Here is a 55,326-nt window from a genome sequence, read left to right as displayed (position 1 = left end):
TATTTCAAAATCGGTGTCACTTTTGGGCCGTGTTTCCAAGCGTCCCTTTCAAAAAGACCGTTCTGCCTGTTCCCTAAATGTTCTTGCGCGTACCTCCGTTCCTGCTAGGCTTTCCCACGGGGCGGGGGAGCTATGGTTCAGCGCGTTTCCACGGTGGCATTTGAAGGCATCGAAGCCCGCGCGGTGGACGTGCAGGTTCAGGTCGCGCCGGGGTTGCCAGCCTTCACCATTGTCGGCCTGCCGGACAAGGCCGTGTCCGAAGCCCGTGAGCGGGTGCGCTCGGCGCTGATTGCGTCAGGTCTTGCGCTGCCGGCGCGGCGAATCACGGTCAATCTCGCACCGGCGGATCTGCCCAAGGAAGGCAGTCACTACGATCTTCCCATCGCGCTCGGGCTGATGGCCGCCATCGGCGCAATCCCGCCTGACGCGCTGTCAGGCTTTACGGTCCTGGGCGAACTCGGTCTCGACGGATCGATCGCGCCCGTTGCGGGCGTGCTGCCGGCCGCCATGGGCGCCAACGCGCGCGACGAGGGATTGATTTGTCCCGCGGCCTGCGGCGCGGAAGCGGCATGGGCCAGCCCCGACATCCAGATCGTGGCGGCGGCATCGCTGATTCAGATCGCCAACCACTTCAAGGGCACGCAAGTCTTGTCGCGTCCCGAACCGAAAATCACCGAGCGGCAGATCGCATCGCTCGACCTTCGCGACATCAAGGGTCAGGAAAGCGCCAAGCGCGCGCTCGAAATCGCCGCGGCCGGCGGCCATCACCTGCTGATGATCGGATCGCCCGGCTCAGGCAAATCCATGCTCGCAGCAAGATTGCCGTCGATCCTGCCGCCACTGTCGCCGGCCGAACTGCTCGAGATTTCGATGATCGCGTCCGTTGCGGGCGAAATCGAAGGCGGCGCGCTGACGGCGCGGCGTCCGTTCCGCGCGCCGCATCACTCGGCCAGCATGGCTGCGCTGACCGGCGGCGGAATCCGCGCCAGGCCCGGCGAGATTTCGCTGGCGCATAACGGCGTTCTGTTTCTCGACGAGTTGCCGGAGTTCGATGCGCGGGTGCTGGATTCGCTGCGTCAGCCGCTGGAGAACGGCGAGATCGCGGTGTCGCGTGCCAATCATCGCGTGACGTATCCGGCGCGCTTCATGCTGGTGGCGGCGATGAATCCCTGCCGCTGCGGTCACGCTTACGAACCCGGCTATTCCTGCAAGCGCGGCCGGATCGATCGCTGCACGGCGGATTATCAGGGACGCATTTCCGGCCCGCTGATGGACCGCATCGATCTGCGGATCGAAGTTCCGGCGGTCGCTGCCTCCGATCTGATTCTGCCCGCGCCTGCGGAAGGCTCTGCGGACGTCGCCGCGCGCGTCGCTGCGGCCCGCGCGATTCAAATCGCACGCTACGGCGCGTTGGGCCTGCCGCATATCCGCACCAACGCGGAAGCACCGGCTGCGATTTTGGAAGAGATCGCGCGGCCCGATGCGCCGGGACAAAAACTGTTGCGCGATGCCGCCGAGACCATGCGGCTGTCGGCGCGCGGCTATCACCGCGTGCTGCGGGTGGCGCGTACGCTTGCCGATCTCGATGGCGCGGACACCATCGGACGACTGCATCTCGCCGAGGCGCTATCCTATCGCGTGCTGGCGGAAGACCTGCGCCGCGCGGCCTGACGCCAAAACCGGTTCCAAGAACAGTTCCAAGAAACGCTTCCGTAACGATCTCTCTTTACACTTCAGGAACCATAAGCGGCCCTGTCGCGGCTGCTGTGGCGCATGATCCGGACCGCCGGTCAGGTGGTCCGCGCGATCCTGTCGTCGGGTCTTGTTGCTGTGAGTGGCGTTCCATGTTGCGTGTGAAAATTCTCGCCTCGGTCGTACCTTTGGTCCTTGCCGGCGTGGTGGCCGGCGGCGAGATCGTTCCGAGCGCGAGACCCTGCATCGCCCTCGGACGCGCCTCGATGCAGATCGCGACCGCGCCCTGGCAGAATCCCCTCCACGTCAGTTTCACCGACAATCCGGCACTTGCGACGGTGCGCGTGCAGATCGTCGACAGCCCCGAAATGGCCGACTTCACCGTGATCGACGACACCCGCACGGCCGACGACGAAAGCTGCGCCGTCACACCCGAGACGTCCTTCGTCAGCATCGCGGATCGCGTCTCCGCGTCGGAACCGGTGATTTACCTGTCGGAAAACGCCGGTGCGGATTACCGGATCTTCGTGCAATCGCGGACCTTCAGCGCGCGCGACGCCGCAGCACTTGTGGTAAGCGCGGGCCGCCGCACGCATCTGGCCGATAGCGCGACGTAATCTCTCGTTAACGTCTCGTTAGCCACGTTTGTATCGGCGCCGACGATCCGCCGGCGCTTCAAACACTTCGAAACATCCTGAACACATTCTTCCGCCGACCGGCCAGACGCGCCTTCCAACAGCGGAGCGGACAACCATGCTGCGGGCTTTACGCATCCGATCGCGACTCCGCCGTCTGGCGCGCCGATATCCTCGAATCAGTTTCATCATCCGCTCCTTCATGATCTTCTCCGCCACCTTCGGCGGGGCTTACGGCTTCATGTCGGGAAGCCGGGGCGAGTCGTCGGGCTACGATCCCCAGGCTTTCGCTATCGGCGCGAGCTTTCTGTTCGCGCTGGCTTGTCTTGCGCTCGCGACGCTGAGCATGCGGATGCGCTGGCTGCGAAAGAAGATGCGCAAGATCGAGATGCACAATGAAGCGCTGGCCGATCGCAACTGGGAACTGAAGGGTTCGGAGGAGCACGCGCGCAGTCTATTCGAATCCCAAAGCGACCTGATCGTCCTGCGCGACAGCGACGGCCTTATCACGTCGGTCAACGACGCCTATTGCACGCTCGCCAACAAGCCGCGGAGTGTCCTGATCGGCACGCGCTTCACGCTGCCGGTATTGGAACAAGGCGCTGCAGCCGTCGAGCCGAACGGAACGCGGGTTCACGACCAGAAGATCGACAGCCCCCTCGGCCCGCGATGGATCGCCTGGCGGGAAGGCCTGATTCGCAGCGACGCCAACCGGCCCGCCGACGTGCAGTGCGTCGGCCGCGACGTGACGGACCGCGCCGAGACCGAGCGTGCGCTTGCCGAAGCGCGCGACCTCGCAAACACGGCGAACCGGGCGAAATCGAAATTCCTCGCCATGGCGTCGCATGAAATCCGCACGCCGCTGAACGGCATCATCGGCATGAGCAACCTGCTGCTCGACACGCCGCTGACGGCGGAACAAGTCACCTATGCAAAGGCCGTGAAGACCTCCGGCGACGCCTTGATGGCGCTGATCGACGAGTTGCTGGATTTTTCCAAGATCGAGGCCGGCAAGATCGATCTAGAACATCGTCCGTTTGCGCTGGCCGCGATGATCGAGGAAATCACCGAACTGCTCGCGCCGCGCGCGCAGGCACGCAGCCTTGAGATCGCGTCCTATGTCGACGAGCGCGTGCCGCAGACTGTCGTTGGCGACGCCGCGCGCCTGCGGCAGGTGTTGCTCAATCTGGCAGGCAACGCCATCAAGTTCACGCCCGCGGGTGGTGTCGCCCTGATCGTCGAACCCGGAATCTGGCCCGGTGAAATCAGCTTCCTCGTGCGTGACACCGGGATCGGCATTGCGCCCGAAGCGCAGCAACGGATCTTCCGCGAGTTCGAGCAGGCATCCGACGGCACCGCGCGCAACTACGGCGGCACCGGGCTTGGACTCAGCATCAGCGACCGCATCGTCCGGCGCATGGGCGGACGCATCACGCTGGAGAGCGCCGAGGGCGACGGCGCGACCTTTGAATTCTCGATTCCGCTCGTGGCCGATCAGGGCGACAGCATCCCGGCATTCCACGCGCCGGACCTTGCGAACAAATCGGTCATGCTGGTCGGGCCGCAGACCATCGAAGCCTCGTTGATCGCGCGGCGTCTGGAGCGATGGGGGGCGCAGACCTGCACGGTGGCGGATGCCTCCATCGCCATTGCCTTGCTGCCCGAGCGGTCGTGGCACGCCATTCTCGTGGATTGCATGAGCGGCGACGCGCAGATGCAGGAACTGGGCGAGGCGGCGATGCGCCATGCGACCCACCGGATCGCGATGTTCACCCCGGCGGCGCGGCGCAGCATCGCGCCATCGATGATGGCGCTGTTCACCGGCTATCTCGTGAAGCCGTTGCGCGCGGCTTCGCTCGCCGAGCGATTGACGGCTGCAGGCGCGGCACTTGTGCCGGAGTTGCCCGAGGGCGAGGTGCAACTGGCGGACGCGCCTGAATTCCCCACGTCCCGCAATGCATCGTCAGGCATGCTTTCCATTCTTGTCGCCGAAGACAACGAGATCAACGCGCTGCTGATCCGTTCGCTGCTGACACGTCTCGGTCATCGCCCCGTCATCACTACCGATGGCGAACAGGCCCTTGAATCGTGGCTCGCCGCGGACAGCGCCGGCGCGCCCTACGATGTGGTGCTGATGGACGTCCAGATGCCGAAGCTCGACGGCATCGCCGCGACCAAGCGAATTCGCGCGCATGAGGCGGGCCGCAGTTCACGGCGAACCACGATTCTGGCGCTGACAGCGAACACGCTGGTGGACGATCGCTATGCATGTTTCGAAGCGGGAATGGATGGCTTTCTCGTCAAGCCGCTCGATCGCGACAAGCTGACGGATGCGCTGGCGGCGCTTCCCGCGTCGCGGACAATCGCCGCGTAAGCGCGGCCGCGCAGCGGCCGTCGATGTCATAAATCCGTATCACGACCGTGATTATTGATGCGTCAGGCCGCGCTTGGCGAATCAATGCGCGCGGCCGCGAGGACGCCATGGACGGCAACAAACCGGCTGGCACGACGCCGGATGTCACTGCAAGATTGACCGCACGCCAGCCGCTTGAGCGTGTTGCCGCTCAAAACCCGCTTGATGCATTTCGCCGACATGCGCTGGTCCAGATGCTCCGGCCCCGCAATGCGAAGTCGGCGGCATCGGCCGCTGCGACATGGCTGATGCCGAACCTGCTGCACGCAAGCCTGCGCGGCGACGCCATTCCGAATATTCTGCCGGCGCTGCAACCACCGTCACCGTCGCTCGGCAGAATCGGCTCGCTTGAAGTGCGCCTCGCGCAAACCAAGGGCGATGTGAAGCGCGCGCAGAAGCTGCGCTACAAGGTGTTCTATAAGGACGGCTCCGCAATTGCCGACGCCGCGACCATGCTCGCGCAGCGCGACAAAGATGCGTTCGACAAGATCTGCGATCACCTGCTGGTCATCGACCATGCGGCCAAGCCGACCCTGAGCGGCAAGCAGCCGGTGGTCGGCACCTATCGCCTGTTACGCCAGGACGCCGCCGAAAAGCATGGCGGTTTCTACACCGCCGACGAGTTCGACATTTCAGGCCTGATGGAACGGCAGGCCGGATTGAAATTTCTCGAGCTCGGCCGCTCCTGCGTGCTGCCGCCCTACCGCACCAAGCGCACCGTCGAGCTTTTGTGGCATGGCGTGTGGAGTTATGTGCGCCGGCATAATCTCGATGTCATGATCGGATGCGCGAGCTTCGAGGGCACCGACCCCGATCGCCTCGCGCTGCCGCTGTCGTTCCTGCATCACTTCGCCTCGGCCCCCGAAGGCTGGCGCGCCAGCGCACATGCCTCGCGCCGCGTCGAGATGAACCGGATCGCGAAGGACAATATCGACACCAAGGCGGCGCTGCGCATGTTGCCGCCACTCATCAAGGGCTATCTGCGGGTCGGCGCGTTCGTCGGCGACGGCGCGGTGATCGATCATCAGTTCGGCACCACCGACGTATTGATCATGATGCCGGTGTCGGCGATCAGCGGGCGCTATCTCGATCATTTCGGCATTGACGCCACGCGTCACGCCGCATGATCCCGAAAGGTGGAACCGGTTTTCGGAACAGACCATACTGAAATAAAGCGACGCGACGAACTCGGTGTCGCGCTCTACAACCGCCGCAACTGAACCGTCTCGATGATGTGGTCGCTGCCCTTTTTCAGGATAAGCGTCGCGCGCGGACGGGTCGGCAGAATATTTTCCTCGAGGTTGACGAGGTTGATCGTCGTCCAGAGCGACAGCGCCTTTTCGGTCGCTTCCTTGTCGGAGAGTTTTGCGTACCGGTTGAAGTAGGACCGCTCGTCACGGAACGCCGTGTCGCGCAGGGTCAGAAAGCGCTCCACATACCATTCACGCAGGATCGGCTCCTCCGCATCGATATAGACCGAGAAGTCGAAGAAGTCCGACACGTAGGGAATGGCCTTGCCGTCGCGCGGCAAGCGTCCGGTCTGCAACACATTCACGCCTTCGACGATCAGGATGTCGGGCCGGTCGATCTCGACGCCCTCGTTTGGAATGATGTCGTAAGTCAAATGCGAATAAACCGGGGCGCGGACAGGGCGCCGTCCGGCCTTGATGTCGGAAAGAAAGCTCAGCAGCGCAGGAAGATCGTAGCTTTCGGGAAAGCCCTTCTTCTGCATCAGGCCTTCACGTTCCAGAATCTCGTTCGGAAACAGGAAGCCGTCCGTGGTGACGAGATCGACCTTGGGCCGCGGCGACCAGCGCGCCAACAGTGCCTGCAGCACGCGCGCGGTGGTGGACTTTCCGACCGCCACCGATCCCGCGACGCCGATGATGTAGGGCATCTTGCGGTCTTCGATGCCGAGAAAGTGGCGCTGCGCCACGAACAGCCGCTGCGCCGCGGCGACATAGAACGACAGCAGGCGTGACAGCGGCAGATAGATTTCCTCGACCTCCTTGATGTCGAGGCGGTCATGCATCGAATGCATCCGCGCGATTTCCTCGGCGGTCAGCGTCATCGGCATGTCGTCGCGCAACGCGGCCCACTGCGCGCGCGAGAAAACGCGATAGGGATTGTACTGAACCGGTTCGGCTCTCACATCCATGAGCCATTTCCTCCTGCCCGGCCCGCGCGCGTCCCTGCGCCGGCCGGAAATGTTTCACTCGCGCCTACGCGCCGCTTTCTCTTCAAGTCCCGACATCTGCGTCCGCTGCGCCAGCACGTCTTCAACTTCCGCAAGGGTAATGCCGCGCGACTTCAGCAGCACCAGAAGGTGGAAGACCAGATCGGCGCTCTCAGCAATCAGATGGTCGCGGTTATTCTCGACGGCGGCGATGACGGTTTCGACCGCCTCCTCGCCCAGTTTCTTGGCGCAATGATCGGTGCCCTTGTCGAGCAACTTGCGGGTATACGACGCCTCACCTCCGGAAGCCGCGCGGGCGTCGATGGTGGCTGCCAAGTCGTGGATCGTGAAACGGGTCATCATCGGCTTCTATCAGGTCCAGCTCCGGCCGGGGAGCGCAAAGTGTTGAGCGGATTCAGGTATTTGGAATTAGGTATCCAGGCGCATCGGCAGCCCGGCGCGGACCATATGGTCCTTGGCCTGCCGGATGGTGAATTCGCCAAAATGGAAGATCGACGCGGCCAGCACAGCGGTCGCGTGGCCCTCGCGAATGCCCGCCACCAAATGATCGAGATTGCCGACGCCGCCCGAGGCGATGACAGGAACCTTCACGCTATCGGAAATGGCGCGGGTCAGCGGAATATCGAAACCTTGCCGCGTGCCGTCGCGATCCATCGAGGTCAAAAGGATTTCGCCCGCGCCCAGCGAGACCACTTCCTGCGCGTATTCGATGGCGTCGATACCCGTGGAGTTGCGCCCGCCGTGGGTGAATATCTCCCAGCGCGACCCGCCGCCGGCGCGTTTGACGCTCTTGGCGTCGATAGCGACGACGATGCATTGGTCGCCGAATTTCTCCGCCGCCTCTTTCACGAACTCACGCCGGCTGACCGCCGCCGAGTTGATCGAGACCTTGTCGGCGCCGTAGTTCAGCAACGTGCGGATGTCGTCCACGGTACGCACGCCGCCGCCGACGGTCAGCGGCATGAAGCAGGCTTCCGCGGTACGGCGGACCACGTCGAGAATAGTGCCGCGGTTCTCATGAGTCGCGGTGATGTCGAGGAAGCAAAGTTCATCCGCCCCCGCCGCGTCATAGGCAATCGCTGCCTCGACGGGATCACCGGCGTCGCGCAGATCGACGAAGTTGACGCCCTTGACGACACGGCCGTCCTTGACGTCGAGACAGGGAATGACGCGAACCTTGAACATCAGGCAGCCGCCCGTGCGTTGCGAATGAGCTTCAATGCCTCGCCCGGATCGATGCGCCCGTCGTACAGCGCGCGGCCCGAGATCGCGCCTTCGAGTTTTTTGGCGCGCGGCTCCAGCAGCGCCTTCACATCGTCGATGGACGCGAAACCGCCTGACGCGATCACCGGAATAGAGATCGCTTCAGCCAGCGCAATGGTCGCATCGAGGTTGAGGCCCTTGAGCAATCCGTCGCGCGCGATGTCGGTGAAGATGATCGCCGCGACTCCGGCATCCTCAAAGCGCTGAGCTATTTCCAAAGCAGTGACGGTCGAGGTTTCCGCCCAGCCCTCGACCGCGACCTTGCCGTCGCGCGCATCGAGACCCACCGCAACCCGGCCCGGAAATTTCTTCGCGGCTTCCTTCACCAGCGCTGGATCGCGCACGGCTGCGGTGCCGATGATGACGCGGCGGATGCCCTTGCCGAGCCAGGCTTCAATGGTTGCGAGATCGCGAATGCCGCCGCCGAGCTGCACCGGGAATTTCACAACCTTCAACATGCTCTCGACAGCTTGCGCATTCACCGGCTTGCCGGCAAACGCGCCGTCAAGGTCGACCACGTGAAGGTACTCAAAGCCCTGCGTCTCGAAGGTTTTGGCCTGCGCGGCCGGATCGAGGTTGAACACGGTTGCGCGCGCCATGTCGCCCTGTTCGAGGCGGACGCATTGGCCGTTCTTGAGATCGATAGCGGGAAATAGAATCACGGCTTCCACTTCAGAAAATTTGAAATCAGGGCGAGACCGAAGCGCTGGCTTTTCTCGGGGTGAAACTGCGTGCCGATGGCGGTGTCTTTGCCGACAATCGCCGTCACCGGTCCGCCGTAGTCGGCCCGCGCGATGACGTCCGCTTCGTTCACCGCGTTGAGGTGATACGAGTGCACGAAATAAGCGTGGCGGCCTTTGTCTCCCAACGGCAACCGCTCAAGCACCGGATGTTCTCGCACCAGATCGAGCGTGTTCCATCCCATGTGCGGGATTTTCAGGTTCTCTTCGTTCGGCGAAATCTTCACCACATCGCCCGCGATCCAGTCGAGGCCCGGCGTGGTGACGTATTCCTTGCCCTGCGTCGCCATCAGTTGCATCCCGACGCAGATTCCGAAAAAGGGTCTGGCCTTGTCGCGCACCGCTTCCGTCATCGCCTCGACCATGCCGTTCAGCGAATCGAGGCCTTTGCGGCAATCTGCGAATGCGCCGACGCCGGGCAAAACAATGCGATCGGCGCGGAACACCGTGTCGGGATCGCGGGTCACGACAATCTTTTGCGGCTGCTCCATCCCGCGCGTCGCGCGCTCGAAGGCCTTCGCCGCCGAGTGCAGATTGCCTGAGCCGTAGTCGATGATGGCAACGCTCAACGCGGCGCTCCGGGTTCGGGAAACAGGCCGATCACGCCGTGCTGCGGCTGCGCCAGCGATGCGCGAGGCAGAGGCGGCGGCGAAGCAGTTACGTTGCGCGCTGTCTTTGCATTCCAGCGCTCGAAGAAGCGCCGTTCGGCGGCTTCTTCCGAATCTGCCGTCACAATATCGAGCTGACGCCATTTGCCCCGCGACAGCTTCCAGCGGCGCAGCGATCCGGCCTCGAGCCCGACCAGCAGCGCAAACACAGCCATCACCAGAAGCCGCGCGCCGGACCCGATGCCGAGCGCCGACAACGCAATTTCAGCGGCAACCGAAATCACCACATAGCCAAGCAGCGCCAGCCAGAGCCGGTGCCAAATCAGCCAGAGGATCGCAGCGACGAAAGCCCAAAAGTAAAATCCGTCACGCACGAACACCAGCTTGTCCGGCACCGTGCGAACATCGTTGCCGTAATAGCTCGCCGGAGCGTGAACCGTGTAAATCGCCATTGATCGTTCTCCGGAACCTCGTTCGGGTCCGATCTGCAAATTCGACTTACAGATCGGGCTTCGGCCCTGGGTTCAAAAGTGAACGGCAGTGCATGACCGGCATGCGCTGCGTTTAAGAGTTAGCCGCCGAGCTGGCCCTTGGTGGAAGGCACCTCGCCCGCAGCACGCGGATCGATCGCGACCGCCGCGCGCAACGCACGCGCGAGGCCCTTGAAGCATGACTCGGCGATATGGTGATTGTTCTCACCATACAGCGTCTCAACATGCAGCGTGACGCCGGCATTGATCGCGAAGGCGTTGAACCACTCGCGCACCAGCTCGGTATCGAATTCGCCGATCTTGTCGCGCGGGAACTCCGCCTTGAACACCAGTACAGGCCGCCCCGAAATATCGATCACGACACGCGACAGCGTCTCGTCCATCGGCATGTGGATGCTGGCATAGCGGGTGATGCCCTTCATGTCGCCGAGCGCCTGCTTCACAGCCTGCCCGAGCGCGATGCCGACATCTTCCGTCGTGTGATGGTAATCGATGTGGAGATCACCGTCGGCCTGCACGGTGATATCGATGCGCGAATGCCGCGCCAGCAGGTCCAGCATATGATCGAAGAATCCGATCCCGGTCGCGATGTTGGATATGCCGGTGCCGTCCAGATTGACCGACACCATGATGTCGGTTTCCTTGGTCTTGCGCTTGATGGTGGCCGTGCGCATGAAAAGTGCTCTCCGAACGCCTCAGAACTCTGGAAAAGAGCGTCCTTTTAACAGGCGTATGACGCCTTCGCTACTGCGGGATGGGGCGAATTTCGCCTGAGTTTTCAGATATGGTGACCGGAATTCAGTATGGCCACCGGTCATTTGCATCCGGTCCCGCGCGTGCCTAGATCAGGGAAGTTAACAGAGGTCTCCATGCAAGCATCACAGCCCGAAATCTGGCACGGCACGACGATTCTCACGGTCCGTAAGGGCGGAAAGGTGGTCATCGGCGGCGACGGGCAGGTCTCCATTGGCCAGACGGTCATCAAATCCAACGCCAAAAAGGTCCGCAAGCTCGGCAAGGGCGACGTCATCGGCGGGTTCGCCGGGGCAACGGCTGACGCTTTCACCTTGTTCGAGCGGCTGGAAAGCAAGCTCGAGCAGTATCCGGGCCAGTTGACCCGCGCCGCGGTCGAACTCGCGAAGGACTGGCGCACGGATCGCTATCTGCGCCGCCTCGAAGCCATGATGATCGTCGCCGACAAGGACGTTTCGCTAGTGCTGACCGGAACCGGCGACGTACTGGAGCCGGAGCATGGCGTGATGGCGATCGGCTCCGGTGGCAATTATGCGCTGGCTGCCGCGCGCGCCCTGGCGGATTCCGACAAGGATGCCGAGACCATCGTGCGCCGCGCGCTCGACATTGCCGCCGACATTTGCGTCTACACCAATCGCAATGTCACGATCGAAACGCTGACCGCATGAGCACCACGGCGGACCAGGCGGCTTCATCTGCGAGGTCGGGGCTGTCGCCGCGCCAGGGATTCATCATCGCGGCATCGCTGCTTCTGTTGCAGGCGGCCATCCTTTACGGCATGGGCCGCGTGCCGATCTGTACCTGCGGATACGTCAAACTTTGGCACGGCGTGGTGCTGAGTTCGGAGAACTCGCAGCACATCGCCGACTGGTACACGTTCTCCCATATCATTCACGGCTTCCTGTTCTACGGCCTGACATGGCTGCTGCTACCGCGCGTGTCATGGATTGCACGTCTTCTGATCGCGATGCTGATCGAAGGCGGCTGGGAGCTGCTGGAAAACTCCCCGCTCATCATCGAGCGCTATCGCGCGGGAACGATCTCGCTCGACTATTACGGCGACAGCATCGTCAATTCGCTATCCGACACGCTGGCGATGATCGCCGGCTTCATCGCCGCGCGAAAATTGCCGTTGATCGCGACGGTGCTGATCGCGATCGTGTTCGAAATCGCCGTCGGCCTGCACATCCGCGACAACCTGACGCTGAACATCATCATGCTGATCCACCCGTTCGATGCGATCCGGCAATGGCAGGGCGGCCCGCCGATCATCTAGTGATCCGGTTCTGACACTCGTATCACCGCTTGCCGTTCGACCCATTCAACAATAGCTAAGAGCCATGACAGACTTTTCTCCCCGCGAAATCGTTTCCGAACTCGACCGCTTCATCGTTGGCCAGTCCGACGCCAAGCGCGCGGTCTCCATCGCGCTGCGTAATCGCTGGCGGCGGCAGCAACTGACCGGATCGCTGCGCGAAGAAGTGCTGCCGAAAAACATCCTGATGATCGGGCCCACCGGCGTCGGCAAGACCGAGATCGCGCGGCGGCTGGCGCGGCTTGCCAATGCACCCTTCCTCAAGGTCGAAGCCACCAAGTTTACTGAGGTCGGCTACGTCGGCCGCGACGTCGAACAGATCGTCCGCGATCTGGTGGAGGTCGCGATCCTGCAAACCCGCGAACGCAAGCGCAAGGACGTGCAGGCACGCGCGCAACTCGCCGCCGAGGAACGCGTGCTCGATGCGCTGGTCGGCGCAAACTCAAGTGCCGCGACGCGCGATTCGTTTCGCAGGAAGCTGCGCTCGGGCGAACTGAACGACAAGGAAATCGAGATCGAGACGCAGTCGTCCGGCGGCGCACCGATGTTCGAGATTCCCGGCATGCCCGGCGCGCAGATCGGCGCGATCAACATCGGCGACATTTTCGGCAAGATGGGCGGGCGCACCAAGACGCGACGGCTGACCGTTGCGGATTCCCACGAGCTGCTGGTCAACGAGGAAAGCGACAAGCTGCTCGACAGCGACCAGCTCACGCAGGAAGCCATCCAGGCGGTGGAAAACAACGGCATCGTCTTTCTCGACGAAATCGACAAGATCTGCGTGCGCGAGGGCGCGCGGGTCGGCGACGTGTCGCGCGAGGGCGTGCAGCGCGATCTGCTGCCGCTGATTGAAGGCACCACCGTCTCCACCAAGCACGGCGCAGTGAAGACGGACCACATCCTGTTCATCGCGTCCGGCGCGTTCCACATCGCCAAGCCCTCGGACCTGCTGCCGGAATTGCAGGGCCGCCTGCCGATCCGCGTCGAATTGCAGGCGCTGACTCGCGACGACATGCGCAGGATCCTGACCGAGCCGGAAGCGTCTCTCATCAAGCAGTATGTGGCGCTGATGCTGACCGAAGGCGTCACGCTCGACATCACCGACGACGCCATCGACGCGCTGGCCGATGTCGCGGTCGCGGTGAACTCAACCATCGAGAATATCGGCGCGCGGCGCTTGCAGACCGTGATGGAGCGGGTGCTGGACGAGATTTCATTCGTCGCGCCCGACCGCAATGGCGAGACCATTCGCATCGACGCCGATTATGTGAAGGCGCATGTCGGGGATCTGGCGAAGAACGCGGATCTCAGCCGGTTTATTTTGTAGCGGCGCGCGTTACCGCGCCCGCCTCACCCGCACATAAAGCGCGCCCTCGCCGCCGTGGCCGATGTGGGCTTCCTCGAAGCCGACCACAAAGCCGCGAAATTCGGGCAGGCTAAGCCACTGCGGCACCTGACGGCGCAGCACGCCGCGCTCGGATTCCGGACCCACCGTGCGGCCCTTGCCGGTGATGACGAGAACGAACGTCATGCCACTCTCGTGCGCGTGGTGCAGAAAGTTCAGCAGCACGCGATGCGCCTTGACCTGCGTCATGCCGTGCAGATCGAGCCGCGCGTCGATATCTTTTCTGCCGCGTGAAAGCTGCGAACGCTCGCGCCGTCCCAGCGGCGCAAGCGGCGGCACGGCGGGCGCAGCTGGAATTTTCCGAACCGCTGCCGGAGACTTCGGCAGCGTTATCGGTTTTGCAGCAGCGGGTTTTTCCTCGACAACCTGGGCTACTGAGCCTTTCACTGGACGCGCGCGCTTGCGCAGCGGCTTCGCCTGTTTCGCGACGGCTTCCCACAACTCACGTTCTTCATTGCTCAACGCGCGCTTGCGGCGCGTGACTTGTGGCGGATCAAGAACCGGCGGGCGCTTCATTGGCGATGACGGCTGCGGCGATAATGGCGCGAACGGCGGGGCTTCTCGGATTTCACCGCCGCTGTGGGAGCCGCCTCCGGCGCCGCCTTCGGACGCGATTCCGGCAGCGGCACGGCCTGAGCGACCGGCGCTTGCCCAGGCGCGGCAGCCGTTGGGCCAGCGGCCGCAGGGGGAGCCGTCACCGGCGCGGACGTCACGGGAGCGATCGGCGGCACAGCAGGCTTCTGCGCGGAAGCTGGCTGATCCTTGGGCGTATCTTTGAGTGTTTCCTTGGCAGGAGCGTCCTTGGCGACGTCCTTGGCAATTTCCTTCGACGCTTCTTTTGGCGCGTCCTTCGCCGGATCGGTCTGCGGAAACAGCTTTGCGATGGTGGCCGATGGCCGGTCCGCCGGCAGCGGCATGGTCTTGCCGCGCGGCGCGGGGTCGAGACTTTTCGGCAGCAGCATCGTAAAGCGCGCCGGATTTTTCAGCCGGCCGGCGACGCGGCCCGCGTCGGCGCCCGCGCCAAAATAAATATCCGCGCGCGCGGGACCGATGATGGCGGAGCCGGTGTCCTGCGCGATCATCAGCTTGCGGAACGGCGTGTTCGATGTGTCGGATTCAATCGGCAGGTTGCCTTCGATGAAAAACGGCGTGCCGTAGACATGCAGATTCCTGTCGACGGCGATGGAACGGCCTGCGGTCAGCGGCACGCCCTGCGCACCGACCGCTTCATCGGTTGCCGACAGCGTGACCTCGCGGAAAAACACATAGGACTTGTTCTGCCGGCGCAACTCCTTGGCCGCATCCGGACTCTGCTCCATGTATTCGCGGATCTTCTGCATCGACATCTGGTCTTTCGGCACGATATTGCGCTCGATGAGCACGCGGCCGACTGGCGTGTACGGATAACCATTATGCGCTTCGTAGTTGATGCGCACGATCGATCCGTCCTCAAGGCGAATCCGCGCCGAACCCTGGATCTGGATGAACAGCAGATCGGTCTGGCTTTTCAGCCAGACCACCTCAAGCCCCCGCCCCGCGATGGCGCCATCCTCGATCTCGCCGCGGTCGTAATACGGCACCAGCTTGCGGCGGCCGATCTTGCGAAACACCTTGCCCTTGTTGGGCATACTGGCGCTGGCTTGCGAAAATCCGCGCACGAACAGATTCGACGGGCGACGGTAAACCGGCACGTTGTAGACATCGGTCTGGGTGCGGGACCCGTCGACGATGGGTTCGTAATAGCCCGTGACAAAACCAACGTCTTCGCCGATGCGCGAAATCTGCAACGGCACGAAATGCCGCTCAAAGAATTCGCGCGCCTTCACGCTGTCGGAAATGTCGTCGGCGCGGGCCGCGATGCAGGGATCGCGCAACGAGGTGCCGAGGGCCTTGCTGTCCGCGAGCGGGGTTTTCTGCGCCGCGATCGGTTTGCAACTGAGGCGAAACGTCTTGAATGCCGGCAACGGATCATCTTCGGCCCAACCGATGACCTCGGACCATTTCAACGGTGCGTATTGGCTTTCGGGGATTTCCAGCGGCCAGAGAACCGGGCCACGCTTCTCGGCGTCATGATGCTCGCCGTGATGCTCAACGGACCGGCTGTGAATATCCCGGGCTTTGGCGTCTGCGATGGCGAGCGTTACGGTTGCGAGCAATCCGAATGCGCCGGCGCTCAGCCACGCGCCAAGCGCCCCGGCGCGCGCGCCGGGAACGGCGTTTTTTCTATTGTCCGCTTTCCGTCCCAACCAGCTTCCAGTTTGGATCGCGCGAAGCGATGTCGCGGGCGAACGTCCAGACATCTGTGACATCGGTGAGCTTTTCCGCGTTGCCATCGACGACAGCGCCGTCCTTGTCGCGCGTGACCGAAATCATCTGGGACACGAAGCGCACGGTGATCTGCGCGGCGCGATCCCTCGTCTCGGCATTGACGATCTCGGCCTTGTCGATCGACGCGAAACGCGTCTCGACCTTCTCGCTGCGCTGCTCGCGTTCCTTGATCGCGGCCTCGAAGCCCTCATAGACCTCGGACGACAACAAATCCTTCAGCGCACGGCGGTCCCCATTGGCGAACGCCAGCACGATCATTTCATAGGCGCTCTTCGCGCCGGTAATGAAATGCTGCGCGTCGAACGAGGGATCGGTGACGGCGATCTGGTCCAGACCGCGCGCAAGGGAGGAGCCGGATTCCGCAATTCCCTTCCAGCGGTCGGGGGCGACGGTGGGTTCCGCCGACGGCGCCAGCGGCGCCTGATCGATGGTCTTCCCCATCGGCACGACATTATCGGGAGCGCCCCGCAAAACATCACGCGCCGCGCGGTCGAATGGCGGGCGCTCGTCGCCGGTCCGCTGTCCCAGCACATTCCGCAACCGCAGAAAAATGAAGACGGCCAAAGCCAGAAAAATGATGGTGTAAATATCCACGTCGCATTCACTTTCTGATCGGTGCTGCACGTCACCCGAGAAACTTCCCGAGATGGGTCACTCAGGCATTTGCCAACAACATGTAGGCACGAAACCCGACCCAGCCAACACCGCTATATGCCGCGCTTTGAAAGGCCCGAAAGGCAGGATTTTAGCCATTCGCAGCCGCGATTTAGGCCGATTCTACCCGATCTGGCGGTTGCGGCCAACCCAAACGGAGCAGAATGGGTCTATCGTCCTTGTCGAATGCGGCAAGGCTATGATAGCCACTCGCCCCGACAAGGGCGTGCGCCTGTTCCGGGGCCGCCCTGGCTGCAATCGACGCGCTTTGGCAGGCCAATCCGACCGGGGCGCGTCTATGCGATCCCGCTTCCACATTCTCGGAGAGACATCTTCATGACCAACGGCAACGGCGCTCCTCTCGAGAATTCCGCTCCGCCCCAGCTCAACGTCCTGGCGCAGTACATCAAGGATCTCTCATTCGAGAATCCGAACTCGCCGAATTCGCTCGCCGCCCAGGACAAGCAGCCGTCGATCAACATCCAGATCAACGTCACCGCCACTGCGGTCGCCGAGCACGACTACGAAGTCGCGCTGACCATCGAGGGCAAGGGCGAAAACGAGAGCTTCTTGCTGTTCGGTTTCGAGCTGGTCTATGCCGGCGTTTTCCGCATCCAGAACGTGCAGCAGGAAAACCTGCATCCGCTGATCATGATTGAATGTCCGCGGCTGCTGTTCCCGTTCGCCCGGGAAATCGTCGCATCGTCGGTGCGCAATGGCGGCTTCCCGCCGCTGATGCTCGATCCGGTGGATTTCGTCGGCCTCTACCGCCAGAACATGGCGCGTCAGGCCGAGCAGCAGCAGCAGAGCAAGCCGAGCTGATAACGGCGAAGCGATCTCGCTTCGCTTACGACTCTTTTGAAAACTCGTTCCAGATCGGCAACCCACCGAGAGTCGCGACAAAGGCTGCGTGCGCGGCGGTGTCCGCCTCAGTGAGGCGCGGGGCAAGCGGCGTCTCCCGCTGCCGGCGCGGCGCATCGGTTTGTCCTGCGCCGAATGCCCGCGGCGCCTCGGCCGCAAGGATCAGTTGCGACTGCCGCGCGCCGATCAAATCGATATAAACTTCCGCCAGCAGTTCCGCGTCGAGCAACGCTCCGTGCTTGGTGCGGCGGGAATTGTCGATGGCATAGCGCGAACACAGATCGTCGAGCCGGTTCGACACGCCGGGATGCTTCCGCCGGGCCAGCGTCAGCGTATCGACCAGGCGGTCACGCGGAATTGCCGCGCGCGACACCTTGGCAAGTTCGGCATTGATGAAGCCGATATCGAACGACGCGTTGTGAATGACCAGCGGCGCGTCCGCGATGAATGTCAGGAAATCGTCCGCCACCGCCACGAACAGCGGCTTGTCGGCAAGAAACTCGCTCGACAGCCCGTGCACATTGAAGGCTTCCTGCGGCATGTCGCGCTCGGGATTGAGATAGACATGAAACGTCTGCCCGGTGGGCATGCGATTGACCATCTCGACGCAGCCGATCTCCACCAGCCGGTCGCCGCGCAGCGGATCGAGGCCTGTGGTTTCTGTATCGAGAACAATTTCGCGCATGTGAACGCCAGCAAGTTGAGCGAATCAGGTTCGCCGTTTCGGCATCTTAACGACTTCGCGGAGGATTTCACCGATCCGCTGCCGCACCGGCTCCAGGCCGTGCGATGTGTCCACCACAAAATCGGCGCGCTTGCGCTTTTCGGCGTCTGGAAGTTGACGCGCCAGGATCGCATCCAGCTTGTCGGGGGTCATATTGTCTCGCGCCAGAATGCGCTCGCGCTGGATCTCGGGCGTCGTGGTCACCACCACCACCGCATCGACGCGCCCCTCACCGCCGGTCTCATACAACAGTGGAATATCGAGCACAGCCACCGGCGCGCCGGATTTTTCCGCGTCGCTCAGGAACTTGAGCTGATGGCTACGCAGCATCGGATGCACGATCGTTTCAAGCCGCTTCATGGCCTCGGCATTGTTGACGACCATGGCCGACAGCTTCTGCCGGTCGACCCTGCCGTTCGCGGTGCTGCCGGGGAACGCCGCTTCGACCGCGGGCGTCGCCTCGCCTTCGTAGACTTTATGCACGGTGGCGTCGGCGTCGTAGACCGGCACCCCGGCCTCCTCGAACAGTTTCGCGGTGGTCGACTTCCCCATCCCGATCGAACCCGTCAGTCCCAGCAACAGCATCGGCAATTCTTTCGTCATACAGCCAGCAGATCGCGGCTGCGCAAGAAACCAAGCAACGGCAGCATCGGCAATCCCAGAATGGTAAAGTGGTCGCCTTCGATGCGTGCGAACAGATGCACGCCGGTCTTTTCCAGCTGATAGGCGCCGACGCTTGCGGTCACGACGTCACCGGCTTCATCAAGATAGGCAGCGATTTCTTTTTCCGTCAGTGGCCGCATGGTCATGCGGGCGACGCTAACATGAGAAAACAGCGCAACGCCGTCTTTCACGACGCTGACTGCACTGTGCAGTTCATGAGTCTCTCCCGACAGCAGCGCGATTTGTGCCTGTGCGGCAACCCGATTCGCAGGTTTGCTGAAAAGCTGCTCACCCAATGCCAGCGTCTGGTCCGCTCCGACGATATACCGCCCGGGACGCGTCATCGAGACAAACAGGGCTTTCTTGCCCGCGAGCAGTGCAGCGATCTCGCCGGGATTCTTCAGACCGGAGCTGTGCTGGATGGCGCGCTCATCGATATCGGCCGGCACGGTCTCGACCGCGATGCCCGCGTTCGCGAGCAGGCTGCGGCGCACGGCGCTTTGTGATGCAAGGATCAACGGCTGCTGTTCACGCCACAGCGTCATCGCGATCAGGCCTTCTGACGCTGACGATCGGCGAAAAGCTTCATGATCGCGGCCGCGGTTTCCTCGATCGAACGGCGGGTGACATCGAGCTGCGCCCAATCGAACTTCGCGCTCAGCTTGCGCGCGAAGGCCACTTCCTCCGCAACGGTCTGGCGATCGATATAGGAATCGTCGCCAACCCTGCCGATGCCGAGCAGGCGATTTTGCCTAACCTGGATCAACCGCTCCGGCGTCGCATGAAGGCTCACCACCAGCGGCTTCGTCAATGTTTCAAGCTGATGCGGAATCGGGATTCCCGGCACCAGCGGCACATTGGCGGTGCGCACGCCGCGATTGGCGAGGTAGATCGATGTCGGTGTCTTCGATGTGCGCGACACCCCCACGAGAACGACGTCGGCTTCCTCAAGCCCATCCACGTGCTGACCGTCGTCGTGCATCATGGAATAATTCAGCGCGTCGATGCGCTTGAAATACTCGGCGTTAAGCGTGTGCTGTGCGCCGACCCGTCTCGACGTTTCGGTACCGAGATAGGCCTGAAACAATTGCATCACCGGGCCGATGATCGACAGACTCGGGATGTTGATTTCCTGACATTTGGCTTCGAGCCGCTCGACCAGATCCTTCTCGAGCAGCGTGAAGAGAACGATGCCTGGCGCTTCCTCGATCTCCGCCAGCACACGATCGAGCTGCTTCTGGCTGCGCACCAGCGGATAGACATGCTCGACCGGCGACACGTTGGAATACTGCGCAGCCACTGCCCGCGCGACAGTGATCAGCGTCTCACCCGTCGAATCGGAAATCATGTGAAGATGAAAATAGCTGCGGGACGTAGGCATTCTGTGGTGTCGATTCCCGTATTTTATCCGCCCGACTGCTGTGGATAGATGTGTGTTGCTGTGGGCATTTCACTGTTTATTTACGCAAGGGGCGGCACCACCCGGGATAACCCGCCAATGAATTCACAGGACTGATTTCGGGATGAAATCCAGCCTCGGATTGGATGGTAGCGGGCTTGTGTGGATTTGTCTTGGGATAATGCCGGGCCGGCAATGCGCAAGCGGTTGAATCTATCGGCCTATTTGCCCTCGACCGGATGTCCTTCATGAGTGGGTATAAAGCGGCGGCATGTGGACGGTCGCTGGATAAAGACGGGAGAAAATTGCGCGGACGCTAATCACCGCCACACTGACTCAAACCTAAGAATCTAAAAATGATTCTTTAAGGAAGTCATGCTTGCGGAAAGGTCTCGTCTCACGTCATCTGTCGATGCTGCTCAACGGTCTCAGCGAAAAAGAGTTCCTCCAATTGAATTTGAGGAAACTGTTTTTCGAGCGACGACAGGCTTGGCAGAAAAGAAAAGGCGATAGAGCGAAGCGATGTACGAATGGATCAAAGCGCTGCATGTGATTGCCGTCATCTCCTGGATGGCGGGAATGCTCTATCTGCCGCGGCTATTCGTCTATCATTGTGAAGCCGAGATCGGCTCGAAACAGTCCGAAACCTTCAAGGTGATGGAACGGCGGCTGCTCAAGGCGATCATCAATCCGGCGATGGGTGTGACCTGGCTGGCTGGATTGTGGCTGGCTTGGCAGGGCAACTGGTATTTGTCCGGCTGGTTTCACGCGAAGTTCGCACTGGTGCTGGTCCTGTCCGGGGTTCATGGCTTTTTCAGCGCCCGGGTGCGGGATTTTGCCGAAGATAAAAACACCCGAAGTCAGAAATTCTACCGTATTATCAACGAAATACCGACGGTCCTGATGATCGCGATTGTCGTTCTGGTGATCGTTAAACCCTTCTAGCAGGGCTTAATGGGTTTTCCAGACCAGCAATAGCGTCCTTGCGTGAAGCCGGACGATTTTCTATATTCGCCTCATCCCACCGAACGCAGGCGGATGTGGTTGAGTCCCGGTCTCACTGTTGGACCGGCCGCCACATCAGGTTCGAAGCCTCCTGGCACCTTCCTCGCTCAAGACTTCCAGACTTGAGACCTGCGGACTTCCAATTGTTTTTTGTAGTCCGTTTGTCGTCAGCAGGCTGAACCTCTCGCTCCCCTCCCCCATCATCTTTTTCTTCACATTCTCCACAGGACAACCCCAATGCGGGAAATAAAACTACAAGACCTCAAAACCAAAACACCGGCGGAGCTTGTCTCGTTCGCTGAAGAACTTGGGGTCGAAAATGCCAGCACCATGCGGAAGCAGGAGCTGATGTTCGCCATTCTCAAGCAGCTTGCGATCCAGGAAACCGACATCATCGGTGAAGGTGTCGTCGAGGTTCTCTCCGACGGCTTCGGATTCCTCCGATCGTGGGACGCCAATTACCTGCCCGGCCCGGACGACATCTACGTCTCGCCGTCGCAGATCCGGCGTTTCGGGTTGCGCACTGGCGACACTATCGAAGGCCATATTCGCAGCCCGAAGGAAGGCGAGCGTTACTTCGCGTTGCTGAAGGTCAACACGCTGAACTTCGAGGACCCCGAGAAGTCCAAGCACAAGGTCAACTTCGACAACCTGACGCCGCTGTTTCCCGACGAGCGCTTCCGTCTAGAACTGGAAGACCCAACGCGGAAAGACCTGTCGGCGCGGGTCATCGATATCGTAGCCCCTATAGGTAAAGGCCAGCGCGCACTTATCGTGGCTCCTCCCCGCACCGGCAAGACCGTGCTGATGCAGAACATCGCGCACTCGATCACAGCCAATCATCCGGAATGCTATCTGATTGTTCTTCTGATCGACGAGCGTCCTGAAGAAGTCACCGACATGCAGCGTTCGGTGAAGGGTGAGGTTGTCTCTTCGACATTCGACGAACCGGCGGTGCGTCACGTCCAGGTCGCCGAAATGGTGATCGAGAAAGCCAAGCGTCTGGTTGAACACGGCCGCGACGTTGTGATCCTGCTCGATTCGATCACTCGCCTTGGCCGCGCCTACAACACCGTAGTGCCGTCATCCGGCAAGGTGCTGACCGGCGGCGTCGACGCCAACGCGTTGCAGCGCCCGAAGCGTTTCTTCGGCGCCGCGCGTAACATCGAAGAAGGCGGATCGCTCACGATCATCGCGACGGCCTTGGTCGATACCGGCAGCCGCATGGACGAAGTGATTTTCGAAGAGTTCAAGGGCACCGGCAACTCGGAATTGATTCTCGACCGCAAGGTGTCCGACAAGCGCACCTTCCCGGCGATCGACATTTCGCGCTCCGGTACGCGCAAGGAAGAACTTATCACCGATCCGCAGCTGCTCAAGAAGATGTACGTCCTTCGCCGCATCCTCAATCCGATGGGCACCATGGACGCCATCGACTTCCTGCTCGACAAGCTTCGCAACACCAAGAACAACGCGGAATTCTTCGAGTCGATGAACACCTAGCCGTAACGGCTTTAGGGCGGGGTCTTCGCCTCGGTCCTCAAATACTGCGATGCCCGGCCTTGCGCCGGGCATTTTCATTTCGGGATTGATTGACGGGAGAAAGCCCCCACGCCGCACCCCAAGTTATAGTGCATCGCAACATCGCATTGCTGCACCTGGATCTGCAGTATATTGCGATGCAATATATCCGGATCTGCCGATCTCAGGGATTTTTGATTGCCTGCCGGAGATGTGTCCGACAAATAGGTCATGCATTCTCCCGACCAGACCATCTTCGCCCTGTCGTCCGGCCGCGCGCCATCCGCCATCGCCATCATCCGGGTGTCCGGCCGACAGGCCAGCTCGGCCGTCGAGCGGCTTTGCGGAAAGTTGCCTTCGCCCCGCCTCGCCCACGTGGCGACCTTGCGCGATCTCGACGGCAGCGCGCTCGACGAATCGGTGACGCTTTGGTTTCCGGGGCCGCACAGCGCCACGGGTGAAGACGTCGCGGAATTCCATGTTCACGGCGGCCGCGCGGTCATCGCTGCGATGTTCGATGCGCTCGGCGCCATCGATGGCCTGCGTCCGGCGGAGCCCGGCGAGTTTACGCGGCGCGCGTTCGAGAACGGCAAGCTCGATCTCACCGAAGCCGAAGGCCTCGACGATCTCATTCACGCCGACACCGACCGTCAGCGCAGGCAAGCGCTGCGGCATCTGAAAGGATTGCTCGGCGCAAAAGCCGAGAGCTGGCGGCAGCAGATCATCGAAGCATCCGCGCTTGTCGAAGCAGGCATCGATTTTTCCGATGAGGGCGACGTGTCGGCGGAATTGATCGCGCCAGCGTTGCGCAGGATCGCGGCGCTAAAATCCGAAATTGAAGAAACCCTTGCGGCATCGGCACAAAATGAACGTCTGCGCGAGGGGCTGACTGTTGCGATCGCCGGCCCGCCGAACGCCGGAAAATCGACATTGCTCAATCGTCTGGCGCGGCGTGATGCCGCGATTGTTTCGCCTCACGCCGGCACCACGCGCGACATCATCGAAGTGCATCTCGATCTCGATGGTTATCCGGTGACGGTGATCGACACCGCGGGCGTTCGCGACACCATCGATCCGGTGGAGCAGGAGGGTGTGCGTCGTGCACGTGATCGCGCACGCACGTCCGACCTGGTGCTGTGGCTGGTCGATGCGAATGATGAGGTCGCGCCTGCGCTCGATGGCGCGGACGATCACGCGCCGGTCTGGATCGTGCGTAACAAGGTCGATCTGCTGGCCGCAAAAAGAGAGGCGAGGGCGTCGTCCGCGCGGTTCGATATTTCGGCGTCACGCGGCGACGGCGTTCCGGACCTGATCGCGGCGCTGGTGTCCTACGCCCAGGATTATTTCGGATCGGGCGAGATGGCGCTGGTCAGCCGCGCCCGGCACCGGACCTTGCTGCGCGAAACTGCAGATGCCTTGGACCGAGCCGGGCAGGCGGCGTCGAAGGGCGACGAACTTTTGGCGGAAGAGCTACGAATTGGGATTCATTCATTGGGCCGATTGACCGGCCGGGTGGACGTCGAGGATATTCTGGATGTCATCTTCCGCGAGTTCTGCATCGGCAAATAGCCCGGTAGTCCAATGGACCACCTGCTGGGCCATTGGCCCTGTTTCACGTGAAACAGGTTCCATTCGCCATTTTGTTTCACGTGAAACACTTTCGCGCGAATTCCGTCTTTGAGCTTTTGCATCAAAGCGGTAGAAGTCCGCCCATGCAGACAATGTTCGATGTCATCGTGATCGGGGGAGGCCACGCCGGCTGTGAAGCTGCGGCGGCCTCCGCGCGCGCGGGCGCTAAAACGGCGCTGGTGACGCACCAGTTTGCGACCATTGGCGCTATGTCCTGCAATCCGGCCATCGGCGGGCTTGGAAAAGGCCATTTGGTCCGGGAAATCGACGCGCTCGACGGCCTCATGGGCCGAATGGCCGATCAGGGCGGGATTCAATTTCGCGTTCTGAACCGCCGCAAGGGACCGGCGGTCCGTGGTCCCCGCGCCCAGATAGATCGCAAACTCTATGCGGCCGCGATGCAGGCCGCGATCCGGGAAACTGCCAATCTGACCGTGATAGAGGGTGAAGCGGACGAGCTTTTGCTGTCTGAGGGACGAATCTGCGGAATCCGCCTCGGAGATGGCCGGGAATTCGCCGTGGGCGCCGTGGTCGTGACTACCGGGACCTTTTTGCGGGGCCTCATCCATCTCGGCGAGAAAAACTGGCCCGCAGGACGGGTCGGAGAGGCTCCCGCAATGGGTCTTTCCAAGTCTTTCGAGCGCGCAGGCTTTACGCTGGGCCGCCTCAAGACTGGAACACCGCCGCGTCTCGATGGATCGACTATCGACTGGTCTGTGGTCGAGATGCAGCCCGGCGACGACCCGATCGAGCCTTTTTCGGTGCTGACCGACCGGATTTCTATCCGGCAGATCGAATGCGGCATCACGCGGACCACCAACGCCACCCACGACATCATCCGCGCCAATGTGCACCGCTCGCCGATGTATTCCGGGCAGATCAAAAGCACCGGCCCGCGCTATTGCCCCTCCATCGAGGACAAGATCGTCCGCTTCGGCGACCGCGACGGGCACCAGATCTTTCTGGAGCCGGAAGGGCTCGACGACACCACGGTATATCCCAACGGCATCTCGACATCGCTACCGGAAGAGGTTCAGCAGGCTATTCTGGCGACCATTCCGGGCCTTGAGCACGTGAAAATGGTCCGTCCGGGCTACGCCATCGAATACGACCACGTCGATCCACGTGAACTCGATCCGACGCTTCAAACCGAGCGGGTACCGGGGCTTTTCCTGGCCGGGCAGATCAACGGCACCACCGGTTATGAAGAAGCCGGCGCGCAGGGGCTGGTTGCGGGACTGAACGCGGCCTTGCTGACCGGCGGCGGCGCGCCCGTCGTGTTCGACCGCGCAGAAGGCTATCTCGGGGTGATGATCGATGATCTGACGTCGCGGGGAATCACCGAGCCCTACCGGATGTTCACTTCGCGGGCCGAGTATCGCCTGACATTGCGGGCGGACAATGCCGATCAACGCCTGACCGATCGGGGCATCGCGCTGGGTTGCGTTGGCGCGGAACGGGCAGGGCGTCATGCCGCCAAGATGGAAGCCCTCAAGACCGCAAAATCATTGGCGAAATCCCTCTCGGTGACGCCCAATGAAGCCGCCAAGCACGGCCTCACCCTCAATCAGGATGGCCAGCGCCGCACGGCGTTTGAGATGCTGGCCTATCCCGGCGTCGAATGGGCGAATGTCACCTCGATCTGGCCGCAACTCAACGCGATCGACCCCAAGATCGCGGTCCATCTGGAGATCGACGCCAAGTACGATGTCTATCTGGCGCGCCAAGCCGCCGATGTGCAGGCCTTCCGGCGTGACGAAAGCCTTGTCCTGACCGATATCGATTACAGTGCCGTTCCGGGTCTCTCCAATGAAGCTAGGCAGAAGCTCGAAACTGTGCGGCCCCGGACCATCGGCCACGCCGGCCGGATCGAGGCCATGACTCCGGCAGCGCTGGCAATTCTCGCGGCGTATCTGCGGCGTGAGTCCCGCAGGCCCTCCAGCGCAACGGCCTGAGGTTATCTCATGGCCAAACCGGCCCAAGCCTCCATATCGGCTTCCGACAAGGTCGCCGCCCTGAAGCTCACTCCTGTTTCACGTGAAACAGAGGCGCGGCTCGATCGCTATGTTGGTCTGTTGGTCGAATGGCAGGCCAAGACCAACCTGATCGCGCCCTCCACGCTGCCGCAGCTCTGGACCCGGCACATTTCCGATTCGCTGCAGCTTCTGGATCTCGCACCATCGGCGAAACACTGGCTCGATTTCGGCAGCGGTGGCGGTTTCCCCGGCGTGGTGCTGGCTTGTGCAATGGCCGAACATCCCGGCGCGTCGGTCCAGCTCGTTGAGCGCAATGCCAAGAAGGCTGCATTTTTGCGCGAGGCGCTGCGTGTCACCGGTGCCGCTGGCACAGTTATCCTCGCCGACATCGGGGATTATGTGGATAGTTTGCAGGCGCCGATAGATTGCGTCACCGCGCGCGCGGTTGCTCCACTACATATGTTGCTGGGCTACGCGGAACCCCTGATCCGGCAAGGCGCGAAAGCCTTGTTTCTCAAAGGACAAGATGTAGAGTCCGAATTGACGGAAGCTACTAAATATTGGAATATCAAGCCACTTTTACATTCCAGCCGCACCGGCGGACACGGCTGGATCGTCGAGCTCAACACCATTGAGCGGCGATCACTCGTCCAGCAGTAAACAGTCACAAGGCGGCCAGGCACATGGTTGGCATCGACGGAATTTTTCAAGGCGAAGGCACGGCGACGGGCGAGAGGGGTCACCCCCGCATCCTGGCGCTGGCCAACCAAAAGGGCGGCGTCGGCAAGACCACGACCGCGATCAATCTCGGCACCGCGCTGGCAGCCATCGGCGAGCGGGTACTGATCGTCGATCTCGATCCGCAGGGCAACGCCTCGACCGGGCTCGGCATCGACCGCCGCAACCGCAATTGTTCGACCTATGACGTGCTGATCGGCGAAGCCAACCTGCGCGAGGCGATCATCCCGACCGCGGTGCCGCGCCTGCACATCGCGGCGTCGACCATGGATCTGTCGGGCCTTGAACTCGAACTCGGCACCACGCGCGACCGCGCGTTCCGTCTGCGCGACGCCATCGCCGATCTGAACGTCAATGTCGATCCGGGCACCGACTACACCTACGTGCTGATCGATTGTCCGCCGTCGCTCAATCTCATCACCGTCAACGCCATGGCGGCGTCTCACGCGATTCTCGTGCCGCTGCAGTGTGAGTTCTTCGCGCTCGAAGGCCTGTCGCAGTTGCTGCAGACGGTCGAGCAGGTGCGCACGACGCTCAATCCGACGCTGTCGATTCACGGCATCGTGCTGACGATGTTCGACTCGCGCAACAACCTGTCGAACCAGGTCGTCGCCGACGTGCGCCAGTTCATGGGCAAGAAAGTTTACGACACCATGATCCCGCGCAACGTCCGCATTTCGGAAGCGCCGTCCCACGGCAAGCCCGTGCTGGTCTACGATCTCAAGTGTGTCGGCAGCGAAGCGTATTTGAAGCTTGCGACTGAAGTCATTCAGCGCGAGCGTGAGTTGCGCGCGCACTGATCTCATTGCGATGATGCTGCGGTGAAAAAAATCGCTGCGTCTTAGAAGTTTGCGAAGCGGGAGTGCGTGAGTTGAGTGCAAGGGAGACGGCGATGGCCGACGAGCGTTCGCGATTGGGTCGCGGTCTTGCAAGTCTGATTGGCGATGTCGGCGGCGAGGCGGCGCATGTCGATCGTCCGTCGCGCACGCCGCGCCGCGTTCCGATCGAATTCCTGAAAGCTAATCCGCGCAATCCGCGCCGGACATTTTCCGACGACGAGTTGGGCGAGCTGTCGGCGTCGATCAAGCAGCACGGCGTGATCCAGCCGATCGTGGTGCGGCCGGTCAAGGGCGCTACGGATCGTTTCGAGATCATCGCCGGCGAGCGGCGCTGGCGCGCGTCACAGCGCGCGGGTTTGCATGACGTGCCGATCGTCACCGTCGATGTCAGCGACAGCGACGCGCTCGAGATCGCGATCATCGAAAACGTGCAGCGCTCCGATCTGAATGCGATGGAAGAGGCGCAGGGCTATCACGCGCTCGCTGCCGAGTTCAAACGCAGCCAGGAAGACATCGCGAAAATCGTCGGCAAGAGCCGCAGCCATGTCGCCAACATGATGCGTCTGACAAAACTGCCGGATCAGGTTCAGGCGTATATCGCCGAAGGCAAACTGTCGGCGGGTCACGCGCGCGCTCTGATCGGCGTGCCGGATGCGGCGGCTGCCGCGAAGCGCATTGTCGAGGAAGGTCTGAACGTGCGTCAGACCGAAGCGCTCGCGCATGAAGAAGGCGTGCCGGAACGCAAGCCGCAGAAAGCGCGCGGCTCGGCACCGGCGAAAGATTCCGACACGCTCGCGCTGGAAAAGCGCGTCAGCGATGTGCTCGGGTTGAAGGTCAGTGTCGATCACCGCAATCCGGGCGGCACGGTGCTGATCAAGTACACCGATCTCGATCAGCTTGACGAAATTTTGCGGCGGCTGGAAGCGGGCAAGTAAGCCGGAGTTAGCTCCGCCGACGCGCGTTCACCGCGATTGAAAGCAGCGCGCGCTGCGCGATGATGTCCGACAGCGATGACTGCTTGCGCATGTCGAACGCCGCGTCCGCCAGTTGTGCCATCACGCGGCTCATGCGCTCCGTGCTGGTGTTGCGCAAAGCGGTCTCCACCAAAGTCTTGCGCGAGAAATGCAGCCGCGGAAATCCGCTCTCGAGCGCGTCGAGCTCGCTGCGTCCTTCATCGATGGAAAGCCGCGCCTTGTGCAGCAGCGCCGCGTGGCGCTGTGCAGTCATGACGATAAAGCCGGAGTTTGTCCCGGCTGCCATCGCCTTGGCGAATGCGGCTTCGAAATCGGCAGCGCGTCCGGCAAACGCATTGTCCACGATGGGATCGAGTGCAAGACCCGAGGCGTCAGTGACGATCGCCACCACGTCATCAAGCGTGACTTCGCGCTGGCCGTGGGCGTAAAGCGCGACTTTCCGGATTTCATTGCGCGAGGCTTGCCGGTCGCCGCCGAGCAGGGATGTGAGCGCTGCGCGCGCGTCGGGCGCAATCTTCAAGTTCGAAGCGCGCAGTTCGTCGTCGATCAGCCTGGCGAGATCGCGCTCGCCGTCCGCATAGCAGGCGATGGCGACGGCGGACTTGGCTTTCTCGCAGGCTTTTCGCAACGGCGCGTCCGGGCGCAGTTCGCCGGCCTCGATCACAATGCGGCAGTCGCGCAGTTGCATCCCGGCCAGCGTATCGATGCCGGCGGCAAAGCTGCGGGAGCCTGCGCGAATCCGGATCGCGCGGCGGCCGCCAAACAGCGGCACCGTCATGGCTTCATCGACGAGGCGCGACGGTTCGGCGGCAAGCTCGTCGCCGTCCATCCTGACCAGTGAAAAGGGATCGTTCGGGTCGTCGACGGCGGATGCCATCAAGGCGTCGGCGCGCTCACGCACGAGGCCTGCGTCAGGGCCGTAAAGCAGGATAATCGGCCGCGAGGGATCGGGCCGTGCGAGAAACGCGTCGATTTCCTTCCCGCGAAGCGCGACCACGACGATCCTGACGAAAGAGGCCCGATCAGCTACCGGCGATGAAGAACGATGCGAGGCGCTGGCTGATATTGTCGGCGATCACCTTGGACGCGCGGTCTTCCGCGTCACGCAAGCCGCGCGAGCGGGCGAAGCGCTGTGCCTGTCCTGGAATGTCATAGGATACGCGTGAGAACGTCGTTCCGGTCAGCACCGTCTTGTCGGTGGTGTTTTCCTTCAGCTCGTAGGTCGCATCGATGCCGTAGTTTTCGATGTCAGGCCGTGCCGTGGTGGGATCGACGATGACCGACAGCCGGGATGTCGTGATGCGCAGCAGCAGGCGGTGAGTCGGCGGGCCGCCGACCGCGCTGCCGTACATGCTGAACATCAGCGCATTGCGGATCTCGACGCCGAGGCGCGCTTCGCGCGAACCGTTCGGCAGGTTGAGCGGAGGAACTTCAACACCCTGAAGCTTGTCGCGCAGCGCCGAGCCGCCGTCCGGCCCGCGCTCGGCGTACATCGGCTGGAAGCAACCGGCCGTGAGGGCCGCAATGGCCGCCACGGCAAGAAGCCGGGCAGCGATGCGCGTATCAAACCACGACATTCACGATCCTCTGCGGAACGATGATGACTTTCCGGGGAGATTTCCCGTCCAAGGCCGATTTTACTGCATCGATTGCCAAAACGGCAGCCTCAATTTCCGTATTTTGGGCATTTCGGGCGACCGTGACATCCGCGCGCTTCTTGCCATTAACCTGCACGGGGAGCGTAATTGTGTCATCGACCAGCAATTTCGCTTCGGTTTCGGGCCATTTCGCCTCGGAAACCAGTTCCTGATGCCCGAGCACATGCCAGCACTGCTCGGCCAGGTGCGGCATCATGGGGGAAATCAGCCGCACCAGAATGTCGAAGGCCTCCCGGGCAGCGGCTGCGACGGCGGCATCGGTCTCAAGCGGCTTTGACGGGCCATCGACGACCTCGGCCAGTGCGCCGACGAACGTATAGAGCTTGGCGATCGCGGTGTTGAAGCGCAGCCGTTCAATGGCCGCCGAAACATCCGCCAGCGTCCGGTGCGAGATGCGCCGCAATGCCAGCGCGCTTTCAGGGCCATCAAGGCTGAGCGGCGTGCCGGATTTCGGCAGATGCGGAGCCGCGGCATTCACCAGACGCCAGATGCGCTGCACGAACCGGCTCGCGCCCTGCACGCCTTCCTCGCTCCAGATCACGTCGCGGTCGGGCGGCGAGTCGGACAGCATGAACCAGCGCGCGGTGTCGGCGCCGTAGGTGCCGATGATGTCGTCGGGATCGACGGTGTTGCGCTTCGACTTCGACATCTTTTCGATCGCGCCGATCTCGACGGTTTCGTTCGAGCCCAGCAACGTCGCCTGACGCTTGTCGCCGACGGTCGTGATGGTGATTTCGGCCGGCGAGGCGAACGTGCCGTCCTTCTTCTTGTAGATTTCGTGAACCACCATGCCCTGCGTGAACATGCCGGCGAACGGCTCGTCCATGCCGACGTGTCCGGTCGCCTTCATCGCGCGGGTGAAGAAGCGCGAATACAACAGATGCAGGATCGCGTGTTCGACGCCGCCGATGTACTGATCGACCGGCATCATGTGGTTGGCGACCTTCGGTGTCGTCGGCGCGTTCTCGTTCCACGGATCGGTGAAGCGCGCGAAGTACCACGACGAATCCACGAATGTGTCCATGGTGTCGGTTTCGCGCTGCGCCTTGCCGCCGCATTGCGGGCAGGCGACGTGCTTCCAGGTCGGATGATGGTCGAGCGCGTTGCCTGGCTTGTCGAAGGTCACATCCTCCGGCAGCACCACTGGCAAGTCTGCATCCGGCACCGGCACCACGTCGCATTTCGGACAGTGAATGACCGGGATCGGGCACCCCCAGTAGCGCTGACGCGAGATACCCCAGTCCCGCAGGCGGAAGTTCACCTGCCGCTCGGCGACAGGCATGTTGCCGCGCATCGCGCCTTCCAGCCGCTTGGCGACCTCTTCCTTGGCCTGCTCGATGGTCATGCCATCGAGGAAGCGCGAGTTGATCATCCGCCCGTCACCGTCATAGGCGGTGTCGGTGATGACGAAGCTCGCAGGATCCTGCCCCTCGGGGCATACTACCGGCGTATTGCCGAGATTGTACTTGTTGACGAAGTCGAGGTCGCGCTGGTCGTGCGCGGGACAGCCGAAGATCGCGCCGGTGCCGTATTCCATCAGCACGAAGTTGGCGACATAGACCGGCAGCTTCCAGTCGGGGTCGAACGGATGAACCGCCTTGATGCCGGTGTCGAAGCCCTGCTTCTCGGCGGTGTCGATGATTTCCTGCGCGGTGCCGTGACGCTTCGCCTCGGCGATGAACGCGGCGAGCTGCGGATTTTTCGCAGCCGCTGCCTGCGCCAGCGGATGATCCGGCGCGATGGCCATGAACTTCGCGCCGAACAACGTGTCGGGCCGCGTCGTGAAAATCTTGAGTTCGCTTTCGCCGTTCGGCGCGGTCGCCTGATCGAGCGCGAAACGAACCAGCAATCCCTCGGACCGGCCGATCCAGTTTCGCTGCATCAGCCGCACCTTGTCGGGCCAGCGGTCGAGTCCATCCAGCGCGTCGAGCAGATCCTGCGAATACTTCGTGATCTTGAAGACCCACTGATTCATCTCGCGCTGTTCGACCAGCGCGCCTGAGCGCCAGCCGCGGCCGTCGATCACCTGCTCGTTGGCAAGCACGGTCATGTCGACCGGATCCCAGTTGATCTTGCGCTTTTCGCGCTCGGCGAGCCCCGCCTTCATGAAATCCAGAAACATCTTCTGCTGATGCTTGTAGTAGCCCGGATCGCAGGTCGCGAATTCGCGCGACCAGTCCAGCGACAGCCCCATGGTTTGGAGCTGCTTCTTCATCGCGGCGATGTTCTCGTAGGTCCAGGCCTTCGGCGCGACCTTGCGCTCGATTGCGGCATTCTCGGCGGGCAGGCCGAACGCGTCCCATCCCATCGGATGCAGCACGTTGAAGCCTTTGGCGCGCATGGTGCGCGCGACCACGTCGCCCATGGTGTAGTTGCGGACGTGACCCATGTGGATGCGCCCCGACGGATAGGGGAACATCTCGAGCACATAGTATTTTGGCCGGGGATCGTCGTTGCGCGTGGCGAAAATCGCCCGCTCATCCCAGATTTTTTGCCAGCGCGGCTCGGATTCGCGGGCGTTGTAGCGTTCGGTGGTCATTGGATCGGTCGTCTGCCAAAGGGGGAATAGAAGCGGCAGACTAGCCATAAAAGACCGCGACGGGTCAACGCCTTAGGCGCAGATAAGGCCGCCTTAGCCCGCCAGCGAGATCGGCTGGTCGGCGGTCCGGCTCAGGCCGTGTTCGACCACGGCATTCCGACCCCGGCGCTTGGCTGCATAGAGCGCTGCGTCCGCTGCCTCGATCAGGTCGTCCTGCGGCTGGGCCGCGCCCGGCGTAATCGTCGCGACGCCGACACTGACGGTGACCGTTTTGCAGGCGCTGGTGAGGTGCGGAATCGCAAGACCTTCGACGGTCGCGCGGACTTTTTCGGCCACCTGCGTGGCGCGCGCGGCATTGCTGTTTGGCAGCAGCAAGCAGAATTCCTCGCCGCCATACCGGGCGGCAAATCCCGCGCAGGTATCGGCGGTGGTCGCGAGCACCTCGCCGATCCGGCTGAGGCAGGCATCGCCTTCCGGATGGCCGTAGGTGTCGTTGAACAGCTTGAAATGATCGACATCGATCATCAGCACGGACAGCTGGCTGTCCGATTGCAGCGCCTTCATCCATTCGAAGTCGAGGCGGCTCTGGAAACCGCGGCGATTGGCCAGGCCCGAAACAAGATCGAGGGATGCGATGACGGTCAGCCGGTCGTTGGCCGCGGCCATCTCGCGTTCGCGCTCGGACAGTTGGGACGCCATCGCATCGAAAGCCTGCGCCAGCGGAATGAACTCGCGCGGCACGGTGGTGCCCGACGCGCGCGCCGAGAGTTCGCCGCGGCCGAAGCGGTTGGCCATGTCCGTCATCATGCGGAGGGGGCGGATGATGAGACGCTCGCCGGCAAACCATGCGCCGAGCAGCGTCAGAAGCCCGACGAATCCGAGCTGCAGATAAGCGGTCCGGATATCGCGATTGATGTCGCCGAGCATGATCGACTGGTTGACGCTCACGATCATGCGCGCGCCCGTCCCGGAGACGCGGGCGAACGAGACGGCTTTCTTCTCGCCGTCGGCGCTCTCAAAGGCGATCGAGCCGAATTCGCGATCGAGATTGATTTCCCGCAGCGTGACCGCTTCGAGGAGAGATGTGTCTTTCAGCTGCTGCCCGATCAGATTCGCGCTTTCGGGCGGAGACGCGAGAATCGTTCCCTTGCTGTCGACCAGAACCACGGATACGCCGGAGCGCTCGCCGCGGTTGCTCAAAAGCTGCGACATCCACCTCAGTTCCACGGCCGCAATGATCACCGCCTCCTGGCCGCCTGCTATGGCGGACACCGGATAAGCGGCCATGAGGGTCGGAAGGTTGGCGGCGCGGCTGAAGATGTAATCACTCACTACAAATTCATGGGAGTCGCGCGCGCGCAGGAAGTAGCTGCGGTCGCCGAGATCGAGGCCGCTGACGTTCTGCTCGGTCGAACACTGCACGACTCCGTCTCCGCCTATCACCGAAAGGCTTCTGATCCACGGCAGGTCGACGCGCAGGCTCGCGCGCATGATGGCGCAGCCGCGGCCCTGGTGGGACGCTGCGGCATAGATATAGGCGGAGGACTTCAGAACGGCCTGCACCGTGGAGATGATCTCGCGCTGGGCGTCGGCTGTATGTCTTGCAAGCTCGGACAATTCGCTCGCGGCTTGTGCGACCTGTTTGGATCGCGTGTCTTCCAGCAGGCGCACGCGATCGAGCATCAAGGGAACGACCAGAATCAGCGCAAGCAGCACGAGCCGCGCGCGAATCCCGAAAAGCGCCTTGAGTTTTGACGTGTTGCGGCCGAAGCTGGCGATTGACATCGGTATTCCCTTGCCCATGCCGACACTACGGAGAAAGGCTTCAAGGACCCTTTCTTCAATTCGCTAAAATTCGAATGATCGCTAATTTGAAGGTAAGATTGCATCGATGGCTGTGGATAACATGTCGCCGGTAACATCCGATTCACCAAACGGCCTTGCCGCCGTTGAACGCGAAATCGCGCGCGCATGCAGGGACGCTCGCCGCGATCGCGCCTCGGTGACGTTGGTCGCGGTGTCGAAGACATTCGACGGCGACGCCATCACGCCCGTGATCGCGGCGGGTCAGCGCGTCTTCGGCGAGAACCGCGTGCAGGAAGCAAAGGCCAAATGGCCTGCGCTGATGTCCGGTCATCCCGGACTCGCGCTTCATCTGATCGGGCCGCTGCAATCCAACAAGGCGAAGGAGGCGGTGGCGCTGTTCGATGCCATCCACTCGCTTGACCGCGCGAGTCTCTGCGAAGCGCTGGCGAAAGAAATCGTTAAGCAAGACAGGCGCCCGGAATTGTTCGTTCAGCTGAACACAGGCGAGGAGCCGCAGAAGGCGGGGATCGCTCCCGCCGAGGCCGATGCCTTCATCGCAAGCTGCCGCGACGTTCACGGTCTGCATATTTCCGGATTGATGTGCATTCCGCCGGTCGAGGATCCGCCCGCGCCGCACTTCGCGCTCACGGCCAAAATCGCCGCGCGCAACGGTTTGAAATTGCTGTCCATGGGCATGAGCGCAGATTTCGAGACTGCAATTCAACTGGGCGCGACGCATGTCAGGATTGGGTCTGCGATTTTCGGACGGCGATAGCGCGAGAATTCGCCGAAGACGGCTCGCACCTCAGGATGACGAGGCAACTCAACTCTGCCTGCTACCCGATCGTGATTTTCGTCCGCGGCCCCAATCGCGACAACAAGCGCAGCATCGCGCTTTGTGTGAGTCCGATGCAGCCTGCGGTCGGCGAAAAGTTTTCACGCGCAAGATGCAGGAAGACGGCGCTGCCGCGTCCGGCGATACGGGGCCGGGTGTTGTGGTCGATCTCGACGATGAAATCGTAAAGATGATCGTCGCGCGTCAGCCGGTCGCCGGCGTCGCCTGGCGTGCGGATGACGGCGCGGTTGTAATGCCGGTCGGCGGGATCCTCCGACCAGGCGTCGGTGGACCGTATCATCCGGGTCGGTAGAAACGTGTGCGGCCGGGGGTGCCGGTCGGCCCGCCACCAGACCCTGACAGGATGAAAGATGCCGCGCGGCGTGCCGCCGTCGCCTTCGAACTTGTTGGCCTTGATTCCGCCGCGTCCGAGGGCGACCGGTAGGACATGCGCTCCGGCCACCAGCCAGCCTTGGTTCGGCCGGCCGGCAGCGGCATGGACCTGGACCGACGACAAAGGCCGATCACGCAACGGTGTTTGGTAAGCCCTTGGAAAACCTCTATTTCCCATAATTGCTTCCGATGGCTGCGCACAACTCCAGCTTGCGCTTTCGCCTGCAAGTGCTCTATTCCGCCGAGGACCTTCGAGATGCCCTCTCCAAGCCTCTTTTATACAAGTCGAATTTTAAAGGACTGGATGCAATGCCCAACGCCCGCAAGATCCTGATCGTGGATGACGATACCGATCTGCGCGATGCCCTGGTGGAGCAATTGTCGCTCCATGAGGAGTTCGAGGCATCTGCCGTCGATACCGGCGCGAAGGGCGCTCTGGCGGCCAAGAGTAATTCCCCCGATCTCGTGCTGATGGACGTCGGGTTGCCCGATACCGACGGCCGCGAAGTGGTGCGCAGCCTGCGCAAGGGCGGCTTCAAATCGCCGATCATCATGCTCACCGGGCACGACACCGATTCGGACACCATCCTCGGGCTCGAATCCGGCGCGAACGATTACGTCGCAAAGCCGTTCCGCTTTGCCGTATTGCTGGCCCGCATCCGGGCGCAGCTGCGCCAGCACGAAGCCTCCGAGGATGCCGTGTTCTCGGTCGGCCCCTACAGCTTCCGGCCCGGCTCCAAGATGCTGACCGGCGCCAACGCCAAGAAGGTCCGGCTCACGGAGAAGGAAACCGCGATCCTGCGCTTTCTCTATCGCGCCGGACAATTGCCGGTGTCGCGCGAGACCTTGCTGCAAGAGGTCTGGGGCTACAATTCAGGCGTGACCACCCATACGCTGGAAACGCATATCTATCGGCTGCGTCAGAAGGTGGAGAAAGATGCCGCGAACCCCGAAATTCTTGTGACTGAGTCCGGGGGCTATAAGCTGGTGCCATGAGGCGAATCAATCGACGCTCTCTCTCGGCACCCCATGGCTATTGAAGACGACATCGCCCTGTTTTCGCGCGTCCCGACACTGAACCTGTTGGGCGCGGCTGCTATGCAGGTGCTTGCGATCGGCTCCGAGCAGCGCGATTTCAGGTTCGGTGAAAAACTTTTCCAGCAGGGCGAGCCGGCGGACGCCGGCTTCGTCGTCAGGCATGGCGCGTTTCGCATCTCGTCCGATGATGGCAGCGAGGCGGTTGCGGGCCAGAACACCTTGATCGGCGAGCTTGCGCTCGTTATCGCGATGTCGCGGCCGGCCACGGCGATTGCACTGGAGCAATCGTCGGTGCTGCGGATTTCGCGCAGTTTGTTTCAGCGCGTGCTCGAGAGTCATCCGGAAGCTGCGCGGCGTTTGCGCGACGATCTTGCTGCGCGTTCCAACGATGCCGCCAAGGCGATGTCGCGGGTATCCGCGACGCTGAGATAAATCAGCAATCGATTATCAGACGTCAGATTTCGAGCGCCGCCGTCACTGGCACATGGTCCGATGGCCGCTCCCAGCCGCGCGCGACGCTGGTGATTTTGAAATCGCGAACGCAGTCGCTCAGCGCCTTTGAGACCCAGATGTGATCGAGGCGGCGGCCCTTGTTGGCGGCAGCCCAGTCCGCGGCGCGATAACTCCACCACGTATAGACTTTTTCAGACAACGGGATGCGCTGGCGCGCCACGTCGATCCATTCGCCGCAGGCCTGCACGCCGAGCAGCTTTTCGCATTCGACCGGCGTGTGCGATACGATCTTCAAAAGCTGCTTGTGCGACCACACGTCATGCTCGTGCGGCGCGACGTTGAGATCGCCGACCAGAATATGCCGGTCGCGGGCTTTCGGATGCAGCGGCGCGCAGTCGCGCATCTCGTCGAGGAACGACAGTTTGTGCGCGAACTTCGGATTGAGCACGGGATCGGGAATATCACCGCCCGCCGGCACATAGAAATTATGCACCACCAGCGGCTCGGTCATCTGCGCTTTCGCGCCGAACGCCACCGAGATATGCCGCGAATCGATCTTGCCGCAGAATGTCCGCACATCGCTCGATTCGAACGGAATTTTCGAGACGATGGCGACGCCGTGGTAGCCCTTCTGGCCGTTGAGCGCGACGTGCTCGTACCCGAGCCGCTTGAAGCGCTTCAGCGGAAAGGCGTCATCGACGCATTTCGTTTCCTGAAGGCACAGCACATCGGGCCGCACGGCCTTGATGAATTTGGCGACGAGATCGATGCGCAGGCGCACCGAATTGATATTCCAGGTTGTCAGGGTGAGGCGCATGAACACAGGCTGCGAGGAACGTTGGTAAACCGTTAGCCGGTTTTTCCGGTTCGCTCCAGCCTGACGGGGATGTCCTAATTATTCGGGGTGGAATAATTGGTGTAGTCGATCTTGAACATGCCGGGATCGAGCTTCTTGGTGGTGTCGAGGTTATAGACCGCGACGGTGGTGTCGTATCCTTGCGGATCGGTCACGGTCCATTGTTTGAGCTGGTTGTCCTTGGCGCCGATCATCAGCATCAAGCGGCTGGTGCCGATCAGCGCCTGCTTCTCTTCGATGGTCACGCTGATGAACATGTCGTCGGCCGCGACGCCGACAACGTTGGTGTCGCGCATCAGATCGATGCGGTCGGACAAGAGATAGCGCAGCGGGGTCTGCGACAGCGGATAAACGTCCTGCGTCGCCAGCCTGCGGTCGCGGACGATCACCGATGATCCATCGGCGACGAGGGCGATTGGGCTCGGATCGTCATACTCGAAGCGGATCTTGCCGGGCTTCTGAATGTAGAAATCGCCGGTGGTGCGTTTGCCGTCTGGTCCGACCTGCACGAAGTTGCCCGAGACGTTCTGCAACGACGACAGATAGGTGCTGACCTTGCTCGCCCAGGCTTTCTGGTTGGCGTCAAAGGTCGGCGTTGAGCCGCCGATGGCGCCGAACAGGCTGCGCAGATCCGGAATGATTGGCGTCGGTGGAGCCGCAGCGCTCGGACCGGCTTGCGGCGGCGTCGGACGCTGACCCTCGACACGGGCTTTCGGGGCCGGCTTCGGCACCGGCACGGCCTGGGTTTGGGCCAGAGCCTGATTTTGGACCAAGGTTTGGGCAAAGGCTGACGACATCGTGATCGCCGCCGACACCGTCATGACGGTGAGAAATGTGCCCATGCGTTGCCGGGGCAGGCAGAACGGCGGGTTGGCGAGGCGTTTTTTCAACTGTCCGTCCTGTCGGGAATGTCGTTCGATCTTTCCGTCGGGGCTAGCCCCAAGCTATGGCGATTTCGCGGCTGCGAACAGAGACTGGTCAGCCAAATCGTTCCTCGTCTTCCGGCACGAGGATTTCGCGTTTGCCGGCATGGTTCGGCTGCCCGACGATGCCTTCCAGTTCCATTCGCTCCATCAGGGTGGCGGCGCGGTTGTAACCGATCTGGAGCCGGCGCTGGATGTAGCTGGTCGAGGCCTTGCGGTCGCGTTTGACGATGGCCACCGCCTGCGAGAACAGGTCGCCTTCGCCGCCATTGGCGCCCATGCTGGTGCCGTCGAACACCGCGTTGCCTTCTTCGTCGGTTTCTTCTTCGGCCGTGACCGCTTCGAGATATTCCGGCTGGCCCTGCGCCTTGAGATGGCGAACGATCTTCTCGACTTCCTCGTCCGAGACGAAGGGACCGTGGACGCGGCTGATGCGCCCGCCGCCGGCCATGTAAAGCATGTCGCCCTGACCGAGCAGCTGCTCGGCGCCCATTTCACCGAGAATGGTGCGGCTGTCGATCTTCGACGTCACCTGGAAGGAGATGCGGGTGGGGAAGTTCGCCTTGATGGTGCCGGTGATGACGTCGACCGATGGACGCTGCGTCGCGAGGATCACATGCAGGCCTGCGGCGCGCGCCATCTGCGCAAGGCGCTGTACAGCGCCTTCGATGTCCTTGCCGGCCACCATCATCAGGTCGGCCATTTCGTCCACGATGATGACGATGTAGGGCAGCGGCTCGAGTTCGAGCTTCTCTTCCTCGTAGATCGCCTTGCCGGTTTCCTTGTCGAAGCCGGTATGCACCGTGCGCGTCAGTTCCTCGCCCTTGGCCTTTGCCTCGGCGACGCGCGCGTTGTAGCCGTCGATGTTGCGCACGCCGAGCTTGGACATGCTCTTGTAGCGCTGCTCCATTTCGCGCACGGCCCACTTCAGCGCGACCACGGCCTTCTTCGGATCGGTCACGACCGGCGTCAGCAGATGCGGGATGCCGTCATAGACCGAGAGTTCGAGCATCTTCGGATCGACCATGATGAGGCGGCACTGATCGGGACGCAGCCGATAGACCAGCGACAGGATCATGGTGTTGATGGCGACCGATTTGCCGGAGCCGGTGGTGCCCGCGATGAGAAGATGCGGCATGCGCGCGAGATCGACGATCACCGAGACGCCGCCGATGGTCTTGCCGAGGCACAGCGGCAGCTTGGCGGAGGATTCGTTGCCTTCCTTCGCAACCAGCAGCTCGCGCAAATAGACCTTCTCGCGATGCGGGTTGGGCAGTTCGATGCCGATGGCGTTGCGCCCGGGCACGACGGCGACGCGGGCCGACACCGCGCTCATCGAGCGGGCGATGTCGTCGGCGAGGCCGATCACACGCGATGACTTGATGCCGGGTGCCGGCTCCAGTTCGTACAGTGTGACCACGGGGCCGGGATGCGCGTTGGTGATTTCGCCGCGCACGCCGAAGTCCTGCAACACGCCTTCCAGCGCGCGCGAATTGTTTTCCAGTTCGTCCTTGCTCAGCGTCAGGCGGTCGGAGGCCTTGGGCGCGGCCAGCACCGACACTGGCGGCAGCACGAATACGCCCTTGCGGCCGGAAGGCTTCGGCTCGGCGCGCTTGCGTGGTGCGCGGGCGGCGGGCTCTTCCTCTTCCTCCTCATCGTCCTCTTCGTCTTCGTAATCATCCTCGGCCTGCGGCACCAGCGACGGTGCGCGGCGGCCGTTTCCGAGATTAGGCTCCATCCGCTCGAAGGACACGGTGTGCTTCGATTCCGCGCGTCCGACCAGCATCGCGAAAACCGCCGACAGCGTGCGCATCACCCGCACCTTCGCACTCATGGCGGTGTGAACGATCCATCCGAGCGAGATTAATCCGCGGTCATCCTCGTCCTCGACGTCGTCGTCCATCATCGGCGGGCGGGTCCGCTCCGCGATCTTTTCCTTCGCGCCTGCGCCACATGCGAAAATCAAACTGGCGACCATCGCGGCGAACAGAACCAGGCCCAGAATGCCGCGATAGATGATGCCGGGAGGCCCGAACACCACCGCCGGAAAGCGCACCAGCGCATCGCCCACAACACCGCCGAGACCGGTCGGCAACGGCCAAGCGCCGCTGCGCGGCAGGCAGCTCGCAAAACCCGCGGCGATTACGGCGCACAGGATCCAGCACGCGACCCGCAAGGCTTCGCGATCGAAATGACGATGGGTCAGAAGCCGCCAGCCCCAGACCGAGACGGGCAGGATCAGCATGATCGAGCCGAGCCCGAGAATCTGCATCAGCATGTCGGCGCCGATCGCGCCCGGACGGCCCATGAGATTGCGGATCGAGCCGGATGTCGCGTGGCTGAGACTCGGGTCCTGCACCGACCATGTCATGAGGGCCGCGGCCACGACGCACGACAGCGCGATGACGCCGAGGCCTGTCAGTTCGCGCAGACGTCGTCCGAGCATCTCGCGGATGGGATCGGACATCTGGCCGACAATGGGAATGACACGTTCGATCGCTGGCATGATTTTCTATGAGCCCCGCGTTTCGTTCAAGACTTCGACCATTCGATGCAGCGCCTCAGCCGTCGTTTCACTGTCCTGCACCATGGCGACGCGGATATATCCGCCGCCAGGATTGCTGCCATCGGCCTGCGGCCGTGCCAGATAACTTCCCGGCACCACACGCACGCCGCCGTCCCGGAAAAGTTTCACAGTCGCTTCCTCGTCGCCGCCATGGGCGGAGACGTCGAGCCAGATGCAAAAACCGCCTGCGGGACGCCGGTAACCGAAACGGTTGCCGAGGATCTGATCCGCCAGATCGAACTTGATCCGGTAAAGCCTGCGGTTCTCATCGACATGACTTTCGTCGCTGTAGGCAGCGATGGCGACATGCTGCAGCGGCACCGGCACCTGAGGTGCGGCGACATTGCGCAGTTCATGAAAGCGCGAGAGAAAATTTTTGTCGCCTGCGACGAAGCCGACGCGCATCCCCGGCAGGTTCGAGCGCTTGGAAAGCGACTGGAACGCGACAACGTTTTTGAAATCCGCGCCGGCCGCGGCCAGCATGCTGCCTGGCGCGTCCTGCGTGTAGATTTCGGAATAGCATTCGTCGCTGAGCACGATGAAGCCGTAGCGGTCGGCGAGTTGCTTGACGCGATCGAAGTAGCCGCGCGTCGGGACCGAGCCTTGCGGATTCGCAGGCGAGGCGAGATAGAACGCGACGGTGCGCTCCAGCGTTTCGGTGGTGAGCTTGTCGAGATCAGGCAGAAATCCATTCTCGCGCGTGGTCGGAAGAAACACCGCCTCGCATCCGGCGGCGCGCGCACCGGCGGCGTAGGCCGGATAAAACGGATTGGGCATCAGGATCGCGGGCGTGCCCTTGCGCGGACTGACGTAACGCGCCGCCGCGATGGCCGCGAAAAACAGACCCTCGCGGCTGCCGTTGAGCACCAGGATTTCGCTCTCGGGATCGACGGCGCGGGCGAGGCCGAATCGCTTGGTCACCCAGGCCGCGGCCGCCTGCCGGAACGGTTCGATGCCCTTGGCGATGGGGTAGCGGCCGAATTCGTTGATATGCTTGGCCAGCACCGGCCCGACGAAGCCCGGCACGGGGTGCTGAGGCTCCCCAAGTGACATATTTATCAATGGTTTACCCGGCTTGTGCGGGCTCAGCAGTTCGGTCAGCCGGGCAAAGGGAGACCGCTCGCCGGCCTGAGCACCCTCTTGGGCGCCGGCAGGGGAAGCCGTGCGGGAAGAAGCGGTCATGGCCATGTCAGAGCGCCAGCACTTTTGGTCCTTCGATCTCGTCCGGAAAACGCCCGGAGGATCGCGCAGGATTGGATCACATCACCATAGGTACGGCGAGGTTAAGACGCGATTAACCATCGCCCGGCGGCCGTGGGTTTGATCTTGGATTTCGCCGCGTCTTTAGAAGGAGATGGCCGGATCGGGAAGACCCAAAAAGTAAGGGCCCCAGCTTGCGCTGGGGCCCTCCGACGGAAAGGGCATTGCCGGGTTTGTGCCCTGACCGTTGTCCTTATTTAGATTGAGCATGATCTTTTCGGAAAACCGGTATCCACTTTTCCGGATCATGCTCCCTACATGTTGTAGGCGCGCTCGGTGTGGTCGGTGACGTCCAGACCCTCACGCTCCTGGTCGACGCTGGCACGCAGCCCGACGATCACATCGACGACCTTGAACAAGATCGCCGATCCGATGCCGGAGAGCAGCAGCGTGGTGCCGACGCCCCAGCACTGCGAGATCATCTGCGCGGCGAAGTCGTATTCGCCGATCTTGCCGGTGGTGTAGTCCATGACGCCCGCGCCGCCGAGGGCCGGGTTGACAAGGATGCCGGTGCCGAGAGCGCCGACGATGCCGCCGATGCCGTGGATGCCGAACACGTCGAGCGAGTCGTCATAGCCGAGCGCATTCTTCACCACGGTGCAGAAGAACAGGCAGACGACGCCGACAACGAGGCCGAGCACGATGGCTCCCATCGGACCGGAGAAACCGGCCGCAGGTGTCACCGCGACGAGACCGGCAACCGCGCCCGACAACGCGCCGAGCAGCGAGGGATGGCCCTTGATGATCCATTCCGCGAACATCCACGACAGCGCCGCCGCAGCGGTGGCAACGAAGGTGTTCACCATGGCCAGCGCAGCGCCGCCGTTGGCTTCGAGGTTCGATCCGGCGTTGAAGCCGAACCAGCCCACCCAGAGAAGGGCTGCGCCGATCATGGTCATGGTCAGCGAATGCGGAGCCATCAGCTCCTTACCGTAGCCGGTGCGCTTGCCGATGATGAGCGCGCCGACAAGGCCCGCCACGCCGGCGTTGATGTGCACCACGGTGCCGCCTGCGAAGTCCAGCGCGCCTTTCTTGAAGATGAAGCCGCCGTCGGCCATCACTTCGTCGAGTTTCGTCTGTGCCGCAGCCTTTGCAGCGCCGTCAGCCGCAGCCGCCAGAGCCTTTGCCGCATCGGTGATCGCATCCGGTCCGGCCCAGTACCAAACCATGTGCGCCATCGGGAAGTAGATGAGCGTCACCCAGAGAGGAACGAACAGTGCGATCGCAGCGAACTTCGTGCGTTCGGCGAATGCGCCAACGATGAGGGCCGGAGTGATCGCCGCGAAGGTGAGCTGGAAGCAGAAGTAAGCCAGCTCGGCGATGTTGACGTCAGCGCTGAAGGTTGCTGCCGCGGAGTCGGTGGTGATGCCGGACATGAAGGCTTTGGAGAAGCCTCCGATGAAATCCGAACCGCCGGTGAAGGCGAGGCTGTAGCCGTAGACCGCCCAGATGATGGTGACGATGCAGACCGTGTAGAAAACCTGAGCCAGCACCGAGAGCATGTTCTTGGAGCGGACCAGTCCGCCGTAAAACAACGCAAGGCCGGGAATGGTCATCAGCAGCACGAGAATTGCCGATGTCATGACCCAGGCGTTGTCGCCCTTGTTGATCGTAGGCGCTGCGTAGGCGGCCGTCGTGGCGAACATGCCGACTGCGAGGGCTGCCAATCCCGCGCTGGTGGGACGCTTGAACGTCATTTGTTATACTCCTGAATGAAGATGAGATTGCGCGAAATCAAAGCGCCGCGGCATCGGCCTCACCCGTGCGGATGCGCACCGCATGGTCGAGGTTGATGACGAAGATCTTGCCGTCGCCGATCTGGCCGGTCTTTGCAGCACCGGTGATCGCTTCGATGGTCTTGTCGACTTGGGCCGAGGCGACAGCGACCTCGATCTTGATCTTGGGCAGGAAACTCACGGCGTATTCAGCGCCGCGATAGATTTCCGTATGGCCCTTCTGGCGGCCATATCCCTTGACTTCCGTCACCGTGAGGCCGTGAACGCCGATGGCGGTCAGGGCATCGCGGACCTCTTCCAGCTTGAATGGCTTGATGATGGCCATAACAATTTTCATGGATTTTTCCCCGCTTGGGCCCGGTCGAACAGACCGGGCAATCTCGACTGAGGGTCACCGCGCGAAGAAAGATCACTCCACGGGCACAGCCGGATCCCTTAGAATCAAATGCCGTGCCAGAACCGCCGAATTCCCTAACGGTTTATGAATCCGAGGGTTTTCGGCGTGAATGGGCGTGATGCAAGATTGGGCGGTTTTGCCGAGCCTAAAAGATCGACAGCAATGCTAAAAACATAGGCACGTCAGGCTGCCGACACATTCGTGCCCACCGGACAAGCAAAAGGTATCCGCGCCCGGTCAAACCGGGCCCGTACAGCCTCCAATTGTGGCGCTTTATTGCAACGCCTCACCATGCTGGGTGATGTCGAGGCCCTCGACCTCGTGCTCGTGCGACACCCGCAGGCCGGCCAGCATGTCGACGATCTTCAGGAGAATGAAGGTCATGCCGCCGGTCCAGACGAAGACGGCGGCAACGCCGTAGGCCTGGGTCAGCAGCAGCCGGGAATTGCCTTCGATCAGCCCGGCGGTTCCGCCGATGGCGGCGGTGGCGAACACGCCGGTCATCAAGGTGCCCAGCAGTCCGCCGATGCCGTGAATGCCGAACACGTCGAGCGTGTCGTCGTAATTGAAACGATGCTTGAGGCTGGTGCAGGCCCAGAAGCAGACAGCGCCCGCGACGACACCGATCACAATGCCATGCCACGGCTCCACGAAGCCCGACGCGGGGGTAATGGTGCCGAGACCGGCGACGGCGCCTGAAATCATGCCGAGCACCGAGGGCTTCCGCCGCGTGATCCATTCGATCACGCACCATGTCAGCGCGCCCGCGCACGCCGCCAGATGCGTCGCGAGGATCGCCATCACGGCGCGTGAATTGGCTTGCAGCGCCGAGCCGCCGTTGAAACCGAACCAACCGACCCACAACAGGCCGGTGCCGATCACCGCGAGCGAGAGATCGTAAGGCGACAGGTTCTCGGTGCCGTAACCGCGCCGCCGCCCCATCACGACTGCTGCGACGAGGCCGGCGGTGCCGGCGCTGAGATGCACCACAAGGCCGCCGGCGAAATCGAGCACGCCCGCCTGCGCGAGGAAACCGCCGCCCCACACCCAGTGCGCGAGCGGCACGTAGACCAGCGTGAACCATCCGATGCAGAACAGCACGTAAGACGAAAACCGCATCCGGTCCGCGACCGATCCCGCCACCAGCGCCACGGTAATGACCGCGAAGGTCATCTGGTAGATCACGAACAGCGCTTCCGGAATCGTCTTCGCTGCGGGATTGACGCCATCCATGGTCATGCCGGAAATCATGAAGCGCTCGAGCGTGCCGATCCATGCGCCGTCGCCGACAAAGACCAGGCTGTAGCCGTAGACCACCCAGAGAATCGAAATCAGCGCCACCGCGATCAGGCTCTGCGCCATTGTCGCCAGTACATTTTTCTTGCGCACCATGCCGGCGTAGAAGAGCGCGAGGCCGGGGATAGTCATCATCAGCACGAGCGCGGTCGCTGTGATCATCCATGCCGTGTCGGCGGCGTCGATCTTTGCAGTCTCCGCGAAAGCGGGCGTTATGAATGCGAATGCTGTGAACGAAACGCATGTCACGAAAAATGCCGTCGCAGTGGATGCGGCGGCCCGCGGCAATCTCAGCATGGTAACCCCCCGGCTCGGATGACCTTGCAGCGTCTTGGATGCGCCGTGCGGTCGCTTGGTGATGCTGTCGAAAATTCTAAATTTTAAAGCGCGTCGTTGTCGGTTTCGCCGGTGCGGATGCGGACGGCATTTTCGATCGGCGTGACGAACACCTTGCCGTCGCCGATCTGGCCGGTCCGCGCGCCGGCGGTGATGACCTGCACGGCCTTGTCGGCGAGATCCGATCCGACCGCGATTTCGATGCGCAGCTTGGGCAGGAAATTCACGATGTATTCCGCGCCCCGATAGATCTCGGTGTGACCCTTCTGGCGGCCAAAGCCCTTCACCTCGGTGACCGTCATGCCATGCACCCCGATCGAGGTGAGGGCCTGGCGAACCTCTTCAAGCTTGAAGGGTTTGATGATTGCGGTGATGAGCTTCATGATCGCGCTTCGCCCCTTAAATCAAATGCGACAGTCTCATTCGTCTTTACGCGGACGTGCGCTTATTCGCCACTCTTTTGGGCAAAGGTGCAGAAAAATATGCAGGTTTCGTCGAAAACCGTTGCGGCAAAGCGCGGTCCGTTTGTAGCATTCGCCGTCTTGGGGGCTGAGACCAATCGCATTTTTGTCGATGCCGCAGGATGTCCCGCGGCGGGTCCGGCGCTTTCTTCTTTCCGGAAATGCTTTTTTCCGGAAAATATAAAGGAAATGCCATGTCGGGCCGATCTTGGTTTGTTGCCGTCGGGGATAAGCAGGAAGGCCCCTATTCCGAAGGTGAGTTTCGCGACCTGATCGCGCGCGGAGCCGTCCGGCCGGACACTTATGTGTGGGCCGACGGAATGCCGGGCTGGCAATATGCTGGCGACATTCCAGGACTGCTGTCATCCGGCCGCGCGCCGCCTGCCGTGCCGCAGCCCGGCGCGCCCGCGCGCGCCAATGGTGGTTCGTCTGGCGCAGATCAATCCAGCGGATCGTTCTCGGTCGATTTTCCGCTCTTGGAATTCGTGTGGCGGAGCCTCGTATTTGTCATCGGCTCGATCTTCATCATTCCCGTGCCGTGGCTTCTGGTCTGGTATCTCAAGTGGCTCGTGCCGTGCGTGCGGGTGCCCGGACGGCCGAACCTCAGCTTCGAGGGAACGGTGATGACGGTCGTTCCGTGGTATTTCGGGTCCCTCGTGCTTGCTATTGTCGTCTCACTTTTCGGCAGCCAGTTGCTCAGCAATCTAATGATCGTCGTTCAGCTGGCGCTTTACTGGCTTTTCACGAAGTGGCTGGTTGCGAGTCTCGCTTCCAACGGACGGCCGCTTGGTTTGAGTTTCTCCGGCACGGTCTGGGCTTTTCTCGGCTGGAATTTGCTGGCTATTCTTTCGGTCTTCACCATCATCGGATGGGCATGGGTCTATTCGGCGGGGACGCGATGGTTCTGCCAGAACATCCAGGGCACGCGCCGCGCCGTGATTTTTAACGGCACCGGACTGGAAATTCTCTGGCGCGGAATCGTAACCGTCATCGGTTGTGCCTTCGTCATTCCAATTCCGTGGGTCGTACGCTGGTATTGGCAGTGGTTCGCCTCGCAACTCGCGGTGGTGCCGCGCGGCGCGTTATCCGATCACGTGATCGAAGCAGCACGCGTCTGATAACGCGCGCTACCGAGCAACGTCAGCCCTCCGGCTTCGGTTTGCGCTCGCGCAGCGAGCCTTCCTGCGCGACCGAGGCGACCAGCGTGCCGTCCTGCTTGAAGATCAGACCGCGCGTCAGCCCGCGGCCATCCTGCGCGCTTGGTGAATCCTGCGCGTAGAGCAGCCATTCGTCGGCGCGGAACGGGCGATGAAACCACATCGCGTGGTCGAGACTGGCCGGCATCATGCGATTGTCGAACAATGTACGGCCGTAACGCGCCATCGCCGCATCCAGCAGCGAGAAGTCGGATGCGTAGGCGAGCGCGCACAGATGCAGCGCCGGATCTTCCGGCAGTTTGGCGACGGTGCGAATCCAGACATGGATGCGGCCATCGTCGATCTTCTGGCCGAAGTAGCGGCCAAGCTCGACCGGACGCAATTCAATCGGCCGGTCGGACTCATAGTAACGCCGGATGAATTCCGGCATCTCCTTGAAGATCGGCTGCTTCGACACTTCTTCTGCCGTCAGCTTCTCCGGCGGCGGCACGTCCGGCATCTTATCCTGATGATTGAACGCGCCTTCTTCCTGGGCATGGAACGACACCATGATCGAGAAGATTGCGTGCCCGTGCTGGATCGCGGTGACGCGGCGCGTGGAGTAGCTCTTGCCGTCGCGCAGCCGCTCCACTTCATAGACAATCGGAATCTGCGGATCGCCGGGCAGGATGAAATAACAATGCAGTGAATGCGGCAGGCGGCCTTCGACCGTCCGGCACGCGGCCACCATCGCCTGGCCGATCACTTGCCCGCCGAATACGCGCTGCCAGCGGGTTTTCGGGCTGGTGCCGCGAAACATGTTTACTTCGAGCTGTTCGATATCGAGGATCGAGAGCAGATCAATCAGGCTTTTCGACATTCATATCTCGTGAAGTTGGCAGGCGCGGGCAGCTTAGCCGTCATTGCGAGCGAAGCGAAGCAATCCAGAAACAATCGTGCCTCAAATAGCTGGATTGTCCCGTCGCGCTTGCTCCCCGCAATGACGAAATCGCCGATTCCGCCTTTTGATAACCTGTTTTGCCCGGCTATATAGTCGGAACGCAAGTGTCGTCATCAGCCAGGTTTCGCATGTCAAAACAACGAAGCATCGTGATCGGGGGAGGCGCGTTCGCCGGTCTTGGGCTGGCGCTGGCGCTGCGGCAGGGCCTCGGTCCTGACATTCCGATTGTCGTCGCCGATCCGGCGTTCGCCATGCGTCCGAGCCGTGATCCGCGCGCGTCCGCCATTGTCGCCGCGTGCCGCAGGCTGTTCGAGGCGGTCGGCGTGTGGGACGCCGTCGCCGGCACCGCGCAACCCATTCTCGACATGGTGGTGACCGACTCGCGGCTCGAGGATGTGACGCGCCCCGTGTTTCTGACATTCGCGGGTGAGGTCGAACCCGGCGAGCCGTTCGCGCACATGGTTGAAAACCGCCTGCTGATCGATGCGCTGGTAACGCGCGCTGAATCCGAGGGCGTTGAACTGAATGCGCTCGCGGTGTCGAGCTATGACTCGAACCCGGACGGCACGCGCGTCACGCTGAGCGACGGCCGCGAGATCGATGCCAGCCTGCTGATTGCCGCCGACGGCGCGAAATCGAAGCTGCGCGAACGCGCCGGCATCGCGACCCACGGTTGGGACTACGATCAATCGGGCATTGTCGTCACCGTCGGCCATGAGCGCGATCATCAAGGGCGCGCCGAAGAACATTTCCTGCCGGCAGGACCCTTCGCGATCCTGCCGCTGAGAGGCAATCGCTCGTCTCTGGTCTGGACCGAAAGCCGGTCCGAAGCCGCGCGCATCGTCGCGCTGCCTGACGCCGAATTTCAAACCGAACTGGAAAAACGTTTTGGACTTCACCTTGGGGACATCAAGGCGCTCGACAAGCCGCGCGCGTTTCCGCTTGGCTATTTCGTCGCGCGCTCGTTCATAGCGGAGCGTCTCGTGCTGGTCGGCGACGCTGCCCATGTGATTCATCCCATCGCCGGACAGGGACTCAACATGGGTCTGAAGGATGCGGCAGCGCTCGCGGAAGTCATCGTCGATGCCGCACGTCTCGGGATCGATCCGGGGCAGGCCGATGTGCTGGAGCGCTATCAGCGCTGGCGGCGCTTCGACACGGTGGCGATGGGCGTTGCGACCAACTCGCTCAACATGCTGTTCTCGAACAAGTCGACGCTGCTGCGCACGGTGCGCGACATCGGGCTCGGTCTGGTCGATCGCGTGCCGCCGCTGAAAAGCGCGTTCATCCGTCAGGCGGCGGGATTGTCCGGTGAGGTGCCGCGTCTGCTCAAGGGCGAGGCGCTGTAGTCCGCGAAAATTATCCGGCGGCCTGCTTCATCAACTGCTCGCCCATCAGGCGGTGCAGCAGGTTCATGGCCTTGAGCGGGCGGACCATCACCTTGAAATGCGTGATGAGGTTTCCATCATTGCTGAACGTAATGATATCCACGCCGTTGATGGTGATGCCTTCGATCACGTTCTCGAACTCCAGCACCGCGCCGTTGTCGCTGCGCCACTCGCCCAGATATTTGAAACCGGGGCCGCCGAGGACGCTCCCCGCGCTGGAGAGATATTTGAACGTGATCTCGCGGCCGCGCTGCGGCGTATGAACAACAGGACTTTCAAAGACGGCGTCGGGATGCAGCATATCCCACAGCGCCTGATTGTCGTGGGTCTTGATATAGCCGTACCAGCGGTCGAGAGCGGTCATGGCCTGGGTGTCTGATCCTCAGTCGATCCGCCGGGCTTCTTCCGGCAGCATGATCGGAATGCCGTCGCGGATCGGATAGGCGAGCTTGGCCGAGCGCGAGATCAGTTCCTGCCGCGCGCTATCGAACTCCAGCGGACCCTTGGTCTGCGGGCAGACCAGAATTTCCAGAAGTTTCGGATCGACGCCGCTTTCGGGCCGGTCATTCGCGATGGTCATGTCAGATCAACTCCGGTCGTCAATTCATCGCGGGTTACATAGCATGTTGCAGGCCAAAAACCGAGCATCCGGCTATTGCAGCGGCGGATCGCCGCTGGTTTTCTTCTTGGCGAGATCCATTTCGGTGATAGCGATCAGGATTTCGGCGCGGGTCTTGAGGTTCGGCGCTTCCAGCAGCGCCTGCTTTTCCGCAGGACCATAAGGCGACATCATCGCCAGCGCATTGACGAGCGCCTCGTTGGGCGCGCTCTCGATGCCGTCCCAGTCGACCTTGAGTTGGTTGGCTTTCAGGAACTGCGTGAGCGCCTTGAGCAGTGCGGGGCGGTCGACATCATCCTCGCCCTTGCGCGCGGTGAAGTCGTCGATGAAAGCTGAGTAATCGACGCGGCACTGGCGGTAGGGCGTCAGAACCGTCTGCTCCTCCACCACCTTGAACCGCGCCACGCCGGTCAATTCCAGAATGTAGCGGCTGTCGCCGGATTCCGCGAGCTGGGTGATGCGGCCGACGCAACCGATCTTGAACAGGGCCGGCCGCTCGTTGCTGTGGGAGTGGGTCGCGTCCGGCTGGATCATTCCGATCAGCCGGTGGCCGTCGCGGAGCGCGTCATCCACCATCTGAAGATAACGCGGCTCGAAGATATTGAGCGGCATCTGGCCGCGCGGCAATAACAACGCACCGGGCAGCGGAAACACCGGAATGATTTTCGGCAGATCGGCGGGCCCATTGTATTCAGCGTTGATCGGCATCCGCGTCCCTCACTTCAAGCGCAACTAAGCTCCGCGAGCCTCAGGAGACAGGCCTTAAGAGAAAAGAATCGTCGACAGGCGCTTGCGGCCCTCGACGGTGGCGTCGTCATTCGGCCCCCATGCCTCGAAGAACTGCACCAGCTTCTTGCGCGCGCCGTCCTCGTCCCATTTACGGTCGCGCTTGACGATGTCCATCAGGTGCGTGGCAGCCTCGGCGCGCTTGCCGCCGGCGTTGAGTGCGACGGCGAGATCGAAACGCGCCTGATGGTCGAGCGGATCGGCCGCGACCTTCTGTTCAAGCTCGGCGACCGGACCAAGGGTTTTGGCCTGTTCGGCGAGATCGAGCATGGTCTGCACCGCGGCGATGCCAGCATCGCTGCGCTTGGACTCAGGCACCATGGCCAGCGTCTGCTTGGCCTGCTCCAGCGCACCCGACGTGACGTAGCAGCGTGCGAGCCCGGCCAGCGCCGCGAGATTGGTGGCGTCGATGGACAGCACTTCGGCATAGATCGATGCGGCCGTGGCGGGATCGCCCGCCGCCATGGCGGCCTCGGCCTCGTTGAGGATTTCGGTGACGTCGCCTTCCGGCGACGGCATTCCCTGCGTGAGCTTGTCGATGAAGGCCGTGACCTGGCTCTCCGGCACCGCGCCCATGAAGCCGTCGGCGGGCTGGCCGTTGACGAAGGCGATGACCGCTGGAATCGACTGAATGCCCATTTGCCCCGGAATGGCCGGATGCTCGTCGATGTTCATCTTGACGAGCTTGACCTTGCCGTTCGCGGCGCGGACCGCCTTTTCGATGATCGGCGTGAGCTGCTTGCAGGGACCGCACCACGGCGCCCAGAAGTCGATCAGCACCGGTTGGCGCTTCGACTCCTCGATGACGTCCTTCACGAACGTCTGGGTCGTGGTGTCCTTGATGAGATCGGGCGGCGCCATCGCCGCGCCTCCGCCGCCTTGCTCGACTATTGTCACGTGATCCTCGCCTGCCGTGCTAATCTTGTTATGAGAGAGGCCCTTCTAGCATGGCCGGAACTATAAATGGCGGTCCGCCCATCGATTTTCAATTGCCAGGATGCCGCAAAGACCTTTGAAAACATCGCTTTGGGCGCGATTTGCGGGAACTGGGCCCCGGACAGGCCCAAGATTGCAGGTTTAGCCCTGTTGCATTGCATGGCCGCTTTTGGCATAGGTTTGCCCGGCGGCGCGCTTGCGCCCCGCCAATTCTCTGTGATGCGGGTGTAGCTCAGGGGTAGAGCACGACCTTGCCAAGGTCGGGGTCGAGGGTTCGAATCCCTTCGCCCGCTCCAGAAATTCTCGATTGAGAATCTTGGCCATGTACGACCTTCCGGGTCGTTCATATCGAATGACAGGCCGCCGCAAGGCGGCTTTGTCGTTTTAGCCGGTCATTCCGTCTCGCGGCCACCCAACGCGGGCTATCCGAATGTCTGCCTCGCGCAGCGAGCCCTCCCCTCCGCGACGGAATCTGCCTAGCATCGATTCAGGCCGGGCGGACGACCCGGCCCGAGAAGCAAAAACAAACGTACAAACAGATTATTGGGAGGACCTCGATGGCCAGCGGATTTTCTTGGATCGCTTTGACCTGTCTCGCGGCCGGTGCGATTTTCAGCGGTGTGAGCGCGCAGGCAAAAGACGTCAAACTGACGACGACCGACACGATGATTCCGTCCGGCGATGCCGGCATCCAGTTGTTCGTGCGCAACAAGCATCCGGCCGGCCAGAGCAAGTTCGCCGCCGACAAGATCCTGCTTTATGTCCACGGCGCGACCTATCCGTCCGAGACGGCGTTCGATCTGCCGATCGAAGGCAAGTCGATGATGGATCTGATCGCGGCGCGTGGTTACGACGTTTATCTGGTGGATGTGCGCGGTTATGGCCGCTCGAGCCGTCCGCCGGAAATGAGCCAGCCGCCCGGCGACAACAAGCCGATCGTCCAGACCAAGGTGGCCGCGAAAGATTTCGGCACCGCGGTGGATTACATCCTCAAGAAGCGCGGCGTGTCCAAGATCAATGTAATGGGCTGGTCGTGGGGCACGTCGACGGTGGGCCTCTACACCAGCGAGAACAACGCCAAGGTCAATCGCCTTGTGCTTTATGCGCCGCAATGGATTCGCACCGAGCCGCCACCGGCGACGTGGCCGAAACTTGGCGCGTATCGCCTTGTCTCGAAGGATTCTGCGAAGGAGCGCTGGCTGAAGGATGTGCCGGAAAACAAGAAAGCCGATCTCATTCCGCCCGGCGTGTTCGATGCATGGGCCAATGCGACCTGGGCCACCGATCCGGATTCGGCGACGAAGAATCCTGGCATGCTGCGCGCGCCGAACGGCGTTGTGGAGGACACCCAGTTATACTGGGGTGCTGGCAAGGCGCTGTTCGATCCCGGCAAGATCACGGTGCCGACGGTTATCCTGCATGCCGAATGGGATGCCGACCTGCCGAGCTATCTCGCGCACAACTACGTCAAGCAATTGAAAAATGCGCCGTACTGGCGGTTCATCGAGATCAGCGAAGGAACGCACACGGTGATGATGGAGAAGAACCGCATGCAGTTCTTCCGCGAACTGATGGGCTTCCTCGACGAGGAAAAGCCGCTGGCGTTGAAGTAGTCTTTGACGCACGACGAAAAGGCCGGGCTTGACCCGGCCTTTTATGTTTTCGATGCCTGCGAGGGCAGCGGAGCTAGGTAAGCTGCGACTCGTAAGCTTTCAGGTGCGTATAGACGAGGCGCAGCAGCGGTACGTCGAGGGCGCCATTCTTGTTGGTCTCGGCGCGACGGATCAGATCGCCGATGATCTGGTCTGCTTCGATCCGCGCATTGCCGCGGATATCGCGCAGCATCGACGCCGTCATCGGCGAGCCCGGCGCGAACAGCAGACCGCCCGTCCGCTCCAGAAACTCTGCGCGAGGCGGATAGCCTGCCGCCGCAGCGACGGACGCGATCTCCGCGCGCAATCCGCGAATGAACGCCTCGCCGCCCGGCGCTGCGGTGATGTGTCCGGCCGGCGCGCGCATCAGTGATGTGCTGCCTGCGAGCGTGGCGAGGAACACCCACTTCTCGTACATTTCCTGCGTAATGACGTCGCTCGCCTTGGCGTCGAACATCGCGCCCTGCAAGGT

The 55,326-nt window shown here is 62.1% G+C and carries 55 protein-coding genes and 1 tRNA gene (1 of these 56 only partly in view); 23 read left to right on the top strand and 33 right to left on the bottom strand.

Annotated elements, in window-relative coordinates; all coding sequences use genetic code 11:
• The first annotated feature begins 132 nt into the window (after positions 1–132).
• From AC1RKJ_RS13465 to olsB, 4 genes are all read left to right on the top strand, one after another.
• On the top strand, positions 133–1,671 hold the full coding sequence (locus AC1RKJ_RS13465) for a YifB family Mg chelatase-like AAA ATPase (protein ID WP_492791453.1): 1,539 nt from the start codon (positions 133–135) through the stop codon (positions 1,669–1,671).
• 173 nt (positions 1,672–1,844) lie between these two features.
• Positions 1,845–2,309 carry a hypothetical protein gene (locus AC1RKJ_RS13460; RefSeq protein WP_492791452.1) on the top strand — a complete coding sequence of 155 codons (465 nt, stop codon included), beginning with the start codon at positions 1,845–1,847 and terminating at the stop codon, positions 2,307–2,309.
• Positions 2,310–2,445: 136 nt separating this feature from the next.
• Positions 2,446–4,701: an ATP-binding protein gene (locus AC1RKJ_RS13455; protein WP_492791451.1), complete on the top strand. Its 2,256-nt coding sequence runs from the start codon at positions 2,446–2,448 to the stop codon at positions 4,699–4,701.
• 107 nt (positions 4,702–4,808) lie between these two features.
• Positions 4,809–5,867: a l-ornithine N(alpha)-acyltransferase gene (gene olsB, locus AC1RKJ_RS13450; RefSeq protein ID WP_492791450.1), complete on the top strand. Its 1,059-nt coding sequence runs from the start codon at positions 4,809–4,811 to the stop codon at positions 5,865–5,867.
• 74 nt (positions 5,868–5,941) lie between these two features.
• On the opposite strand, the gene coaA is transcribed toward olsB, so the two are convergent.
• From coaA to hisB, 7 genes are all read right to left on the bottom strand, one after another.
• Positions 5,942–6,898, bottom strand: a complete 957-nt coding sequence (gene coaA / locus AC1RKJ_RS13445; protein ID WP_492791449.1) for a type I pantothenate kinase — start codon at positions 6,896–6,898, stop codon at positions 5,942–5,944.
• A gap of 54 nt (positions 6,899–6,952) precedes the next feature.
• Positions 6,953–7,276: a phosphoribosyl-ATP diphosphatase gene (locus AC1RKJ_RS13440; RefSeq protein ID WP_492792736.1), complete on the bottom strand. Its 324-nt coding sequence runs from the start codon at positions 7,274–7,276 to the stop codon at positions 6,953–6,955.
• Positions 7,277–7,345: 69 nt separating this feature from the next.
• Positions 7,346–8,122 (bottom strand): imidazole glycerol phosphate synthase subunit HisF, encoded by a 777-nt coding sequence (gene hisF, locus AC1RKJ_RS13435; protein ID WP_492791448.1) that lies wholly within the window; start codon positions 8,120–8,122, stop codon positions 7,346–7,348.
• Positions 8,122–8,862 (bottom strand): 1-(5-phosphoribosyl)-5-[(5-phosphoribosylamino)methylideneamino]imidazole-4-carboxamide isomerase, encoded by a 741-nt coding sequence (gene hisA, locus AC1RKJ_RS13430; RefSeq protein WP_492791447.1) that lies wholly within the window; start codon positions 8,860–8,862, stop codon positions 8,122–8,124. Before hisA ends, hisF begins: the two co-directional genes overlap by 1 nt.
• On the bottom strand, positions 8,859–9,509 hold the full coding sequence (gene hisH, locus AC1RKJ_RS13425; RefSeq protein WP_492791446.1) for an imidazole glycerol phosphate synthase subunit HisH: 651 nt from the start codon (positions 9,507–9,509) through the stop codon (positions 8,859–8,861). Before hisH ends, hisA begins: the two co-directional genes overlap by 4 nt.
• Complete coding sequence (locus AC1RKJ_RS13420; protein WP_492791445.1) at positions 9,506–10,000, bottom strand: DUF2628 domain-containing protein; 495 nt, start codon at positions 9,998–10,000, stop codon at positions 9,506–9,508. The genes hisH and AC1RKJ_RS13420 overlap by 4 nt, the downstream gene beginning before the upstream one ends.
• A 119-nt stretch (positions 10,001–10,119) precedes the next feature.
• Positions 10,120–10,713, bottom strand: a complete 594-nt coding sequence (gene hisB, locus AC1RKJ_RS13415; protein WP_492791444.1) for an imidazoleglycerol-phosphate dehydratase HisB — start codon at positions 10,711–10,713, stop codon at positions 10,120–10,122.
• A 195-nt stretch (positions 10,714–10,908) separates the two neighbouring features.
• Between hisB and hslV the strand changes: the two genes are divergently transcribed.
• The 3 genes from hslV (at position 10,909) to hslU (ending at position 13,434) form a co-directional block, all read left to right on the top strand.
• Positions 10,909–11,460 (top strand): ATP-dependent protease subunit HslV, encoded by a 552-nt coding sequence (gene hslV / locus AC1RKJ_RS13410; protein ID WP_492791443.1) that lies wholly within the window; start codon positions 10,909–10,911, stop codon positions 11,458–11,460.
• Positions 11,457–12,068: a DUF2585 domain-containing protein gene (locus AC1RKJ_RS13405; protein ID WP_492791442.1), complete on the top strand. Its 612-nt coding sequence runs from the start codon at positions 11,457–11,459 to the stop codon at positions 12,066–12,068. Before hslV ends, AC1RKJ_RS13405 begins: the two co-directional genes overlap by 4 nt.
• A 64-nt stretch (positions 12,069–12,132) precedes the next feature.
• The gene (gene hslU, locus AC1RKJ_RS13400) at positions 12,133–13,434 is read left to right on the top strand and encodes an ATP-dependent protease ATPase subunit HslU (RefSeq protein ID WP_492791441.1); all 1,302 of its coding nucleotides are present in this window, start codon (positions 12,133–12,135) and stop codon (positions 13,432–13,434) included.
• Between the two features lie 9 nt (positions 13,435–13,443).
• On the opposite strand, the gene AC1RKJ_RS13395 is transcribed toward hslU, so the two are convergent.
• From AC1RKJ_RS13395 to AC1RKJ_RS13385, 3 genes are read right to left on the bottom strand one after another with little or no spacing between them, the layout of a single operon-like run.
• Complete coding sequence (locus tag AC1RKJ_RS13395; RefSeq protein ID WP_492791440.1) at positions 13,444–14,028, bottom strand: Smr/MutS family protein; 585 nt, start codon at positions 14,026–14,028, stop codon at positions 13,444–13,446.
• Positions 14,025–15,758, bottom strand: a complete 1,734-nt coding sequence (mltA, locus tag AC1RKJ_RS13390) for a murein transglycosylase A (RefSeq protein ID WP_492791439.1) — start codon at positions 15,756–15,758, stop codon at positions 14,025–14,027. The genes AC1RKJ_RS13395 and mltA overlap by 4 nt, the downstream gene beginning before the upstream one ends.
• Positions 15,736–16,434, bottom strand: coding sequence for a Tim44/TimA family putative adaptor protein (locus tag AC1RKJ_RS13385; RefSeq protein ID WP_492791438.1), 699 nt, complete (start codon positions 16,432–16,434; stop codon positions 15,736–15,738). Before AC1RKJ_RS13385 ends, mltA begins: the two co-directional genes overlap by 23 nt.
• A gap of 396 nt (positions 16,435–16,830) precedes the next feature.
• Between AC1RKJ_RS13385 and secB the strand changes: the two genes are divergently transcribed.
• Entirely contained in the window at positions 16,831–17,316 is a 486-nt protein-coding gene (secB, locus tag AC1RKJ_RS13380) for a protein-export chaperone SecB (RefSeq protein ID WP_492791437.1), read from the top strand.
• Positions 17,317–17,341: 25 nt separating this feature from the next.
• Here secB and dnaQ read toward each other — a convergent pair whose 3' ends face one another.
• Genes dnaQ through AC1RKJ_RS13360 form a run of 4 tightly spaced genes read right to left on the bottom strand, consistent with a single transcriptional unit; the run spans position 17,342 to position 20,123 of the window.
• Positions 17,342–18,040 carry a DNA polymerase III subunit epsilon gene (gene dnaQ, locus AC1RKJ_RS13375; protein WP_492791436.1) on the bottom strand — a complete coding sequence of 233 codons (699 nt, stop codon included), beginning with the start codon at positions 18,038–18,040 and terminating at the stop codon, positions 17,342–17,344.
• Between the two features lie 24 nt (positions 18,041–18,064).
• Complete coding sequence (gene coaE, locus AC1RKJ_RS13370; protein WP_492792735.1) at positions 18,065–18,664, bottom strand: dephospho-CoA kinase; 600 nt, start codon at positions 18,662–18,664, stop codon at positions 18,065–18,067.
• A gap of 14 nt (positions 18,665–18,678) precedes the next feature.
• Positions 18,679–19,287: a Maf family protein gene (locus AC1RKJ_RS13365; protein WP_492791435.1), complete on the bottom strand. Its 609-nt coding sequence runs from the start codon at positions 19,285–19,287 to the stop codon at positions 18,679–18,681.
• Positions 19,288–19,292: 5 nt separating this feature from the next.
• On the bottom strand, positions 19,293–20,123 hold the full coding sequence (locus AC1RKJ_RS13360) for a pyruvate, water dikinase regulatory protein (RefSeq protein ID WP_492791434.1): 831 nt from the start codon (positions 20,121–20,123) through the stop codon (positions 19,293–19,295).
• Between the two features lie 540 nt (positions 20,124–20,663).
• Here AC1RKJ_RS13360 and hemJ point away from each other — a divergent pair.
• The 7 genes from hemJ (at position 20,664) to AC1RKJ_RS13325 (ending at position 28,784) form a co-directional block, all read left to right on the top strand.
• Positions 20,664–21,086 (top strand): protoporphyrinogen oxidase HemJ, encoded by a 423-nt coding sequence (gene hemJ / locus AC1RKJ_RS13355; protein ID WP_492791433.1) that lies wholly within the window; start codon positions 20,664–20,666, stop codon positions 21,084–21,086.
• A gap of 297 nt (positions 21,087–21,383) precedes the next feature.
• Complete coding sequence (gene rho / locus AC1RKJ_RS13350) at positions 21,384–22,649, top strand: transcription termination factor Rho (RefSeq protein ID WP_046828143.1); 1,266 nt, start codon at positions 21,384–21,386, stop codon at positions 22,647–22,649.
• 249 nt (positions 22,650–22,898) lie between these two features.
• On the top strand, positions 22,899–24,236 hold the full coding sequence (mnmE, locus tag AC1RKJ_RS13345) for a tRNA uridine-5-carboxymethylaminomethyl(34) synthesis GTPase MnmE (RefSeq protein ID WP_492791432.1): 1,338 nt from the start codon (positions 22,899–22,901) through the stop codon (positions 24,234–24,236).
• Positions 24,237–24,379: 143 nt separating this feature from the next.
• On the top strand, positions 24,380–26,251 hold the full coding sequence (gene mnmG, locus AC1RKJ_RS13340; protein WP_492791431.1) for a tRNA uridine-5-carboxymethylaminomethyl(34) synthesis enzyme MnmG: 1,872 nt from the start codon (positions 24,380–24,382) through the stop codon (positions 26,249–26,251).
• Positions 26,252–26,260: 9 nt separating this feature from the next.
• Complete coding sequence (gene rsmG, locus AC1RKJ_RS13335) at positions 26,261–26,932, top strand: 16S rRNA (guanine(527)-N(7))-methyltransferase RsmG (RefSeq protein ID WP_492791430.1); 672 nt, start codon at positions 26,261–26,263, stop codon at positions 26,930–26,932.
• A 23-nt stretch (positions 26,933–26,955) separates the two neighbouring features.
• Complete coding sequence (locus AC1RKJ_RS13330; RefSeq protein ID WP_492791429.1) at positions 26,956–27,810, top strand: ParA family protein; 855 nt, start codon at positions 26,956–26,958, stop codon at positions 27,808–27,810.
• Positions 27,811–27,902: 92 nt separating this feature from the next.
• Entirely contained in the window at positions 27,903–28,784 is an 882-nt protein-coding gene (locus tag AC1RKJ_RS13325; protein ID WP_492791428.1) for a ParB/RepB/Spo0J family partition protein, read from the top strand.
• A 7-nt stretch (positions 28,785–28,791) separates the two neighbouring features.
• Here the strand turns inward: AC1RKJ_RS13325 and holA are convergent, their stop codons facing one another.
• From holA to AC1RKJ_RS13305, 4 genes are all read right to left on the bottom strand, one after another.
• Positions 28,792–29,820, bottom strand: coding sequence for a DNA polymerase III subunit delta (holA, locus tag AC1RKJ_RS13320; protein WP_492791427.1), 1,029 nt, complete (start codon positions 29,818–29,820; stop codon positions 28,792–28,794).
• Between the two features lie 25 nt (positions 29,821–29,845).
• Positions 29,846–30,400 carry an LPS assembly lipoprotein LptE gene (locus AC1RKJ_RS13315; RefSeq protein ID WP_492791426.1) on the bottom strand — a complete coding sequence of 185 codons (555 nt, stop codon included), beginning with the start codon at positions 30,398–30,400 and terminating at the stop codon, positions 29,846–29,848.
• A complete protein-coding gene (leuS, locus tag AC1RKJ_RS13310) occupies positions 30,387–33,020 on the bottom strand; it encodes a leucine--tRNA ligase (RefSeq protein ID WP_492791425.1) in 2,634 nt (877 codons plus the stop codon). The genes AC1RKJ_RS13315 and leuS overlap by 14 nt, the downstream gene beginning before the upstream one ends.
• Before the next feature lie 93 nt (positions 33,021–33,113).
• On the bottom strand, positions 33,114–34,805 hold the full coding sequence (locus AC1RKJ_RS13305; RefSeq protein ID WP_492791424.1) for a diguanylate cyclase domain-containing protein: 1,692 nt from the start codon (positions 34,803–34,805) through the stop codon (positions 33,114–33,116).
• 106 nt (positions 34,806–34,911) lie between these two features.
• Here AC1RKJ_RS13305 and AC1RKJ_RS13300 point away from each other — a divergent pair, with 106 nt between their 5' ends.
• Positions 34,912–35,601 carry a YggS family pyridoxal phosphate-dependent enzyme gene (locus AC1RKJ_RS13300; protein WP_492791423.1) on the top strand — a complete coding sequence of 230 codons (690 nt, stop codon included), beginning with the start codon at positions 34,912–34,914 and terminating at the stop codon, positions 35,599–35,601.
• 61 nt (positions 35,602–35,662) lie between these two features.
• On the opposite strand, the gene AC1RKJ_RS13295 is transcribed toward AC1RKJ_RS13300, so the two are convergent.
• On the bottom strand, positions 35,663–36,232 hold the full coding sequence (locus AC1RKJ_RS13295) for a L,D-transpeptidase family protein (RefSeq protein ID WP_492791422.1): 570 nt from the start codon (positions 36,230–36,232) through the stop codon (positions 35,663–35,665).
• A 131-nt stretch (positions 36,233–36,363) separates the two neighbouring features.
• Here AC1RKJ_RS13295 and AC1RKJ_RS13290 point away from each other — a divergent pair, with 131 nt between their 5' ends.
• A complete protein-coding gene (locus AC1RKJ_RS13290) occupies positions 36,364–37,050 on the top strand; it encodes a response regulator transcription factor (RefSeq protein WP_492791421.1) in 687 nt (228 codons plus the stop codon).
• 33 nt (positions 37,051–37,083) lie between these two features.
• On the top strand, positions 37,084–37,524 hold the full coding sequence (locus AC1RKJ_RS13285; protein WP_492791420.1) for a cyclic nucleotide-binding domain-containing protein: 441 nt from the start codon (positions 37,084–37,086) through the stop codon (positions 37,522–37,524).
• A 22-nt stretch (positions 37,525–37,546) separates the two neighbouring features.
• On the opposite strand, the gene AC1RKJ_RS13280 is transcribed toward AC1RKJ_RS13285, so the two are convergent.
• From AC1RKJ_RS13280 to AC1RKJ_RS13245, 8 genes are all read right to left on the bottom strand, one after another.
• Entirely contained in the window at positions 37,547–38,362 is an 816-nt protein-coding gene (locus AC1RKJ_RS13280; RefSeq protein WP_492791419.1) for an exodeoxyribonuclease III, read from the bottom strand.
• Between the two features lie 74 nt (positions 38,363–38,436).
• Positions 38,437–39,198: an outer membrane lipoprotein carrier protein LolA gene (locus tag AC1RKJ_RS13275; protein ID WP_492792734.1), complete on the bottom strand. Its 762-nt coding sequence runs from the start codon at positions 39,196–39,198 to the stop codon at positions 38,437–38,439.
• A 181-nt stretch (positions 39,199–39,379) separates the two neighbouring features.
• A complete protein-coding gene (locus tag AC1RKJ_RS13270) occupies positions 39,380–41,830 on the bottom strand; it encodes a DNA translocase FtsK (RefSeq protein WP_492791418.1) in 2,451 nt (816 codons plus the stop codon).
• A 6-nt stretch (positions 41,831–41,836) separates the two neighbouring features.
• Complete coding sequence (locus AC1RKJ_RS13265) at positions 41,837–43,078, bottom strand: aminotransferase class I/II-fold pyridoxal phosphate-dependent enzyme (RefSeq protein ID WP_492791417.1); 1,242 nt, start codon at positions 43,076–43,078, stop codon at positions 41,837–41,839.
• A gap of 326 nt (positions 43,079–43,404) precedes the next feature.
• Positions 43,405–44,847: an ammonium transporter gene (locus AC1RKJ_RS13260; RefSeq protein WP_492791416.1), complete on the bottom strand. Its 1,443-nt coding sequence runs from the start codon at positions 44,845–44,847 to the stop codon at positions 43,405–43,407.
• Between the two features lie 37 nt (positions 44,848–44,884).
• Entirely contained in the window at positions 44,885–45,223 is a 339-nt protein-coding gene (locus AC1RKJ_RS13255) for a P-II family nitrogen regulator (protein ID WP_492791415.1), read from the bottom strand.
• 333 nt (positions 45,224–45,556) lie between these two features.
• The gene (locus AC1RKJ_RS13250; protein ID WP_492791414.1) at positions 45,557–46,876 is read right to left on the bottom strand and encodes an ammonium transporter; all 1,320 of its coding nucleotides are present in this window, start codon (positions 46,874–46,876) and stop codon (positions 45,557–45,559) included.
• An 83-nt stretch (positions 46,877–46,959) separates the two neighbouring features.
• A complete protein-coding gene (locus AC1RKJ_RS13245) occupies positions 46,960–47,298 on the bottom strand; it encodes a P-II family nitrogen regulator (protein ID WP_492791413.1) in 339 nt (112 codons plus the stop codon).
• A gap of 272 nt (positions 47,299–47,570) precedes the next feature.
• Between AC1RKJ_RS13245 and AC1RKJ_RS13240 the strand changes: the two genes are divergently transcribed.
• The gene (locus AC1RKJ_RS13240; RefSeq protein WP_492791412.1) at positions 47,571–48,494 is read left to right on the top strand and encodes a DUF4339 domain-containing protein; all 924 of its coding nucleotides are present in this window, start codon (positions 47,571–47,573) and stop codon (positions 48,492–48,494) included.
• 22 nt (positions 48,495–48,516) lie between these two features.
• Here AC1RKJ_RS13240 and tesB read toward each other — a convergent pair whose 3' ends face one another.
• The gene (gene tesB, locus AC1RKJ_RS13235; protein ID WP_492791411.1) at positions 48,517–49,392 is read right to left on the bottom strand and encodes an acyl-CoA thioesterase II; all 876 of its coding nucleotides are present in this window, start codon (positions 49,390–49,392) and stop codon (positions 48,517–48,519) included.
• Positions 49,393–49,601: 209 nt separating this feature from the next.
• Here tesB and AC1RKJ_RS13230 point away from each other — a divergent pair, with 209 nt between their 5' ends.
• Positions 49,602–50,822, top strand: coding sequence for a ubiquinone biosynthesis hydroxylase (locus tag AC1RKJ_RS13230; RefSeq protein WP_492791410.1), 1,221 nt, complete (start codon positions 49,602–49,604; stop codon positions 50,820–50,822).
• A 10-nt stretch (positions 50,823–50,832) separates the two neighbouring features.
• Here AC1RKJ_RS13230 and AC1RKJ_RS13225 read toward each other — a convergent pair whose 3' ends face one another.
• The 4 genes from AC1RKJ_RS13225 to trxA all read right to left on the bottom strand — a co-directional run bounded on the left by AC1RKJ_RS13225 (position 50,833) and on the right by trxA (position 53,163).
• Positions 50,833–51,225: a nuclear transport factor 2 family protein gene (locus tag AC1RKJ_RS13225; RefSeq protein ID WP_492791409.1), complete on the bottom strand. Its 393-nt coding sequence runs from the start codon at positions 51,223–51,225 to the stop codon at positions 50,833–50,835.
• 18 nt (positions 51,226–51,243) lie between these two features.
• A complete protein-coding gene (locus tag AC1RKJ_RS13220; protein WP_492791408.1) occupies positions 51,244–51,441 on the bottom strand; it encodes a Trm112 family protein in 198 nt (65 codons plus the stop codon).
• Between the two features lie 72 nt (positions 51,442–51,513).
• The gene (locus tag AC1RKJ_RS13215) at positions 51,514–52,188 is read right to left on the bottom strand and encodes an LON peptidase substrate-binding domain-containing protein (protein ID WP_492791407.1); all 675 of its coding nucleotides are present in this window, start codon (positions 52,186–52,188) and stop codon (positions 51,514–51,516) included.
• A gap of 54 nt (positions 52,189–52,242) precedes the next feature.
• Positions 52,243–53,163 carry a thioredoxin gene (gene trxA, locus AC1RKJ_RS13210; RefSeq protein ID WP_492791406.1) on the bottom strand — a complete coding sequence of 307 codons (921 nt, stop codon included), beginning with the start codon at positions 53,161–53,163 and terminating at the stop codon, positions 52,243–52,245.
• A 66-nt stretch (positions 53,164–53,229) separates the two neighbouring features.
• On the opposite strand from trxA, the gene AC1RKJ_RS13205 reads away from it, so the two are divergent.
• The 3 genes from AC1RKJ_RS13205 (at position 53,230) to AC1RKJ_RS13195 (ending at position 54,815) form a co-directional block, all read left to right on the top strand.
• Positions 53,230–53,433 carry a hypothetical protein gene (locus AC1RKJ_RS13205; protein WP_492791405.1) on the top strand — a complete coding sequence of 68 codons (204 nt, stop codon included), beginning with the start codon at positions 53,230–53,232 and terminating at the stop codon, positions 53,431–53,433.
• Positions 53,424–53,498, top strand: a tRNA-Gly gene (locus AC1RKJ_RS13200). The genes AC1RKJ_RS13205 and AC1RKJ_RS13200 overlap by 10 nt, the downstream gene beginning before the upstream one ends.
• Positions 53,499–53,759: 261 nt before the next feature.
• Positions 53,760–54,815, top strand: coding sequence for an alpha/beta hydrolase (locus AC1RKJ_RS13195; protein ID WP_492791404.1), 1,056 nt, complete (start codon positions 53,760–53,762; stop codon positions 54,813–54,815).
• 73 nt (positions 54,816–54,888) lie between these two features.
• Here the strand turns inward: AC1RKJ_RS13195 and panE are convergent, their stop codons facing one another.
• A protein-coding gene (gene panE / locus AC1RKJ_RS13190; RefSeq protein WP_492791403.1) for a 2-dehydropantoate 2-reductase crosses the window boundary here: on the bottom strand, positions 54,889–55,326 show its end. The gene runs 492 nt beyond the window's last position; only the last 438 of its 930 coding nucleotides appear in the window; its start codon lies off the right edge, out of view; it ends in the stop codon at positions 54,889–54,891.

The organism is Afipia sp. GW822-FHT04G07 (genome assembly GCF_058800765.1).
This window is presented reverse-complemented; position numbering and strand designations above follow the sequence as displayed.

Bases quoted from the DNA above. Each gene is read 5' to 3' on its own strand.
- hslV (WP_492791443.1), top strand. From the start codon at position 10,909: ATGCAAGCATCACAGCCCGAAATCTGGCACGGCACGACGATTCTCACG.
- mnmG (WP_492791431.1), top strand. From the start codon at position 24,380: ATGCAGACAATGTTCGATGTCATCGTGATCGGGGGAGGCCACGCCGGC.
- olsB (WP_492791450.1), top strand. From the start codon at position 4,809: ATGGACGGCAACAAACCGGCTGGCACGACGCCGGATGTCACTGCAAGA.
- AC1RKJ_RS13285 (WP_492791420.1), top strand. From the start codon at position 37,084: ATGGCTATTGAAGACGACATCGCCCTGTTTTCGCGCGTCCCGACACTG.
- AC1RKJ_RS13245 (WP_492791413.1), bottom strand. From the start codon at position 47,298: ATGAAGCTCATCACCGCAATCATCAAACCCTTCAAGCTTGAAGAGGTT.
- tesB (WP_492791411.1), bottom strand. From the start codon at position 49,392: ATGTCGAAAAGCCTGATTGATCTGCTCTCGATCCTCGATATCGAACAG.
- AC1RKJ_RS13195 (WP_492791404.1), top strand. From the start codon at position 53,760: ATGGCCAGCGGATTTTCTTGGATCGCTTTGACCTGTCTCGCGGCCGGT.
- AC1RKJ_RS13270 (WP_492791418.1), bottom strand. From the start codon at position 41,830: ATGCCAGCGATCGAACGTGTCATTCCCATTGTCGGCCAGATGTCCGAT.
- AC1RKJ_RS13220 (WP_492791408.1), bottom strand. From the start codon at position 51,441: ATGACCATCGCGAATGACCGGCCCGAAAGCGGCGTCGATCCGAAACTT.
- AC1RKJ_RS13280 (WP_492791419.1), bottom strand. From the start codon at position 38,362: ATGCGCCTCACCCTGACAACCTGGAATATCAATTCGGTGCGCCTGCGC.
- AC1RKJ_RS13420 (WP_492791445.1), bottom strand. From the start codon at position 10,000: ATGGCGATTTACACGGTTCACGCTCCGGCGAGCTATTACGGCAACGAT.
- AC1RKJ_RS13295 (WP_492791422.1), bottom strand. From the start codon at position 36,232: ATGGGAAATAGAGGTTTTCCAAGGGCTTACCAAACACCGTTGCGTGAT.
- AC1RKJ_RS13365 (WP_492791435.1), bottom strand. From the start codon at position 19,287: ATGACGCTGTGGCGTGAACAGCAGCCGTTGATCCTTGCATCACAAAGC.
- AC1RKJ_RS13465 (WP_492791453.1), top strand. From the start codon at position 133: ATGGTTCAGCGCGTTTCCACGGTGGCATTTGAAGGCATCGAAGCCCGC.
- AC1RKJ_RS13205 (WP_492791405.1), top strand. From the start codon at position 53,230: ATGGCGGTCCGCCCATCGATTTTCAATTGCCAGGATGCCGCAAAGACC.
- AC1RKJ_RS13360 (WP_492791434.1), bottom strand. From the start codon at position 20,123: ATGCCTACGTCCCGCAGCTATTTTCATCTTCACATGATTTCCGATTCG.
- AC1RKJ_RS13250 (WP_492791414.1), bottom strand. From the start codon at position 46,876: ATGCTGAGATTGCCGCGGGCCGCCGCATCCACTGCGACGGCATTTTTC.
- AC1RKJ_RS13290 (WP_492791421.1), top strand. From the start codon at position 36,364: ATGCCCAACGCCCGCAAGATCCTGATCGTGGATGACGATACCGATCTG.
- AC1RKJ_RS13405 (WP_492791442.1), top strand. From the start codon at position 11,457: ATGAGCACCACGGCGGACCAGGCGGCTTCATCTGCGAGGTCGGGGCTG.
- coaA (WP_492791449.1), bottom strand. From the start codon at position 6,898: ATGGATGTGAGAGCCGAACCGGTTCAGTACAATCCCTATCGCGTTTTC.
- AC1RKJ_RS13260 (WP_492791416.1), bottom strand. From the start codon at position 44,847: ATGACGTTCAAGCGTCCCACCAGCGCGGGATTGGCAGCCCTCGCAGTC.
- rsmG (WP_492791430.1), top strand. From the start codon at position 26,261: ATGGCCAAACCGGCCCAAGCCTCCATATCGGCTTCCGACAAGGTCGCC.
- AC1RKJ_RS13455 (WP_492791451.1), top strand. From the start codon at position 2,446: ATGCTGCGGGCTTTACGCATCCGATCGCGACTCCGCCGTCTGGCGCGC.
- rho (WP_046828143.1), top strand. From the start codon at position 21,384: ATGCGGGAAATAAAACTACAAGACCTCAAAACCAAAACACCGGCGGAG.
- AC1RKJ_RS13230 (WP_492791410.1), top strand. From the start codon at position 49,602: ATGTCAAAACAACGAAGCATCGTGATCGGGGGAGGCGCGTTCGCCGGT.
- AC1RKJ_RS13305 (WP_492791424.1), bottom strand. From the start codon at position 34,805: ATGTCAATCGCCAGCTTCGGCCGCAACACGTCAAAACTCAAGGCGCTT.
- AC1RKJ_RS13440 (WP_492792736.1), bottom strand. From the start codon at position 7,276: ATGACCCGTTTCACGATCCACGACTTGGCAGCCACCATCGACGCCCGC.
- secB (WP_492791437.1), top strand. From the start codon at position 16,831: ATGACCAACGGCAACGGCGCTCCTCTCGAGAATTCCGCTCCGCCCCAG.
- mnmE (WP_492791432.1), top strand. From the start codon at position 22,899: ATGCATTCTCCCGACCAGACCATCTTCGCCCTGTCGTCCGGCCGCGCG.
- AC1RKJ_RS13240 (WP_492791412.1), top strand. From the start codon at position 47,571: ATGTCGGGCCGATCTTGGTTTGTTGCCGTCGGGGATAAGCAGGAAGGC.
- AC1RKJ_RS13265 (WP_492791417.1), bottom strand. From the start codon at position 43,078: ATGGCCATGACCGCTTCTTCCCGCACGGCTTCCCCTGCCGGCGCCCAA.
- AC1RKJ_RS13395 (WP_492791440.1), bottom strand. From the start codon at position 14,028: ATGAAGCGCCCGCCGGTTCTTGATCCGCCACAAGTCACGCGCCGCAAG.
- leuS (WP_492791425.1), bottom strand. From the start codon at position 33,020: ATGACCACCGAACGCTACAACGCCCGCGAATCCGAGCCGCGCTGGCAA.
- coaE (WP_492792735.1), bottom strand. From the start codon at position 18,664: ATGCTGTTGCTGGGACTGACGGGTTCGATCGGGATGGGGAAGTCGACC.
- hisF (WP_492791448.1), bottom strand. From the start codon at position 8,122: ATGTTCAAGGTTCGCGTCATTCCCTGTCTCGACGTCAAGGACGGCCGT.
- AC1RKJ_RS13215 (WP_492791407.1), bottom strand. From the start codon at position 52,188: ATGCCGATCAACGCTGAATACAATGGGCCCGCCGATCTGCCGAAAATC.
- AC1RKJ_RS13225 (WP_492791409.1), bottom strand. From the start codon at position 51,225: ATGACCGCTCTCGACCGCTGGTACGGCTATATCAAGACCCACGACAAT.
- hslU (WP_492791441.1), top strand. From the start codon at position 12,133: ATGACAGACTTTTCTCCCCGCGAAATCGTTTCCGAACTCGACCGCTTC.
- AC1RKJ_RS13330 (WP_492791429.1), top strand. From the start codon at position 26,956: ATGGTTGGCATCGACGGAATTTTTCAAGGCGAAGGCACGGCGACGGGC.
- AC1RKJ_RS13460 (WP_492791452.1), top strand. From the start codon at position 1,845: ATGTTGCGTGTGAAAATTCTCGCCTCGGTCGTACCTTTGGTCCTTGCC.
- AC1RKJ_RS13255 (WP_492791415.1), bottom strand. From the start codon at position 45,223: ATGAAAATTGTTATGGCCATCATCAAGCCATTCAAGCTGGAAGAGGTC.
- AC1RKJ_RS13325 (WP_492791428.1), top strand. From the start codon at position 27,903: ATGGCCGACGAGCGTTCGCGATTGGGTCGCGGTCTTGCAAGTCTGATT.
- hisB (WP_492791444.1), bottom strand. From the start codon at position 10,713: ATGCGCACGGCCACCATCAAGCGCAAGACCAAGGAAACCGACATCATG.
- hemJ (WP_492791433.1), top strand. From the start codon at position 20,664: ATGTACGAATGGATCAAAGCGCTGCATGTGATTGCCGTCATCTCCTGG.
- dnaQ (WP_492791436.1), bottom strand. From the start codon at position 18,040: ATGCGCGAAATTGTTCTCGATACAGAAACCACAGGCCTCGATCCGCTG.
- AC1RKJ_RS13275 (WP_492792734.1), bottom strand. From the start codon at position 39,198: ATGTCGTCAGCCTTTGCCCAAACCTTGGTCCAAAATCAGGCTCTGGCC.
- AC1RKJ_RS13315 (WP_492791426.1), bottom strand. From the start codon at position 30,400: ATGTCGTGGTTTGATACGCGCATCGCTGCCCGGCTTCTTGCCGTGGCG.
- AC1RKJ_RS13300 (WP_492791423.1), top strand. From the start codon at position 34,912: ATGGCTGTGGATAACATGTCGCCGGTAACATCCGATTCACCAAACGGC.